We start from the raw sequence: 57,671 nt of genomic DNA, 5'->3' as shown, positions 1-57,671 counted from the left end.
AGGGCTGGTGTCGATAGACGCAACTTGCCCGGACGTAACCGTCACACATGATTTGATTCGTGAAAAAACGGCGGAAGGTTATCAAATTGTCTATATCGGCAAAAATGGCCACCCGGAACCTGAAGGGGCAATTGGCGTTGCGCCTGATATGGTCCATTTGGTCGAAACGGTCGAAGATGTCAACAACCTGGAACTGGATTCCGAAAAAATCATTGTCACCAACCAAACGACCATGAGCCAATGGGACGTTGTCCATTTGATGGAACGGCTGAAAGAAAAATTCCCGCATTCAGAGGTCCACAAGGAAATTTGCCTTGCTACCCAAGTGCGGCAAGAAGCTGTTGCTGAACAGGCCGTCGACGCAGATCTGCTGATCGTAATCGGCGATCCAATGAGCAATAACTCAAACCGCTTGGCGCAAGTGTCACAAGATATTGCCGGAACCCCTGCTTACCGCATATCCGATTTGTCCGAACTGAAATTGGAATGGCTTGATGGCATCGAGAATGTGGCAATTACAGCCGGCGCATCCACGCCGACGCCGATTGTCAAAGAAGTGATGACTTTCCTTGACAATTACGACCCGGCCGACCCAGCAACCCACGATTTGGCACGAAGTGTGCCACTTAATAAGATATTGCCGAAAATCAAGCATCCGAAACCGTCCGAGCGGATTGAACCTTATCCGGTGGGCGAATAAAACCACTTACACGAGCCGATAACAGGTTCGTGTTTTTTACCCCCAAAAAAGCGGAGTGAGAACATGAAAAAGATTGCAGTAATTGGCTCCGGCGGGTCTGGCAAATCCACTTTTGCCAGGTCCTTGGACGGCAAACTTGGAATTGGCGTCCACCATTTGGACGCATTGCTTTGGAAACCTGGCTGGGAGCCAACCGCTAAAGCGGAGCAGCGGCATATTCAGCAGCAATTGATCGAAAAAGACAGTTGGATCATCGACGGCAACTACAACGGCACACTGGAAATGCGCTTGACGGCTGCTGATACCATCATCTTTTTGGATATGCCAAGAATTTTGTGTTTGTATCGCGTAATCAAAAGAAGATGGCAGTTTCGCCGAAAACCACGAACGGATATGGCTGTTGGATGCAAAGAAAAGATCAATCTCGATTTCCTGAGATGGGTCTGGCAGTACCCGCATACAAAGAGGCCGGGCGTATTGGATATGCTCTACAATTTGTCAGCTGAAAAAACTATCATCATCTTAGACAGCCCCCGAAAAGTGCAAGCTTTTCTCGACAAGTTGCCTGTGGAAAAATAAAAACACAGATGAAAATGCTCATCTGTGTTCTTATTTGAACTGGAACGGCTCAGTATCGACTTCCGAAGCGATAAATTCACATTGCCACTCTGTTGTTTTCGCCATATGGTTAACAACGCCTCTAATCATCACTTTCTCGACATGGTGGCCGGGATCGACTACGGCAAGCCCCATCGCTTCCGCATCTTGAGCAACATGAAAGTACAAATCCCCCGTCACATAGACATCAGCACCTGAGCGTTTAGCCGCTTGGATATATTTGTTTCCATCGCCCCCAAGCACTGCCACTTTCTTGATTTGTTTTTCGAGTTCGCCGACGACACGCACTGCCGGGACCTCTAAGCGTTTTTTCACAAGCTCGGTAAAATCTGCCAAGGACGTTGCAGTTTCCAGATTGCCGACGCGCCCTAGCCCCATCGCCACTTCTTTGTTTTCCAACGTGAATACATCATATGCTACTTCCTCATACGGATGTGCAGCAATCATCGCTTTGATTGCGCGGTCTTTTTCCTTTTTGCGGATAACCACTTCAATTTTTGATTCTGCCGTGGTTTCCATTTTCCCTGGCTCTCCAATAAATGGATCCGCTCCCGCAGTCGGCCGGAAACGGCCTGTGCCTGACAGCGTGTAACTGCAGTGTTCATAATCCCCGATGGCACCAGCACCAGCTTTCCCAAGTGCATCGCGCACTTGCTCCTCGTGGCTTTCCGGTACAAACACTGCAATTTTCACAAGCTCCGCTTCATAGGTCGGCACCAATACTTTTGTATCTTTCAAACCAAGGGCTTCCGCCAACAGATCGTTGACGCCTCCAGTCGCTACATCCAAGTTGGTATGAGCCGCATAAACTGCGATGTCGTGCTTGATCAGTTTTTCCATCAAGCGTCCTTGTGGAAAGTCCGTCTGCAGCGACTTTAATGGACGGTAAATCGGCGGATGGTGGGCGATGATTAAACCTGCCCGTTTGGCAATCGCTTCATCCACCACTTTTTCATTTACATCCAACGTTACCAGAACCCGTTCGACTTTTTTGTTTAACGTGCCGACATGCAAACCGACCGGATCGCCTTCCATTGCTAAATACTTCGGAGACCATTTCTCGAACTCTTCAATGATTTGTTGGCCATTAGGTATTTTCACCATGCAACACCTCTTCTACAAGTTTGATCTTCTCCAGCAATTCTTGTTTTTTTTCTATGATTTCTGGCGTTTCAACCGTAGTTTCCATCGCGTGTACAATTTTTTTCCATTGTGAACATTCCCGCTGCCATTTTTCTTGAAAAACCTCGGAAAACTGCTTCATCAACTCAGGACCCATGAGGAACTCAGCCGGAGAAAACCTTACCGGCTTTTTTGATGGCTCAAGAACAAGGATTTCGTATATTTTATCATTTTCTTTTAAAATTTCCTCTTCGGAAATTGCCCAGCTGTTTGTTTCAGCCCATTCCCGAATTGCTTTGGCATGGACGTTCGGCTGCAAAATCAACCGTTCCACGCCAATCAAGCGTTCAGGTCCGGCATCGAGTATCGACCGAATAAGCGGCCCACCCATGCCGGCGATCGTTACAGCCGTCACGCCATCCTCTGCATAAACCACATCCAGCCCACTGGCCAGCCTCACTTCGATCCGGTCTTCCAACTGCTCTTGCTTGACTTGGCTGCGGGCGGATTCGTAGGGCCCTTTGACCACTTCGCCAGCAATCGCCCGTCGCGCTTTGCCGTTCAACACTAAATAACAAGGCAAATAAGCATGGTCACTGCCAATATCAGCCACGACTGAGTTTACCGGCACATGCGCTGCCACCCGCATGAGCCTTGTTGATAATTGTTGTGCGTTCATATACATCCTCCCAATCAACAGAAAACCCTTAGCTCAGGGAGAACTAAGGGTTTTTTGATACTATTCGAGTGATAAGACCCACTCAGCCATAGCCGGAATGTTTTCGCCTTCAACAAGTCCGCCAGGCATTGAGCCTTTACCTTCAGCAATAATTTGTTCGATTTCTTCTTGGCTCAATTGAGTATCAACAAGTGATGGTCCAACTTGGCCTTCATAGCTTGATCCGTGGCAAGAAACACAGCTTTGTTGCGCTTGAGCTTCAGGATCGAATTCAGTTGACTCTGGGCTGCCGCCGTCGCCTTCTGGAGCAGCTTCGCCGCCTTCTTCTCCTGCAGCTTGTTCTTCGCCTTCGCTGGCAATCTCTTCTTGGTTATTTACTCCTTCTAATGAAAGGAAGAAAATGAGTCCAATACCGAAAGCCATGATTAAGATATAAGGTACAATTGCATTTTTTTGCATCCGTTACCCTCCTTCTCTCTGTTCTGCATACTGATAGCATTTGTATCAATCATTATTGTACTGTATTATGAGCAAAACGAAAAGTATTAAAGGATAACTTTTGCTTGTTTGTGACAAAATCAGTAATTTAACAGCCGATCTGTTTGGCGATGACCATTCTTTGAACTTCAGAAGTGCCTTCCCCGATTTCCAGCAGTTTAGCATCCCGCATATAGCGCTCCACTTCGTATTCTTTCATATAACCATAGCCCCCATGGATCTGAATTGCTTCATCTGCCACTTCCATTGATATTTCAGAAGCATATAATTTTGCAATCGATGCTTCTTTTGTAAACGGGCGGCCCTGGTCTTTCAGCCAAGCTGCTTTGTATACCATATTCCGTGCCAGTTCGATCTTCATCGCCATGTCTGCCAACTTAAACTGCGTCACTTGAAATTCAGAAAGTGTTTTTCCAAACTGTTTACGTTCTTTTGAATAGCTTAAGGCCCGGTTAAATGCCGCTTGTGCGATGCCTACAGCCATTGCAGCAATACCGATGCGGCCGCCATCCAGCGTCACCATAAACTGCTTAAAGCCTTCTCCGCGCTTCCCGAGCAGGTTTTCTTTCGGCACACGGACGTTTTCGAGGACCAGCTCTGTTGTATTGGACGAATGAAGCCCCATTTTTTCGTAATTATCTATGATTGTGAAGCCTTCTGCATCCGTTGGCACAATAATGGCGCTGATTTCTTTTTTGCCGTCTTTCATGCCGGTGATCGCTGTCAACGCCAAGTGCTTGGCATAGCTTGCGTTGGTGATGTATACTTTCGAACCGTTGATTACCCAGTCGTCGCCGTCTTCTACAGCACGCGTCTCTGTTCCGCCCGCATCCGAGCCGGCGTTTGGTTCTGTTAATCCGAACGCGCCAAACGATTCACCCGTACAAATCGGCGTCAAATATTTTTCTTTTTGCTCTTCGGTGCCAAATAGATTCAATGGAGCCCCACCTAATGAAATATGCGCCGAATAAGTGATTCCTGTAGAAGCGCAGGCGCGGCTTAATTCTTCGGTCACGATAGCAAAGCTGATTGTATCCGCCCCGGCACCGCCGTATTTTTCATCAAACGGCAAGCCCATCATCCCCATGTCGGACAGCTGTCTGAAAATTTCTTTTGGAAATGCTTTAGTCCGGTCCCTGTCAATTGCACCTGGGGCCACGACTTTATCGGCAAATTCCTTGACGGTCTTTTTGATCATTTGCTGTTCTTGCGTCAAATCGAAGTTCATATTCTTACATCCCCTTTGTCATGAATACGCTTACATATTTCATTATATCGTTAAAATTCGATTAAACTCAACTTATAATCAAAAAACCGTCCGCTTTTCTCTTAAAATAATATTTGGATATAAAAAACCGCTCATCATGATGCAATGAGCGGTTCTCCAATTCTATTCCAAAAAGTCTTTCAAGCGTTTGCTTCTGGATGGGTGGCGCAGCTTACGAAGCGCTTTTGCTTCAATTTGGCGGATTCGTTCACGCGTTACACCGAATACTTTCCCTACTTCTTCAAGTGTTCGGGTACGGCCATCATCAAGGCCGAAACGCAGGCGAAGCACGTTTTCTTCACGGTCCGTCAACGTGTCCAATACATCTTCCAATTGCTCTTTCAGCAACTCATAAGCGGCATGGTCAGATGGCGATTGGGCATCCGAATCTTCGATGAAATCACCTAAATGGGAATCATCTTCTTCCCCAATCGGCGTTTCCAAAGATACCGGCTCTTGTGCAATTTTCAAGATTTCCCGGACTTTTTCAGGCAAAAGATCCATCTCTTCCCCAATTTCTTCTGGTGAAGGTTCACGGCCCAGGTCTTGCAGCAACTGGCGCTGCACACGGATCAATTTATTGATCGTTTCAACCATATGCACTGGAATGCGGATGGTGCGCGCTTGATCGGCAATCGCACGGGTAATGGCTTGGCGAATCCACCAAGTGGCATAAGTACTGAACTTAAAGCCTTTCGAGTAATCAAACTTTTCAACAGCTTTGATCAGACCCATATTTCCTTCTTGAATAAGATCCAAGAACAGCATGCCGCGGCCCACATAGCGTTTCGCAATGCTGACAACGAGACGCAAGTTCGCTTCAGCAAGGCGTTTTTTCGCTTCTTCATCGCCTTGTTCAATCAGTTTTGCCAAACGGACTTCTTCTTCCGCTTTCAACAAGTCAACGCGTCCGATTTCTTTCAAGTACATGCGGACCGGGTCATTGATTTTAACCCCCGGTGGAACACTTAAGTCATTCAAGTCGAACTTTTCTTCCGTTGGTTTCATAAGACGGTCCAAATGTTCCTCGTCGTCCGTTTTGCGTTCCAATTCAATGCCATGGCCCTCCAATTGATCGATAAATTCTTCGACCTGATCGGATTCCATTTCAAAGACGGCTAATTTATCGGCAATCTGTTCATAGTTGAGTTCACCGGTTTTCTTTCCTAATTCGATCAACTGTTTTTTCGCTTCTTCAATTCCTGCTTCTGGACCTTCAATAGTCAATGGAACATTGCTTGCTTCAACTTCATTTGGGCGTTCAGACTTTTCAGCCATACGACTTCCTCCTTATAAAACGGAATCCTTTTACAACGTTTTTCGCAAAGCGATCGCTTCTTGCGCAAGAAGCAAAGCCCGCTTTATATCGTGTTGTTTTTCCGCTTCTTTTGATTGCTGCATTTTTAATGTGATTTGCTGTTCGACTCGATGTTTTACCAGATGTTTTAGACAGTCAGCGATTTCTTCTTCTGCATGCTCCGGATCACGTTCTGCCAACGTGGTTTCCATAACCAATTTACGGAGTTCCGCATCTTGGAGCGTTTCAAGGAATTTATGGAAGTCTGCTTTGTCCCATTCTTCGTAAAACCCTAGCAACTGGACGTAGAGCGCTTTGAATTCTTCACTGGCAAACGGAATTTCAGTGGGATCGCTAGCCACTTTTTCCATGACATCGGCATCCGCCAATAGATGAGAAAAAAGCAGACGCTCCGCCCTGTGCAGCGCAGTAATTTGTTTAATGGCTTTTTTCATCGGTTTTATCGGCTGCTCAGGGCGGTTTCGCTCGATTGACTTGTTTTCCAATTTGCGGTAATGCTGTAAAATCGCTTCTTCAGAAAGGCCGGTTTCCCCCGCCAGCTGCTTGATGTACAAATCCCGTTCAAGCGGAGAGGAACGGCCTGCAAGCAACTGCAGCACTTCCTGAATATATTGGAGCAAATCGTTTTCGTACTGGAAATTTTTATGTCTACGAGCATGCATCATTGCAAACGCTATAAACGCATGCGGTTTGCCGATAATCTGCTCTTTAAAAGCTTCACTGCCGTGCTCCCGGACAAAGTCATCGGGATCCATCTTGCCCGGAAGAACAGCAACTTCCACTTTGAACTTTTCTTCATTGAGCGCAATAGCAGCTCTTTTTGCAGCTTCCCATCCGGCATCATCCCCATCAAAACAAATGACGACTTCTTGGGCGAACCGTTTCAGCTGCTTAATATGCTGGGCTGTCAAGGAGGTTCCCATTGTCGCAAGCGCATTATCGACGCCTGCTTTGCCCGCTGCAATTACATCCATAAAACCTTCAAATAAAATAATTTTCCGATTTTTCCTGATAGCGCTTCTGGCGTGGTGTACATTGTACAACACTTGGCTTTTTTGGAAGATAGGCGATTCTGGGCTGTTCAAGTATTTGGCTTCTTCCTTTGAGGTTTCCAGAATGCGGCCGGAAAAAGCGATAACTTTGCCGGTCTCGTTCATGATTGGAAACATGATCCTGCCCCGGAACCGGTCGAAAAAGCCATTTGACTGCTCCCGTTGTATAGCAAGGCCGCTTGTTGTCAACTCTTCATCGCTGAACCCTTTTCGCTGTAAGGCTTTTGACATGTAGTTCCATTCAGGAAGCGACCAGCCAATACGGTTTTTTTCAATGATTTCCCGTGTAAATCCCCGGTTCTCCAAATAATCAAGTGCCGACTGCCCTTCTTCTGTATTCATCAAAATGTGATGATACATATCAGCGGCAAATTCATGCATGGAAACAAGCTGTTGATCGCTTTTGGATAAGGCATTGGGTGCATCAGTCGGCGTATTGACTTCAATATCGATGCCGGTGCGCTCCCCTAATTTTGACAAAGCTTCCTGGAAGCTGATATTTTCAATATCCATCAAAAACGTAATGGCATTTCCGCCTGCGCCGCATCCGAAGCAATGAAAAATCTGTTTGTCGGATGTTACGGAGAAAGAAGGTGTGCTTTCTCCGTGGAACGGACAAAGGCCAAACCAATTTCGGCCACGTTTGGTCAGTTGGACATATTCCCCAACAATATCTACAATATCGGTGCTGGAACGAATCTTTTCAACCACTTCTTCAGGAACTCGATTAGACACTTTATCACCATCTTTGTTTGCTTCACGTATTATTATTCGTGATATAGCGGCAAATCCCTTTATTTTTCCGATAAAAAGATAGACCCGTCAAAATATTCTTCTATATAGCTTTAGCCACAAAACTATATTATAAAACGTTTTTTTATAAAAATCCACTAATAAAATCTCAGATGCTTTATCGAACTCCGCCTAGCCTCTGAACATTGGAAAATGCAACCATCTACCTGCTCTAAAAACAGAAAAACCTCCTTCTCAGGTGGCTTTTCAAACTTTATCTTTAAATTTGGTTAAAATTAAATTTGCTGTCTCTTCTACTGCACGATTTGTCACATCTACCACTTCACAGCCGATTTTATCGACCACTTTATTGAAATGAATGATTTCTTCATGAATCCGTTCAATCCTGGCGTAGTTGGCATCATCATTCAATCCCAGAGCTATCAGCCGTTCTTTACGGATGTTATTTAGCTTTTCGGGAGAAATTACAAGGCCAAAACATTTTGCTGGATCCACTTGGAACAATTCTTCCGGCGGATCCACTTCTGGAACGAGCGGTACGTTCGCCACCTTTAATCGTTTATGGGCTAAATATTGGGAAAGCGGCGTTTTCGATGTCCGGGAAATTCCGACTAAGACAATGTCAGCCATTAAAATGCCTCTCGGATCTCGGCCGTCGTCGTATTTAACAGCGAACTCGATCGCTTCTACCTTCTTGAAATAATCATCGTCCAATTTACGGACCAGTCCAGCTTCTTCCAGAGGTGCAGCCCCGAGTTCCTCTCCCAGCGCATCGAGGAGTGGCCCCATTAAATCAACTGCCGAAACCTGAAGTTTTGCCGTTTCCGCAACAAGATATTCCCTTAACTCTTTTGATACGAGCGTATAGACGATAAATGCTTTTTGATTGGCAGCCAATTTAATGATTTCATGCAAGTGATCGATAGAATCGATATAAGGAAATCTCTTTAAAACGGCGTGCTGATCTGCGTTTAAGTATTGGCTAATGGCTGCTTTCGCAACTAGTTCACCTGTTTCTCCGACCGAATCGGAGACGATGAACAAGCGGAGTGGATTCATATGTGCACCTCACAATTCATGGCTTTCCGACAGGGATAAAAACGCACGGGTAATATTGGTTTTCGTCAATCTGCCGATGACTTTTAATCCTTCCGGTTGTTCGATTACGACCGGCAAGGCATCGATTTGCTGATTAATCAGGCGATGGGCCGCTTTTATAAGCGGTTCGTTTTTAAAACAATAAGTGATATTGGGCATGCGGGTCATGATGATATGTACAGGAATACTGGACAAATCTTGGTTGCCAAGACTCGTACGAAGCAGGTCTTTCCGCGACAAGACACCTGTCAAAAACGACTGTTTGTCGACCACGAACAAGGTACCGACATCGTCTAAGAACATTTGGCTGATGGCGTCATAAACACTGACATCTTCCCGCACAACTACAGGAATCGATTGGAAATCACCAACTTTCATATTGTTCATTGTTTCAGAAATGTCTTGCCCAGGTTTTTTTCCCGAATAAAAATAGCCAACACGCGGGCGGGCATCTAAAAAACCTGCCATGGTCAAGATGGCTAAATCGGGCCGTAATGTAGCTCTTGTCAAATGCAGGCGTTCAGCAATCTGTTCTCCCGTTATCGGGCCATTGCCTTTTACGATCTGCAAAATTTCTTCTTGCCTCTTATTGAGTTCGATCGGACTCACCGCCTCAAAATATGTTATACTCAATGTTCATTATTATATACTAATCATAGAGATATTGCGAAGAAAAGATTAGCGTGATACAATTACTAGCGAATCGAATACCAGGCAATGATGGATCTTAAAAAACTGTCGCATTCTAGCGAGCGGGGACGGTGAAAGCCCGCACAGACAGGATCAGGCAATCCGGAGCCTCTTCTTTTATAAGCGGGCTGCATCTGCAGCCAATCGGGGTGGAACCGCGGGTCATAACGTACTCGTCCTCGGACTCAATGTCCGGGACGCGTGCGATTTTTTTATTTTATGGAGGTAATTTTATGTCAATGGAAGATGTAGTAAATTTAGCAAAACACAGAGGTTTTGTTTTCCCGGGCTCTGAAATTTATGGAGGTTTGGCTAATACTTGGGATTATGGCCCACTCGGCATCGAATTGAAAAACAATGTCAAAAAAGCTTGGTGGAAAAAGTTCGTCCAGGAATCCGTACACAATGTCGGATTGGATGCTGCCATCCTGATGAACCCAAAAACTTGGGTAGCATCTGGCCACGTCGGCAATTTTAACGACCCGATGATCGATTGCAAGAGCTGCAAAACACGCCACCGTGCGGATAAATTAATCGAAGATGCGCTAGAGGCAAAAGGCATTGAAATGATCGTCGATGGCTTGTCATTCGAGCGCATGGCTGAATTGATCAAAGAACACGACATCAAATGTCCGACTTGCGGATCAAAAGAATTCACGGACATCCGCCAATTCAACTTGATGTTCAAGACGTTCCAAGGCGTTACGGAATCGTCAACAAACGAAATCTTCCTGCGCCCGGAAACGGCTCAAGGGATTTTCGTCAACTATAAAAACGTCCAGCGTTCCATGAGAAAGAAAATGCCGTTCGGCATCGCCCAGATCGGCAAAAGTTTCCGCAACGAAATCACACCAGGGAACTTCACATTCCGCACGCGTGAGTTCGAGCAAATGGAACTTGAGTTCTTCTGCAAGCCGGGCGAAGACCTGGAGTGGTTCGCTTACTGGCGCGATTTCTGCAAAAACTGGCTGTTGGACTTGAACATGACCGAAGAAAACATGCGCCTTCGCGACCATGACGAAGATGAATTATCGCATTACTCGAATGCCACAACGGATATCGAATACAAATTCCCATTCGGCTGGGGCGAGCTTTGGGGCATCGCAGACCGTACCGACTTTGACTTGAAGCGCCATATGGAACATTCAGGCGAAGATTTCAATTATATCGACCCAATTACAAACGAACGCTATGTTCCATATTGCATCGAACCCTCTCTTGGAGCAGACCGCGTCACGTTGGCATTTCTTGTTGACGCCTATACTATTGAAGAGCTTGAAAACGATGACAAGCGGACCGTGTTGAAACTACATCCGGCACTCGCACCGTATAAAGCGGCAGTTCTTCCCCTCTCCAAGAAACTAGCGGATGGCGCAACAGAAGTTTTTGCTCAGCTATCGAAGCATTTCATGGTAGAGTATGACGAATCCCAGTCAATCGGCAAACGCTACCGCCGACAAGACGAAATTGGAACTCCGTTCTGCATCACATACGACTTTGACTCTGTAGAAGATGGCCAAGTGACTGTACGCCACCGCGATTCAATGGAACAAGTCCGTATGCCGATTGCAGATGTGCAAGCGTATATTACCGAACATACTCAATTTTAAGGCCAAAAAGCTATCTGCCATTAGGCAGATAGCTTTTTTTCGTTCCAATAACTTTTCTGCACAAAAGAAAAATCCGCCAATGACTACTCGTCTTTTGGCGGATCTTCTTTTTTCGGAAAAAATTCCGGTGTCCGTTCGATTTGTTCGAGGAAGCCGCGGGATTTCAAACGGATTCCCGCTTGTTCTTCGTAGATTGTGCGGACAATTTGCTTTAATAGCGTCTTGGATTCTTTTTTCAATTTCAGTGAACCGACCCGTTCAATCGGGACGAAAAAAAGTGTCCGGATCACTTTTACGAGCGCTGGGCTTAGACGGATGATGTAGCGGTCAATGTCAAAACAGCGATGGCACAAAAAACCAAGTTCCTGGAATGAAAAAGCGAACTCGCCTTCCGCTGCCCCGCAATTGGCGCATTGGTGCAATGTCGGTGTCAACCCGGCATAAGGCAGCATCTTCCACTCAACAAATAACGTAATCGCCTCGGGGTCATATCCTTCGTCGATAGCGTGAAGCGCTTGGTAAAGCATTTCATACACCACGGGCTGCGGCTCATCTTGTTCGGTCAGACGGTCAATCAGCTCCGTGATATAACTAGCATGGGCAGTCGCCATGATATCTTCCCGGATATGCCGAAGCGACTCCAATGGGTCTCCGTGCTGGATGGTCCCCATGCCTTTTCCTTTGTAGATCGAAAAAGTGCCGTGTGTAAACGGCTGCGTGATTGCAGCCAGTCGGCTCGCCGGTTTCTTCGCCCCTTTTGCCATGCACGTGATTTTGCCGGCTTCCCTGGTAAACAAGGTAACGATTTTATTCGTTTCGCCGTAAGGGCGTGCACGGATTACAATGCCCTCTAATTGATTTTGCATGCTGGCCGCTCCTTAGTATTCGTCGTCTCGGAAGCCAAAATCGCGCAAATGCACCGCTTTGTTGCGCCAGTCTTTCTGTACTTTTACCCAAAGTTCCAAAAAGACTTTTGAGCCAAGCAGATTTTCTATATCTTGGCGCGCGCGTGTGCCGATTTCTTTCAACAATACCCCTTTTTTACCGATAACAATGCCTTTTTGCGAATCCCGCTCAACCATGATGGTCGCTTGTACGCGAATCATGTTTTCGCTTTCTTTATCAGGAGCAATCTTTTCAATAACCACTGCAATCGAATGCGGAATTTCTTCACGGGTTAAATGCAAAGCTTTTTCCCGGATCAGTTCCGAAATTATAAAGCGTTCAGGATGGTCCGTTACTTGGTCTGATGGGTAATACTGCGGCCCTTCAGGCAAGTAATCCGAAATTTTCCCAAGCAAGTTCTCGACGTTGTTGCCTTGCAGAGCTGAAATAGGAATTGCTTCTTTAAAGTCGAATTCATTGCGGTACGATTCAATGATTTTCGGCAAGTCATCCGGATGGACTTGGTCAATCTTGTTGAGTACCAAAAAGACCGGAACATCAATGCCTTTCAGCATTTCAAGAACATAACGGTCCTGTTTGCCGATGCGGTCAGCTGCACTGGCCACAAAGAGCAGAACGTCCACTTCCCGGAACGTATTCTTTGCCACTTTTAACATGAAATCGCCCAATTTATGGCGCGGTTCATTGATACCTGGCGTATCGATAAAGACCATTTGGCTGTCATTTGTTGTCACTACGCCTTGCACTTTATTGCGAGTCGTTTGCGGCTTATCGCTCATGATGGCGATTTTTTGGCCGACCACGCGGTTCAAGAAAGTCGATTTCCCTACGTTCGGGCGTCCGATGATGGAAATAAACCCAGATTTGAAGCCATTATTTTCTTGCTGCATATTTTAAATCCTCCGTAGAAAACGCGCCTGGAAGCAATTCTTTTACTGATGTCTCCTGGACGTCCCCTTTTAAATTTGTTAAATAAACCGGCATGTCCGGCGGGCAAAATTCTGCCAATACTTGCCGGCAAGCTCCACAAGGCGATACCGGACCTTCTGTATCCGCTGCAACAGCGATTGCCATAAAATTCAAATCGCCTTCAGATACGGCTTTGAACATCGCTGTCCGCTCCGCGCAATTCGTCATGGAATAGCCGGCATTTTCAATATTGACCCCTTTATATACTTTTCCTTCAGCTGTCAAAAGCGCTGCGCCAACCGGAAAATTCGAATAAGGCACATAAGCTTTCTCGCGTGCAGCGACTGCTTGTTCCATCAATTGTTTCTTCTCCATTATCTATCACCTCTGTAAGATTAAAACCATTTTGGCATAAAGATTAGTAAACCAATTATAGCACTAGCTAGCGCAAAAACCAAAACCGCACCGGCCGCAATGTCTTTTGCCTGTTTCGCAAGCGGATGAAATTCACCAGTCACCAGATCCACCACACGTTCAAGCGCAGAATTGACCATTTCCAGCGCAATCATGCCTCCTATCAGCCCAATGACCACAACCCATTCGATATAAGAAAGCCCCGTGAAAAAAGCGGCAATCACTACGATGATGGCCGACAAGAAATGGAAACGGACGTTTTGTTCTTTCACTAGCGCCGACCTGACCCCTTCCGCCGCATACTTGAATGACCGGAAAAATCTATTCGCGTTCATGCTGATTGCGTGTAATGCCGAGAGAAGATAAAATCTCCTCTTGCCGAGAGAACATTTTTTTCTCGTCTTCTTTGTTCATATGATCGTATCCGAGAAGGTGTAAAAACCCATGAACAGCCAAAAACCCGAGTTCACGTTCAAATGAATGGCCATAATCTGCGGCCTGCTCTTTTGTGCGATCAAGCGAAATGATAATATCGCCAAGTGTCCTCGGCGCATCCGTGCCGACAATTTCCAATTCTCCTTCGCCCATTTCTTCCATGGCGAAGGAGATCACATCCGTCGGTTCGTTTTTTCCGCGGTATTCTTTGTTGATATCACGAATCATTTCATTCGTCACAAACGTCACCGACACTTCTGCATTTCCAACTTCTTCAACATCCGCCGCATGCATAAGCACCTTTTCAACAAATTGCAAATCGCCCTCTTTCAGAGAATCGGTCTCATCAAGAAAATCTATAGATAACATAATAACTCCCTCCAGGCACTTTACTTTATTTTGGGTATTCAATTCTTGTATGGAACGTCCCATTCAAGGTTTCGCACATGACTTTTTTGACCGTCTTCAATTCTTTCATCGTTAAATCGCATTCATCAAACTGTCCATCTTTCAGTTTATCTTCTACAATTGCATCGACTAAATTTTTTATTTTTTCTGATGTTGGCTCTTTCATCGAACGCACTGCAGCTTCAATGCTATCAGCAATGGAGACAACCGCAATTTCTTTTGTTTGCGGCTTTGGCCCTGCATAGCGGTATAGCCCTTCATCCACTTCCGGGTTTTTCTCTTTTTCTTTATGGTAAAAAAATTTCAACAAACTCGTCCCATGATGTTGCATGGCAATGTCGACAATTTCTTTTGGCATTTTATGTTTTTTTAAGATGTCAGCCCCTTGCTTGCCATGGGCCAGTATAATGTCACGGCTCGTATCCGGTGGAATGGCATCATGGGGGTTCGGAATGTTCATTTGGTTTTCAATAAAAAACTGCGGCATTTTCGTTTTGCCGATATCGTGATAGTAGCAACCGACACGGGCCAATAAACCATTTGCCCCGATTGCCTCGCATGAAGCATCAGCCAGGTTTGCGACCATAACGCTATGGTGGTAAGTCCCAGGCGTCTCCATCAAGATTTTTTTAAGCAGCGGGTGGTTCGGATTTGCCAATTCAATCAGCCTAATGGCTGAGAGCTTCCGAAAAATCGACTCAAAGAACGGCAAGAGCCCGATTGTCAGCGCACCTGACGCGATGCCCGAAACTAATGCTGCTGCAAAGTAAAAACCAATCTCCGACCAGTCATACTGGCTTTGCCCCATGAGCAAATAGAAGCCCACATATAATGCGTTCACTGCAGCAACGACCAAACTCGCCTGAAGCAAGTGGGCACGCTTGTCGTCCCGTTCAGTCAGATAGATGCCGGTTATCCCGCCGACTAAAATGTATAGTACAACATCCATCTCTACAAGCTCTGCATAATCCCCTTGCAGCATGATGCCGGCACTGACTGCGATAAAGAAAGATACAAAAACAGCATAGCGCTCATTAGCCAGCAAGCAGACAAGCATCCCAGCCAATGCAGTTGGAAAAAGGAAAGCGATGTTGATTTCAAAATTGCCGCTGACTAAACTGATCAACTTCAATAACGCCAATGAAAAGGCGATGACAATCCCGATCACTAAAAGCGCTGTAATCTTCTCTGGTTCTTTTGCAGACGAACGCTTCAGGATAAGCATCAGCAAACCCATAGCAATAACAACAAAAAGCAATAGCCCGATCGGGGGCTTGAAATTTTGCTGTTCTTCCGTCATGCCAGCAAGCTCTAACTGGCGATATACTTCCCGGTCAACGACTTGCCCCTCTTGGACAAGCACTTGGCCCTTTAAAATCCGAGTCGGTTCGACACTGGCTTTGGCCTGCTCCATTTGAGCGTTGGTCAATTCTTCATCAACTACTTCGTTCGGTTTAATCGCGAAGCGCGCGATAGAGGTTGCCGCAGGCAATATGGAAGCCGGTATGTTTTCGTTTTGCCGGATTTCCTGCTCAATGCCATTTTGCACTTCTAAAACAGCTTCTTCCCGCAACGGATTACTCAATCTATTTTCAACGGCATTCTGCAGCTCGTTCTGCACGCCTTGCAGCCGTTCCTCTGGCAACAGCAAAAGATTTCTCATCGTTTCATCCGTCAACCGCAGCCCGCTTTCGTTTGTTTCCATCAACCGAAGTTTTTCCCGGAGGCTTGCTATCATGGATGCCATATCCGGCGCTTTTTTCTCATTGTCTTTAACAGTGTCTTTCACTTCCACTATATAGCCGAAAAACGAGTCGATAACAGCGGCCTGATTTCCTGCAAGTTCATCACTAAACTCATAACTAGGTGAAATCTCAGCAGCTACACGCTCTCGTTCCAGTTCCGTCTTTACTGGATCTTCAACAGTTTTAGCTGAACGAATTGTTTCATCCGACAGTTGAAACAATTGTATATCGTACGAGTTGGCATTGATCGAGGGATACAAAAACCCGTAAACCACTGCACCGATCAATAAGATTAATCCAATTGCAATAACTTTATAACCCGCCTTGTCGTAAAGGCTTTTTGCCTTCTGGCGCATCAAACCACCCCACTCTTTATACATCAATCATATCAATAGTAGAATGGGATTTCACTGCCTATTTCAAAAAATTTGAAATTCAATTCCTTTTATGGAAATTAACTAACAAAAGAAAAACCAGTCTATTAAGAAGACTGGTTATCATATGCTTGAATGATTTTAGCAACAAGCGGATGCCGCACAACGTCGCCGCTTTCCAGATACTGGAAATGGACGCCTTTAACACCTTTTAATATCGTTTCCGCTGCAATTAGACCTGATTCGGCTCCGCGCGGCAAATCAATTTGCGTTTTATCTCCTGTAATAATCATTTTCGAATCGAATCCGAGACGAGTCAAAAACATTTTCATTTGGGCTTTTGTCGTATTTTGGGCTTCGTCTAAAATGACAAATGCCTGGTCCAATGTGCGCCCGCGCATATAAGCGAGTGGAGCAATCTCGATGATGCCTCTTTCGATAAATCGGTTGGTCTGTTCCAATCCCAATACATCATGGAGCGAATCATATAACGGGCGAAGATAAGGATCTACCTTTTCTTTTAAGTCTCCTGGAAGAAATCCAAGGCTTTCCCCTGCTTCAACTGCCGGGCGCGTCAAAATAATGCGTTTAACATTACCGGTTTTAAGGGCCTGCACCGCCATAACAACCGCCAAATACGTTTTTCCTGTTCCAGCTGGTCCAATACCGAATACCAAATCCCGTCCTCGTACCGCGTGGATATAGTGGCGTTGGCCAATAGTTTTTGCGCGGATTGATTTGCCATTTGCATTTTTTGCAATTTCTTCTTCATACAACTCAGCGAAGTATTCAATCGTTCCGGCTTTCGCCATTTCGATGGCCGACACAATATCCCGTTGGTCAATATTGATGCCTTTACGGATGACTTTAAGCAATTGTTCGATCAATAGCTTCCCGGTCTGTTTGCCTTCTTCTGTTCCTGATAATCTGATGACTTCCCCTCGGGTGATGATCTGAATATCTAAAGCTTCTTCGATAAGAGTCATATGATTATCAGAAATTCCAAGAAGCAACAATGCTTCGTTTGGATCTTTAACATGCAGTTCGAGTAATTGGTTTTCTGTCATGTAGACGCTCCCTTGAAATTGAGTATTAACTACTACTCTCACTCTATCACTAACTATCTGTGTCTGTAAAACATTTCGCCACTGATTTGAGCGAAGATTGCAAACAGGCAAAAAGCCGTCCAGCATATGCCGGACGACTTCTAGTTATCTTCGTTTTGACTTGGGCGGCATTAGAATTTCTGATAAGATGATGCTTTTTTTCAAATCTTCTTTTTCAAGAGGAAATACGTTGTCTGCAGCTGTACGGGAACGGGTATCTGCACCAAGAGACGGGCGTGTTTGATCGGCTGTCAGTCTGCCTGTCGCAGCACGCACAGGCACTTCACGTTTTGATTCCGGATTCCGCGTCCGCGAGCTGGCAACGGTTTCTTCTGCTTTCTTGGCAATTTGCCTAGTTCTTTCAGGCCGCTCTTTCACTTGCGTTTGCAGTTCGCCGTAAATTTCTTTTGCATAATCTTCTGCCCGCTTTACGGTGCGCTGCCTGTTCGCTGGAGCCGTATTTTTCGGCTTTGCTGTTTCTTCATCGGTATTTTTTCTGTTGAAGATTGCAGCAATAGCCATGACGATAAATCCTATGATGAGGCCTTCCACATTGAACCACCATCCTTCCTGGCATTACCCTGGATTATTTAGCGTCCGATGTGTCGGCTCCGGATCGTGCGATTGAGTCGCGCATGCTTGTATCCGCCTGGACGTTTCTATAGTTGATGTAATCCATAACGCCGAAATTGCCATTCCGCAGCGCTTCTGACATCGCCATCGGCACTTCAGCTTCCGCTTCGACAACTTTCGATCTCATTTCAACAACTTTCGCTTTCATTTCCTGTTCGCTTGCAACAGCCATTGCGCGCCGTTCTTCCGCTTTTGCCTGTGCAATTTTCTTGTCTGCTTCAGCTTGTTCGGTTTGAAGTTCGGCTCCGATGTTTTTACCGATATCAACATCTGCAATATCAATCGAAAGAATCTCAAATGCTGTACCAGAATCCAGGCCTTTGCCTAAAACAGTCTGGGAAATCAAATCCGGATTTTCAAGTACTTTTTTGTGGTTAGTGCTTGACCCGAGTGTCGAGACAATCCCTTCGCCAACACGGGCAACGATTGTCTCTTCACCGGCACCACCGACAAGCCGGTCGATATTTGCACGAACCGTAATACGCGCTTTTGCCTTTACTTCAATTCCGTCCATTGCCACACCCGCGATAAATGGCGTTTCAATCACTTTCGGGTTAACAGACATCTGTACAGCTTCCAATACATCTCGCCCAGCCAAATCGATCGCAGCTGCACGCTCAAACGGCAAATCGATGTTCGCGCGGTGCGCCGCAATCAGTGCATTAACCACACGGTCTACGTTACCGCCGGCAAGGTAATGGCTTTCAAGCTGGTTGATGGTAACTGTCAATCCCGCTTTTGACGCCTTGATCAACGGATTAACAATCCGTGACGGGATGACTCGGCGAAGACGCATCCCAATCAATGTGAAAATGCTGATTCTTACACCGGCAGCGATTGCTGAAATCCATAGTGTAATTGGTACAAATGTGAAGAATATGGCCAGTACGACGATGACGGCAATTATTGCAGCGCCTATTCCTAGTGTTTCAAGTCCCATTCTTTATTCCTCCCCTTCTTGGTCGATCTCACGGACAACAATGCGAGAACCTTCTACTTTAATAATTTTAACGCTTTTTCCCGGATCCACAAACCGGCCTTCAGAAACGGCGTCAATCCGTTCATCGTTCAGCTTTATGGTTCCGGATGGCCGAAGAGCTGTCATGGTTACAGCGGTTTGGCCGACCAATTCCAACCGGTTGACATTTGACACATACCCGCTTTCGGTATTTGTAGAATCCATCAAGATAATCCGATTGAATAAATGGAGCCGTTTGCCAAAGAATTTCAATAAAATCACCATCCCTGCTGAAGCTACAATCAATGCAATAAGTATAGCTATGGACGTCGTCTGAAGGTCTCCGCCAGCTAACAGGATGCTGCCGAAAACTGCGGCAAGCCCTAGAAATCCGGCTATTCCTCCCGGCACAAAAAACTCGGCAAGAAGAAGCCCGAATCCGATAATCAGCAAAATAATGGCTTCATATCCCGCAAGCCCCGCCACCAAATGGCCGTAAAAGAATAACAACAATGATGAAATCCCTACGATACCCGGAACCCCTAAGCCAGGAGTGAACAATTCCAGGATTATTCCAAGAAATGCAATGGACAGAAGAATTGGAACCACAATAGGGTTTGTTAAAAAGCGGGCAAGCGTTTCAGAGAAGGTTTCATTGACCGTTACAAGCTCTGCGCCTTCGTAATTTTTCAAAGCAAGCAGCTCTTCAATGCTCGATGCGGTTCCTTCTGAATAACCTACCTGCCTAGCTTCCGATGCACTTAAAGTCAATAATTTGCCATCACCTGCTTGCAGTTCCGGCAAATTAAGCGATGCATCTGCCATGGCAAGTGCATATTTCGGATTTCTGTCAGCTGATTCAGCTGCAGTTTCCATGGAAGCAAGCCACGCGCTATTCGCTTTGGCTTCTGCCGCATTGCCTGCTTGATCGATTACTTGCGCAGCGCCCATGCGCCCCTTTGGATGCATGAAAATTTCATCGCTGTTCAATGCCAGAAAAGCCCCAGCCGACAAAGCATCCGTGTTAACAAAAGCAACGGTTTCAAGTTCCGTTTCTTCTATTAAACGGGCAATGCCATCAGCGGCGTTGACAAAACCGCCTGGAGTGTCGATATCAAAAATGATGGTTTCAGCCCCGGCATCTTCGGCTTCCTCGATTCCGCGTTCGATAAATGACTGCAAGCCTCTTTCAACTTCAGCCTCAATGGGAATCACGTAGATGGTCGGCGTATCCGCTTGAACCAACGGCAAAAATAAAAGAAGCGACATCAGCAAAAGAAAAAAAGCTGTAAAGTTCTTGGCGCCGCGCAAAGGAATTCCTCCTTCTGTTTTACTGTACCCTTTATTTACGTATCAAGATACAAATGGTTTCAAAAATCTCTGCCTTTTCACTATATTATAGTAGATTTTGCAATATGAAAAAAGAACGCCCTCATTAAAAGGAAACAAAAAAACCGGCTGCACGAATACTTCGTGCAGCCGGTTTTAGCTGGTCGTTCATATTTTTTAATTATCAATTTTAAAGTAAAGTCAATTAAAATTTACGTTTACGCGCAGCTTCTGATTTCAATTTGCGTTTTACGCTTGGCTTATCATAAAACTCACGCTTTCTTACCTCTTGCATTGTTCCGGATTTAGAAACAGTGCGTTTGAAGCGGCGAAGAGCATCTTCAATTGATTCGTTTTTACGAACAGTTGTTTTTGTCATCTCTTTTTCCCTCCCTCCGAACACACGTTGAAACTAATAACAACTAGTGTTATATACTTAAAAAGTATAACGTAGATTTTCCCAGAGGTCAATACTTAATAATCGGAATTCGAAGTTAAGCCTTGCATGATTTGGACACCTGAGCTTGCGCCGATACGGCTGGCTCCCGCTTCAATCATCGCTTGCACATCTTCTAAGCTTCTGACCCCACCGGAGGCTTTCACTCCCAGCTCCGCTCCAACAGTTTCACGCATCAATTTCACGTCTTCGACAGTTGCACCGCCAGTAGAAAAACCTGTTGAGGTTTTTACAAAATCAGCGCCAGCTTCTTTTGACAACCGGGAAGCCGTAACTTTTTCATCGTCTGTTAAAAGGGCCGTCTCGATAATGACTTTGACAATCGCTTTCCCTTTTGCTGCCTCGACTACTGCTTCAATGTCTTTTTTCACAAGATCGCTGTTGCCGCTTTTCAAAGCTCCGATATTGACGACCATATCGATTTCACTCGCGCCTTTTGATATAGCGTCCGCAGTTTCGAACGCTTTCGTTTCAGATGTCGAAGCTCCAAGCGGAAATCCAATAACTGTACATACTTTAACCGTACTTTCCTTGAGCTCAGCAGCTGCCGCTTCCACCCAGGCTGGATTTACGCACACTGAAGCAAACTTGTATTCGTCCGCTTCTTTGCATAACTTAACAATTTGGTCGTACGTTGTTTCAGGTTTCAATAGCGTATGATCGATATAAGAGGCAATGTTAGTCATGTAATAGCTCCATTCTTTTGTCGGTTTAATGTTTAAACAGTCAACTCTTCCATCACGCGGACAAATTGGCCGGCGTTATACGGATATCCTGCTTTTGTAATTTTCACTTTAACAATTTTGCCAATCAACGATTGGTCTCCAGGAATGGCAACTTTCAAATAATTGTCTGTATAGCCTTCCACCATCTCGGTTCCAGCGTCACTTTCATGCTTTTCTTCCGGTATGATTTCCAAAAGTTCCCCTTCAAATTTGGAGGCATATTCTTTTGCCAACTGATCATTCAAAGCGATCAACCGATGGACCCGCTCATTCTTTATTTCTTCATCTAGTTGTCCATCCATACGCGCTGCAGGGGTACCTGTACGCTGTGAATATGGAAAGACGTGCAGTTCGGAAAATTTATGATCGTTGATGAAATTGAAGGTTTCCATAAACTCTTCTTCAGTTTCTCCAGGGAAACCGACGATGACGTCAGATGTAATGGCCAGATCCGGCAGCGCCTTTCGCAATTGAACGAGGCGGTCCGCAAAAAACTCCATTGTATATTTTCGTCTCATCCGCTTCAATACAGTATTTGACCCCGATTGGATTGGAATATGCAAATGACGCACCACGATTTTCGATTCTCTCAATACGTCGATTACTTCATCGGTCAACTGGCTCGCTTCGATGGAAGAAATCCGCAAGCGTTTCAAACCAACCACTTGTGTTTCGAGATCCCGCAGCAATTGTGCGAGGTTGTATTCTTTCAAATCTTCACCGTAGCCACCTGTATGGATACCGGTCAATACAATCTCAAGATAGCCGGCATCCACTAGTTGCTGCGCTTGGCGCACCACTTCTTTTGGGTCGCGCGAACGCATCAAGCCGCGCGCCCACGGAATAATGCAAAAGGTGCAAAAATTATTGCAGCCTTCTTGGATCTTCAAAGATGCACGAGTCCGGTCCGTAAATGCCGGAACGTCCAACTCTTCGTAAACACGGTTTTTCATGATATTGCCAACTGCGTTAATTGGCTTTCGTTCTTTTTTATACTGGTCGATATAGCCGAGCAGTTTGGTGCGGTCCTGTGTTCCCACAACAATGTCCACGCCAGGTATAGCCATGATTTCAGCAGGTGAGGTTTGGGCATAGCAGCCGGTCACACAAATGACCGCATCCGGGTTGTTGCGCACAGCGCGCCGAATTACCTGGCGGCTTTTCTTATCACCCGTATTGGTGACAGTGCACGTATTAATCACATAAACATCGGAATGATGATCAAACTCACCACGTTCGTAGCCCTGTTCTTTGAACAGCTGCCAGATCGCTTCTGTTTCGTAATGATTCACTTTACAGCCTAACGTATGGAAAGCTACCGTCGACATAAGTGGCCACCTCTCTCATTCATATTCATAAGATAAAGCAGATAATGCGTATAGCGGAGCGGTTTCCGTCCGCAAAATACGCGGTCCTAAAGAAGTGAACAATGCACCCGCTTCTTTCAAACGGGAAACCTCGTTTTCTGAAACGCCGCCCTCCGGACCAAATACAAGCAGGATTGAATCCTTATCATACAATGATTTTAAAATATCGGCAAATCGCGTCGGCGAACCGCTCCGTGCCTCTTCTTCATAAGCAACGACAACGGCATCATAGGACTGGATTGCCTCCATCAATTGCTTGAATGTGTGAACATTATGTATGTCGGGAATGCGCGTGCGATGTGACTGTTCTGCAGCTTCCTTGGCAATTTTTTGTAGCCGCGCTATCTTCTTGCCGTTTTTTGCGGAGTCCCACTTGACAATCGAACGTTCTGCGACATACGGCAACAGCGCGTACATTCCCAGTTCGGTTGATTTTTGCGTAATAAGTTCGAGCTTATCGCCTTTTGGCAAACCACATGCAATGGTCACCTGTTTCGGCATTTCGGAATTCGTTTCAAGCGCACTTTTAAGTTCCACACTCACATCAAATTCGGTTGAACGGATTTCGGCGAGAAAAGCTGTATCTTCAACCACTACAATAATCCGGTCCCCAGCAGTTTGGCGCATAACTTTAGCGATGTGCTTCGCATCATCGCCTGTTATGGTCACTATTTTATTGTCGGGAACTTTGCCTTCTAGAAAATATCGTTGCATCGTAACACCCCGTTATTCCGGTTTTTTTGAAATGATTGTTACCCAATCTTCCATCATCATGACATCTTCGACAACAAATCCAGAAGCTTCAAGCGCTGCTTTGACATCGTTTTTCTTAGGCATAATAATGCCCGATGTGATATAGATGCCGCCAGGTTTTACAGCTTGAAACGCGTCATCCGTGAAAGAAATGATGATTTCCGCCAAAATGTTTGCGACTACCACATCTCCCGGTTCTTTGATTGTGTCGAGTAAGTTGCCTTGGACAACATCAATCTGGCTTTGCATTTTGTTTAGCTTCACATTTATCTGAGCTGCATGAACTGCCACTTCATCAAGATCCAGCGCATGTACATGTTCAGCACCGAGCATTGCAGCTCCAATCGCCAAGACGCCGGAACCGGTGCCAACATCGATCACTTGCTGACCGGGCTGTACGGTTTTCTCTAGTGCCTGCAGACTCATAACGGTAGTCGGATGCGTACCGGTTCCAAAAGCCATGCCTGGATCCAATTCGATGATCAATTCATCGCTGGAGACCGGGTTGTACGTTTCCCAAGTCGGCACAATGGTGAAGCGCTTTGATATTTTTACCGGATGATAGTATTTCTTCCAAGAAGTTGCCCATTCTTCCTCGTTTACTTCGCTGATCGTTACAACATTCGCCCCGAGGTTGATATCGAATTTCACAAGATTGTTGATAGCGAGTTTAATCGCCTCCACTGTTTCTCCTAAAAAACTATTGACCGGCAGATATGCTTTTAGAATGACGCCTTCTTTAGGGAAATCATCAGGATCAAGCGAATAAATCTCACCAAAGCGGTCTTCCCGTTCTCTGGCAAAGTCTTCAGAGTCTTCAATTACTACGCCGCTTGCGCCCGCTTCATGCAAAATATTCGAAACGGATTCGATTGCTTCATTTGTCGTGTGGATCGACAGTTCTGACCATTTCATCTATGACCGGCTCCTTTATCATTGGTTCAATGAATAACTATTGAAGTTGAACTGACCTGCTTCCCTCTGTTTATGGCACATGCCAAACTTTAGTCTGTTCGGTATGAAAACTCGGGAGTATGCAGCTATTCGCTCTGCAAAAGCAAGCGGAAAGTCAGCCCAACTCAATTAGTCATTTTTTCTTAATCACCTTTGATGGTGCGTTTGATTTTATCGAACAATGAACTGCTTTGCTCTTCTGGAATATCGCCGCTGATTTCCGCGAATTCACGCAGCAATTGTTTTTGTTTCTCGTTCAATTTTGTTGGTGTCTTCACACGGATGATAACATGCTGATCGCCTGTTCCATAGCCGTGGACATTTTTGATCCCTTTTCCTTTTAAGCGGAATTTCGCTCCGCTTTGAGTGCCGGCCGGGATTTTCAATTTCACTTTACCGGAAACTGTCGGAACTTCGACTTCATCGCCCAATGCTGCCTGTGCAAATGTAATTGGCAATTCAAGGTAGATGTCATCGCCGTCGCGCTCAAAATCTTTGTGCGGTCTTACGCGGAAGACAACATATAAATCACCCGCTGGTCCGCCGTTGACCCCTGGAGCCCCTTGTCCGCTGACGCGCAATTGCTGGCCATCGTCCACACCGGCCGGTACGCTGACTTTGATTTTTTTGACCTTGCGTACTTTGCCTTCACCGTGGCAAGTTTGGCATTTTTCCTCAATGATTTGGCCAGTACCAGAACAGTGGTGGCACGCTCTGCGGTTGACCATACGGCCAAATGGCGTATCTTGCGTAACATTCAATTGACCAGAACCTTCGCAATGAGGGCATGTTTTCTTTTTCGTTCCAGGCTTCGCCCCTGAACCGTCACACGTTCCACACGTTTCATCTCTAGGAATTTCAATTGTGGTTTCCTTGCCGAAAACAGCATCCATAAATTCGATATTCATGGAATATTGAAGATCGTCCCCTTTTCTCGGAGCATTCGGGTCACGGCGTCTAGTGCCGCCGCCGAAGAATGTGCTGAAAATGTCTTCAAAACCGAAGCCGTCAGCACCGCCGCCGAAACCGCCAAATCCTTGGTTCGGATCTTGATGGCCAAATTGGTCGTACTGCGCACGTTTTTGGTCGTCGCTCAGCACTTCGTAAGCTTCTTTTACTTCTTGGAATTTTTCTGATGCGTTATCGTCTTTATTGATATCCGGATGGAATTTTTTCGATAAAGTCCGGTATGCTTTTTTAATTTCTTCTTTCGATGCGGTTTTAGAAACTCCCAGCACCTCGTAATAATCTCTTTTGTTCATGCCGTCACTCTCCTCTTGCAATCAACTGTAATTGTACACGGTTCCTATTGCGGTTGCAAAGACATTGAAAAAGCCAAAGCATTTGCTTTGCTTTGACTTTTTCAGGTCTTACTTATCTTTATCGTCGTTTACTTCTTCAAATTCTGCGTCGACTACATCGTCTCCTGGGTTAGCGCCAGCTTGTCCGCCTTGTTGAGCGGCTGCTGCTTGCTCGTAAGCTTTCATCGCCAATCCTTGTAGGATTTCATTTAATTTGTCTTTTTTCTCGCGGATTTCATCGATGCTGCTGCCTTCTAATGCTGTTTTCAACTCATCGCGAGCTGCTTCAGCTTGCTGTTTTTCATCTTCAGTCACAACTTCGCCAAGGTCAGCGATTGTTTTATCAGTTTGGAAAACCGCTTGGTCTGCTTCATTGCGAAGATCAACTTCTTCTTTCACTTTCGCATCCGCTTCTGCGTTTTCTTCTGCTTCTCTGACCATACGTTCGATTTCTTCCTCAGACAGAGAAGTGCTTGACTGGATAGTGATCGTTTGTTCTTTTTGAGTTCCCAAATCTTTTGCTTTAACGCTCACAATACCGTTTTTATCGATATCGAACGTCACTTCGATTTGTGGAATGCCGCGTGGTGCTGGCGGAATATCCGTCAATTGGAAACGGCCAAGCGTTTTGTTGGCCGCAGCCATCGGACGCTCTCCTTGAAGAACATGGATATCAACAGCTGGCTGGTTGTCTGCAGCAGTCGAGAATGTTTGTGATTTTGAAGTAGGGATTGTCGTGTTGCGTTCGATCAATTTCGTGAACACGCCGCCCATTGTTTCAATACCAAGTGACAATGGAGTTACGTCAAGCAATACGACATCTTTAACGTCACCTGTCAAAACGCCGCCTTGTACAGCTGCGCCCATCGCTACAACTTCATCCGGGTTAACGCCGCGGTGCGGGTCTTTGCCTGTTTCGCGTTTAACCGCTTCTTGTACAGCCGGGATGCGTGTAGAACCGCCGACAAGGATAACGCGGTCGACTTCAGAAGCTGAAATGCCTGCATCTTTCAATGCTTGGCGGGTTGGCCCCATTGTGCGTTCAACTAATGAATGAGTCAACTCATCGAATTTCGCACGAGACAATGTCACTTCCAAGTGAAGCGGTCCAGCTTCTCCTGCTGTAATGAACGGAAGCGAGATTTGAGTTGAAGAAACGCCAGACAAATCCTTTTTCGCTTTTTCAGCAGCATCTTTCAAGCGCTGAGTCGCCATTTTGTCTTTTGACAAATCGATGCCGTTTTCTTTTTTGAATTCTTGTACCAAGTAATCGATGATCACTTTATCGAAGTCATCCCCGCCCAGACGGTTATCGCCGGCAGTTGATTTTACTTCGAATACGCCATCGCCAAGTTCAAGGATCGAGACGTCGAAAGTACCGCCGCCAAGGTCATATACAAGGATTGTTTCATCTTTTTCCATTTTATCCAAACCGTAAGCTAATGCAGCTGCTGTCGGCTCGTTGATGATGCGTTCCACTTCAAGACCAGCAATGCGGCCTGCGTCTTTTGTTGCTTGGCGTTCAGCATCGTTAAAGTAAGCAGGAACCGTGATAACCGCTCTTGTCACTTTTTCGCCTAAATATTCTTCCGCATATCCTTTAAGGTATTGAAGGATCATTGCTGAAACTTCTTGCGGTGTGTATTCTTTGCCTTCAGCTGTTACTTTTTGCTGTGTACCCATTAAGCGTTTAATAGATTGGATGGTATTCGGGTTTGTAATCGATTGACGCTTTGCAACTTCCCCGACTTGGCGTTCGCCGTTTTTAAATGCCACAACAGAAGGAGTAGTACGGTTGCCTTCTGGATTTGGGATGATTTTTGGTTCGCCGCCTTCTAACACTGCGACTGCTGAGTTTGTAGTTCCTAAGTCAATACCAATAATTTTGCTCATTTAAATTCCTCCATTGCCTATTATTCGTTAACTTTCACCATTGCCGGGCGCAACACTCTGCCTTTTAGGCTATAGCCTTTTTGCAGTTCTTGCAGCACGGTGCCCGGCTCCGCGCTGTCATCTTTTTCTTGCATCACTGCCTGGTGGATATGCGGATCAAACGCTTCTCCGACAGCTTTGATTTCTTCCAGCCCTTCGCGTTTAACCGCTTCAAGAAGCGTGCTGCGAACCATTTCAAGCCCTTTTTGCAAAGAAACAGCTTCTTCGCTCTTCGCTTCCACTGAAAGTGCGCGCTCGAAATTATCCAATACTGGCAATAAATCCGAAAGCAGCGACTGGGACCGGAATTTTTCAGCGTCTTGTCTGTCTTTTACGACCCGGCGCTTGAAGTTGTCATAGTCAGCAAGCAAGCGAAGGTATTTGTTCTGTTCCGCTTCCAGCTCTTCGCGAAGTGCAGCTGCTTCATCTTTTGTTTCTTCTGCTGGTTGTTGTTCTTCTTCAGTTGTTTCTGTTTCTGTTTCTGCGTCTACTGTGTCAACTTCCGTTTCCACTTCTTCACTTGTTACTGCTTCTTCACTTGTTACTGCTTCTTCCGCTTTAAGCGGTTCATTTTCTTTAGACAAATCCTGTTCCTCCTTTTGTTCACTTAGCCCGGAACATACGGGTCAATTCTTTCGACAAATCGCCGCTCAACAAATCAAGCATGGAAACAATCCGCTTATAATCCATCCGTTTTGGGCCGACGATTGCGATTGAACCTGTCTGCTCTTCCCCGATATCATAAGAAACCGTAATGACACTGCAGTCTTCCATAGCGGACAAAGCATTTTCGGAACCGATTCGGATATGGAGCCCTTGGGTCCCAATAGGCAAAATCATCGGAATATGCTTCGCCCCTTCCATGACATCCATCAAATTCCTGATTTTTTGGATGTCATGGAAATCCGGCTGCTTCAAAATGTTCAGCTTGCCGCCAAAATAGACATTTTCTTCATGGGGCAAAACCGCTGCCTGGCGCAAAGTCGTGAACAATTCGCCGTACCGTTTCACATGCTGCCGCAATATCGTCATTGTCTCTTGTTCCAACCGGCGATGCAAATCATTTAATGGCACCCCAACGAGGCGCTCATTCAATATATTGATCATTTTTTCAATATCAGAAGGGCTGATGCCTTCCGGTATAGTGAATACCCGATTTTCGACGTGGCCGTTGTCAGTCACAATTATGGCAACTGCCGTATCGGTCGTCAAAGGCACAATGGACAATTTTTTAACGATATGCTTGCCAACATCCGGGCCAAGCAAAATAGCTGTGTAGTTTGTCAACTCGGACAAAATCATGGCGGACCGTTTGATTACTTCTTCGGTCTCCGTAATTTTGTCTTGAAAAATCGAGCGGAGCTGCACAATATCCTGCTGCGGAAGCGGTTTTGGCGTCAGCAAATGGTCGACGTAATAGCGATACCCTTTTTCAGAAGGGACCCGGCCTGAAGACGTATGCGTCTTTTCAAGAAAACCCAGTCCTTCCAGATCAGCCATCTCATTCCGTATGGTTGCGGGACTAAATGGAATTTCGGATTTTTTGGATAGTTGGTTTGATCCGACCGGCTGAGCTGATTGAATGTAATCATCTACTGTCACTTTTAAAATGAGCAACTGCCGTTCTGTTAACATGATCATCACCTCTGTTAGCACTCTAGTTACCCGAGTGCTAATACTACACTAAAATTACCAAATTCCATTGTTGTTGTCAACGATTGCGCTTTTCCTATCCAAGCAAAAATTGCTCGAATACTTCATTGCCGACAAACCGGCCTTTTTTTGTCAATTTGATAAAATCCTGTTCAATGACAAGGTTCTGTTTATCAATTTCCTTTTCTAAAATGGTTCCGTATATATCGCCGATCGGCTGATTGAATTTCGTCTGGAATCCACTCAGTGAAACGCCGGCTGTCTTTCGGAGACCCAAAAACATTTCTTCTTCCATTTGTTCGTTAAGCGGCACTTCGTGGGTATTGAGCACTGGGCGTTTGCCTTCATCGAGCGGCGCCATGTATTTTTTCAAGGGTCCTGCATTGGAATACCGGACGCCTTTCACATACCCATGCGCCCCGGCACCTGCGCCGATGTATTCAGCGTTGTCCCAATACAGTAGATTGTGGCGCGATTCAAAACCGGGAAGGGCGAAGTTTGATATCTCGTATTGTTTCAAGCCGCGTTTGTCCATCTCACCCATAAGTTTATCGTACATGTCAGCTTCCAGATCTTCCGTAACGGTATTTAACTTGCCTTTTGTCATTAAGTTGTAAAATACGGTTTTCGGTTCAATGATCAGCGAATACGCAGAAAAATGGGGGAGGTCAAAAGCGAATGCTTTCTCTAACGTATCTTCCCATTGCGCCATCGACTGCCCTGGCAAGCCGTACATCAAATCAAAACTCAGGTTTGTGAAACCGACCTGCCTTGCCTCTTCGACCGCTCTTGCTACATCGCCGTTGCTATGGGTCCGGCCCAAACGCTTTAACAAATCTTCATCGAACGATTGGACACCCATGCTAAGCCGGTTGACGCCGCCGTCAAAGAGCACTTGCATTTTTTCTTTTGTCAATTCATCTGGATTTGCTTCAGACGTCCATTCCAAATTGTCCGCCATCGGGACATATTGGTGGATATAGCCGAGCAATTTTTCAAGTTGCTGCGGCGTCAATGAAGTCGGCGTTCCCCCGCCCAGGAAAATCGTTTCAAGCGGTTTATCGAGTGCGCCTTCTTGTTTCCAAAGCGCCAGCTCTTTGCCGAGCGAATCGATATAGGCATCAACTGGCTGGTCTTTGAAAAAGACTTTATTGAAATCGCAGTAATGGCAGATCTGGTGGCAGAATGGAATATGGATATACAATCCTTTTACCATGCTAGTTTTTCCTTCTTTCTAATAGGAAAAGGAGGCGCAGAATCCGGCCTCCTTTTTTTGTTTATTTTGATTGGTCGTCCATTTTCAGGATGGCCATGAATGCTTCTTGCGGAACTTCAACAGAACCGACTTGCTTCATGCGTTTTTTACCTTCTTTTTGCTTGTCCAATAGTTTTCGTTTACGGGAAATGTCCCCGCCGTAACATTTGGCCAAGACGTTTTTGCGCATCGCGCTGATCGTTTGGCGTGCGACGATTTTTTGGCCGATAGCGGCTTGGATCGGCACTTCAAACTGCTGGCGCGGAATCAATGTCTTCAATTTGTCGACAATGACCTTTCCGCGTTCATATGAAAAGTCACGGTGAACGATAAAGCTTAATGCATCCACTTGTTCGCCGTTCAGGAGAATGTCCATCTTCACAAGTTTGGATTCTTTATAGCCGATCAATTCATAGTCGAAAGACGCGTAGCCTTTTGTCCCTGATTTCAATTGGTCAAAAAAGTCGTAGACAATTTCTGCAAGCGGCAATTCATAAACGATACTGACACGAGTTGCGTCAATATAATCCATTGTCATGAAGTTGCCGCGTTTTTTCTGGCAAATTTCCATGACCGCTCCAACATAATCATTTGGCACCATAACTGTCGCTTTGACGTAAGGTTCTTCTACTGTATCTATTTTTTGCGCATCCGGCATCATTGCCGGGTTGTCGACTTTAAGAATTTCGCCGTCAGTCATATGCACATCGTAAATTACACTTGGCGCAGTCGTGATCAAATCGATATTGAATTCGCGCTCAATGCGTTCCTGGATGATTTCCATGTGAAGCAAACCAAGGAAACCACAGCGGTAGCCGAAGCCGAGTGCTTGTGAAGATTCAGGCTCGAATTGAAGTGCCGCATCATTCAACTCCAATTTTTCAAGGGCATCACGAAGGTCGTTGTATTTCGAAGTATCGATGGGATACAGCCCGCAATACACCATTGGATTCAAGCGGCGGTAGCCAGGAAGTGCTTCTTGTGCCGGGTTGTTCGCAAGAGTAATGGTATCTCCGACAGTCGAATCCCCCACGTTTTTAATTGCTGCCGTCAGGAAACCAACATCGCCGACGGTCAATTCTTTGCGCAATGACGTATGCGGTGTAAAAACTCCCGCTTCGATCACTTCAAATTCTTTGCCGGATGCCATCATCCGAATGCGGTCTCCAGGTTTTACTGTTCCCTCTACAATCCGGATATAAGCGACAACGCCCCGATATGGATCGTAAAGCGAATCGAAGATCAATGCTTTCAATGGCGCACTTGGGTCACCGGTCGGAGCCGGCACTTTCTCGACGATCTGTTCAAGAATTTCTTCGATGCCGATGCCCGCTTTTGCAGAAGCAAGGACGGCTTCCGAAGCATCAAGGCCAATGACTTCCTCGATTTCTCCGCGGACCCGTTCTGGATCGGCAGCCGGCAAATCGATTTTATTAATGACCGGCAAGATTTCCAGTTCATTGTCTAACGCCAAATATACGTTCGCCAATGTCTGGGCTTCAATCCCTTGTGCAGCGTCGACGACGAGTACAGCGCCTTCACATGCCGCAAGGCTTCGTGAAACTTCATAAGTGAAGTCGACATGCCCCGGGGTATCAATCAAATGCATGATGTACGTTTCTCCGTCTTTCGCTTTATAATTCAATTGAACAGCATTCAATTTAATAGTTATGCCGCGTTCGCGCTCCAAATCCATGGAATCCAAAGATTGGGCTTTCATTTCCCGGGAAGTCAAAGCTTCCGTTTTCTCTAGTATCCGGTCGGCAAGCGTCGATTTTCCATGGTCAATGTGGGCAATGATGGAAAAGTTGCGAATTTTGCTTTGCCTTGCTAATCGTTCCTCATGATTCATTTTCTTCACTCCTATACAAACTACTATGAATTATAGCAGTGTAACGGATATTGAGCAATGAAAGGCTGTTGAAATCATTTCACTGTCAAGGCAAACTTCTTTGCACGTAACTATTGCATTCCGTTCCGCGATTTGATAAAATAACTCATGTTGTATAGAGACATAAAAGATACGAGGCGGCTCCGTCTCTGTTCCTATTTGTCTAGGAGGTGAAATACATGCCAAACATTAAATCTGCTATCAAACGTGTACGCACGAACGAAACAAAAAACGCTCAAAACTCACACGTGAGATCAACTATGCGTTCTGCTGTTAAAAAAGCTGAGCAAGCTCTTCTTAACAAAGACGAAAACGCAACTGATTCAGTAAAAGCGGCAATCAAACAAGTGGAAAAAGCGGCTTCTAAAGGGCTTATCCACAAAAACACTGCAGCTCGCAAAAAATCTCGTTTGATGAAAAAACAAGCGTAAAGCACAAAATGCCGGTCCCTTAATTGGGACCGGCATTTTTTCGTTCGTTGCGTTTCATCAAAAAGAATTCCAATATGCGTTCTCTGTTGCCGCTCACCGTTTTCAATTGCAGATCGATGTCCGCTAAATCGCCCAGCACTTCCAAAAGCCGCTTTTCCGGAATTTGCTGGCGCTTTTCCACCAGCAGTTTGACGCGGTACGGATGAGCTTTCAACTGTTTGGAAATCTGTTGGGCATGGTAGCCTTTTTTCTGCAAGTAAAACACATGAACCATGAAACGGATCTGGGAGGCCAAAAGCGCTGTAAGTGCCACAGGCTCTTCTTTTTGCCGCAGCAAATCGTAATACACCAAAAGGGCTCCGCTAATATCCCCATCTAAATACGACTGCAGCATTTTAAAGGCATCTTGCTCAAGGGTCCGGGCAGTCATGTCCTTGACCAGCCCAACTGTAATCTCTTCATCTCCAGATCCCAAATACAGCGACATTTTTTCAATTTCCGACGACAATAGCGTCAAATTGGTGCCTGCCATCTCCACTAATGTCTGAGCCGCATCTTTTCTGATGCGTTTGCCGAAATTTCGTGCCTCATGGTCTAGCCAAACTTCCAAATCTTGGGCTTGCAACGCTTTCGCTTCCACAAGCACCGCTTTTTGTTTCATCAGCTTGGTGACTTTCTTACGTTCGTCCAACTTCTCGTATGGCGCCACAAAAATTGTGACGCTGCTGGAAGGCGGATGTTCCAGCCACGCTTCCAGCATTTTAAGATCATGGTCGATTTTTTCTTTCCCTCGCTCAGCTGCTTTTAAAAAAGATGCATTTTTCGCGATGATCAGTTTGCGGTCGCTGAAAAACGGAATGGTATCCGCTTCCTCAATGATCCGGTCAACCGGCACTTCGTCCAGGTCGAAAATGGACAATTCCAATTCGCCGTCCGTTAATTTATTTTTCAACAAATCCACTGTTTTCTCGATAAAATAACTTTCTGTCCCTACCGCGAGGTATACAGGGTCTATTTGTCCGCTGCGAATCGCTTTCCAGATTGATGTGATCATATTGCGCACCCCCCATTACTACTATAGCGGATTTCGGCCGAAAATGGTATTTGACATATTTGTGACGAACCTGAAAATCCCCTCTTTTAAACGAGTTGAACCTAGATTTTTCCTTCCGATTCGCTTATAATGAGAAGGAATTAGGAGGGGTACAAATGAATGAATTTGAACAGAATGTCCAATCGAAACGCAACGACGCAATAGACGCCGGAATGGGCTTTGTTGTATCATTCGGTTTCTTTGCAGCTATCTTCGTAATCGCAGTAGTGGTAGATTTTATAGCAAGCTAATAAAAAGGTTCCGGCATATGCCGGAACCTTTTTTCGTTTACCGCATCGTTTGTACGGAAGCTTTTCCGTTTTTCACAGTAATCTCGATCGTACCACTTTCCGCCGTATTCAAGGTGCCAAGCTGCAATTGTTCAAACCGCTCCACCACTTCTTGGCTCGGATGGCCGTAACGATTGCCCCGGCCGGCTGAGAAAACCGACAGCGCCGGGCTGACAGCAGACAGGAACGTTTCGCTGCTTGAAGTCTTGCTGCCGTGGTGGCCGACTTTCAGCACAGTGATATCCTTTAATGCAGCGCTGTATCGCTCCACCAATTCCTGTTCTCCGTCTGCTTCAAGATCCCCAGTAAACAACACTCGGAATGTTCCATTTTCCATCAACAACACCAGTGAATCGTTATTTCCTTCATAGGTGGCATCGCTTGGAGCTATATAGGTGAACTTAACGCTGCCTAGTTGCCACGCTGAACCTCTTCCTGGAAACCGGATGTCCGCCTCTGTTGTATAAGGGAGCAACTCTTTCATCAAAGCTGTATCTGCTGAGCCCGGTGACAGATGAAGTTCTTGGATGCTGAACAACTGAAAAATTTCCTCTGCACCTTCTGCATGGTCGGCATCCGCATGCGATAAAACGAAAGCATCGATTTCCGATATCCCACGGCCCTTCAAATAAGGGGCTACCACTTGCCTGCCGATTTCATACGGGCGGCTGCGCTGCTGGAACTCTTTTTGCTCAAAGCGCAGCAAGCCGCCGCTATCAATCAGGTATACGCCTTTACGGTGCGGCAGTTCAATCAGTGCACTATCTCCTTGCCCGACATCCAAAAAAGTCACTTTCAATCCCGAATCTGCATATGGCAGCAGGCTGAAGCCGACAGCCGGCACCAACACGATCAAAAGTTGCCGCCACTTGAAGCCCCGTTCTGCCATACTGTAAAAAACCAAGACGCTGACCATCAGCAATGCAGCGCCGCCAAGGCTCGGCTTTCCGGGGTTCCACATTTGACACGGAAGCGCAGCAAGCCATTTCATTGCGTTTCCGACTATCTCCCTCAATGGTTCATAAACGGCAAAAGCTCCCTCTGCCAAAGGCTGAAACACGAACGTCGCAACGAGCAAAAAGAAATTAAGCGGCAATATCACTAGTGTATAAAGCGGAACAAACAAGCTATTGACCACGAATGCAGAGAGCGAAAGTTCATAAAAATGAAACAGCAAAAGCGGATACAAAGTCAATTGAGAAATACAAGTAATAAAAAAACCCGTTTTCAGCACTGAAGTTTGCTTAGCCAAAAAAGAAAGCGAATAAATGATGGCAAACGTTGCGCCATATGACAATTGAAAACCGATATTATAAAAACCATACGGATTCCAAAAAAGGGAAACAGTAAAACTGATTAATAAAATTTCTGCAATCGGCATTTTAACTCCAAGAAGCCGACACAGTAGGATCGCGGATGCCATCGCGACTGACCGCCAGACGGAAGGAGCTCCGCCCGCTAGCACAGCATACAGCGGCAACACAAATAGCATCAACAGCAAAACGGATTCTTTTCTTAGATGGAGGCGAATGAGCAGGAAGTAAATCCCCCCTGCCACAATCTCCACATGCAAACCCGAAATCGCAAACAAATGGGTGATCCCCAATGTTTGATATATTTGCTGCTCCTCCGACGTCATTTTTTCTTGTTCCCCGACAATCAGCGCTTCCGCTTCGGCTATGAGGCCGTCTGGAAACGTCTTTCTGATGTGTTGTTTGATTTTCTCGCGTTGGCTATTCAATTTACTGGAGATAGTCTGATCTTCTTTTGCACCTTTGACGGATTCAATGGCCAGTATTTTAGAAGCTCCATTCTTTTTCACGTAATTTCCCATATCAAATGCGTATCGATGCGGCGGCGGTGATGGCTCTTCAAACAAGCCGCTAACACGTATTGTCGACTTATATAGAATGGCTTCGAGCGCTTCTTTTTCTTCCGCCGTCTTAATGCGGTAAGTCGCGTAAACAATCGGCCCCCCTTCGATTTGCGCAAAGCCGCGCAATCCGTCTCCGTCCACCGTGTAATTGCTATCAAATTTTAAATGGCCGGAAAACGCTTTCGAATAGTTGAAACTGTCCTGTGCCCGCACGTCCTGAATCATATATGCCGTTAGTGAAAACAGCAAAATTATAATAAAACTCATCGGCACTTCTTTTTTCCATAGCATCCAACAAAAAAGCAGCGCCATGAACACGAGTAACTTCGGTGTTTCATGCGCTGCATGTGTGGCAATGGCCCCTGCCACTGCGATATAAAGAAAAAACTGGCTCGTTACACTTCGACTTCTCCGAATAATTGCTTCACCCGCTCATTGTAATAGGCCAATTCTTCATCACTGCCGCCTTTTTCACGCAATTTTTCAAGCAATTCCATGTACAGAGCCGTTTTTTCGACACTCAAAAAGTCGATTTTCCGTTCATCAAACGGTACTTGGACCACTTCTACACCTGCCTGCTCCAGAAGTTCAATTGCGTAAGCATGATTTTTATAATCCGCAGCATAGTAAAGGCGGGAAATTCCAGACTGGATGATTGATTTTGTGCATGGCAAACAAGGGAAATGGCTGACATACATATCGGCTCCGCCTACGCTGATGCCGTATTTGGCGCATTGCAACAAGGCGTTCATTTCTGCGTGGATCGTTCTGACGCAGTGGCCGTCCACAACGTAGCAGCCTTTGTCGATGCAATGGTCGCCGCCTGATATCGAGCCATTATAGCCCCCCGCCATAATGCGGCGGTCCCGTACAATCGTCGCTCCAACCGAAAGCCGTGTACATGTGCTTCTTAACGCTAATAAATGGCTTTGCGCCATGAAAAATTGGTCCCAAGTTATTCGCTTCATCTAATTGCCTCCTGATGGTGTGTATAAAATAAGTTTAGCAGAGGCAGATTTTTCGTCAACCAACTACTTGTAGAGTCTGCCGGTAGATCAGGCATCTCCATCAACGTTAGTTGACTTTAATCAGCTCAGCAAGCTTCTCGAACGTCTTATCGCCAATGCCGGCAACTTCCTTCAAATCCTCCACTTTTTGAAAACTGCCAGCATCCTTCCGGTAGGCAATGATGGCAGCAGCTTTTGAAGGCCCGATGCCAGGCAGCGTCATCAGCTCTTCCTCAGTGGCCGTATTTAAATTGACGAGCGAGTCTCCTGCTGCTGCTGTTGGCGAACTGTTTGCAGGTGCCGCCGCTTCGCCGACTTCCGGTACATATACGCTCATTTCATCTTGCACTTTCATCGCCAAGTTAATGGCACGGTCATCCGCGGTCGGCAAAAAACCGCCTGCAGCTTCGATCGCATCTTGCATGCGCGAACCAACAGGAAGTTTAAAGACGCCTGGTGAAGCGACTTGGCCTTTTACGTCGACCATTAGGTGTTCTGGGGTTTCTTCAACCGGTTTTGGGGGTTCTGTCTGCTGAGGGGGTTCAGCTTCAATCAAATCAAAAGATGCTTCCGGAACGGCTTCCGTTTTTTCTTGAGGAAATAAAAAATAGATGGTTATTAACATTATGGCAACTGTTGGGATCAGCAGCCATCCAATCTTGTTCTGAAACTGAGAAAAGTTCAATGGAAATTCCCCTTTTCTTCAGAAGGCAATTAGAGAGAAGCTATCCCAATTATATACAAATTGCCTTCTTTTTGAAAAGGTTTATTTTACAGCGTGGAAAAAGATCCGTTGGCTTTTGGCGTCCGGTTCATCCCCAGTCCAATCGGCGGTCACCGATTCCACCTGAAAGCCGGCATCTTCCAGCCACTTTCTGTAGACAGCAACAGGATGCGTCCGCTGTTCGTGGGTTTCTTCAAAGCGTTCGAAGTGCTGGTTTTGCCGGACGAAAAACGTGATATCGTGGATGACGCTATGCGGATAATCGCCCGCTTCGGTATGCCAAATATAAGCAACGTCTTCATCATCCAAAAAAAAGGGGCTGTCCATATATACCGTATCCACTTTGTATGTCGAATGGACATCAAAGAAAAAATGCCCGCCTTGATTCAGCGCTTCATAAACTTCGCTGAACGTCTGCTGGACTTGTTTTTCCGTCTCTAAATAATTCAGTGAATCAATAGCGATCGTCACAGCATCAAAACCTGATAAACCTTCCAAATTATCCATCGACAATTGCAGGGTCGGTATTTGAAGACCTGACTCTTGAAACCGCTGGTTGGCCATTGTCAGCATTTCTTCCGACAGGTCGCTTGCTGTGACTTGAAACCCCATTTCGCCGAAAAGCTGAGATAGCGTGCCGGTACCGCAAGCCAGGTCCAATATGGATCCGGCTTGCAGATGGGAGGCGACCCACTCGACATACTTTTCGTATGGAATGTCTTCCATCAGCCCATCGTAGACCGATGCAAACTTTCCGTATTTCATATTTCCATTGTCGGCGCTTCTCTCCAAAGGCGCTCGAGGTTGTAATAAGAACGTTCGTCTTTATGGAAGACGTGGGCTACAACATCGCCCATGTCGATCAAAATCCAACGAGCAGCGTCAAATCCTTCTACGCTTTTGACCGGATTGCCGGATTCATTCGATTTGTCGATCAATTCTTTTGCGATGGCTTGCACTTGGCGATCGGAATTTCCGCTGCAGATAATGAAATAATCCGCCAAAAGAGAGATTCCTGCCATATTCAACACGACAATATCCTCGGCTTTTTTATCTTCTGCAGCATTATAAGCGGTTTGCAATAAAGTTTCTTTTGTCATTCTTTCACGTTCCCTTTCTGTTGCACGAAGTGTTCATAGCACTTCAGTGAATCCGGATAAACCGGCTGATTTTTTGATGTTAGAAAGTCGATGGTATGTTTGATGCTTGCTTCCATCATAACATCTAATCCTTGTTCTTTTAATTGACGCAATTCTTCAACACCTGAGAATTTGCGGCCAGGTTCCACGAGATCGGCAATATAAATCACTTTCTCCAAATCCGACATATCCGCCCGCCCAGTCGTATGATAGCGGATCGCGTTTAAAACATCTTCGTCTTGGACTCCAAATTCGTAAGCGGCCACATACGCGCCGACCGGGGCATGCCATAATTCGGAATGAAATTCGAGCAATAGCGGGTCCATTTTCTGTTTGATGATAATGGACTTCATCCATTCCCGGTCCGCAAATTTGGCCACATCATGCAAAATGGCCGCCACTTGCGCTTTCGGTTCTGAAACACCGAATTTCCGTGCAAGCTCAGTCGCCGTTCCTAAAACACCTACTACATGGTTAAAGCGTTTTTCGGGAAGTCGATTCTTCACTTTCTGAAGCATTGCGCTTTGATCCATACAATTGCTCCTTTCGAATATAGGCTTCCACTTTTTCCGGCACTAAAAAAGCTACCGTTTGATTTTTGGCGAGGCGGTTCCGAAGCATCGAGGACGACAAGTGGATTTCCGGAGAATCGATCATTGCCACCGGAAGTTCCGGACTGCTTTCATAACCGGGCCGCTTGATGCCGATAAATCGCACCATCTTGATCAACTCATCAATCCGGTACCAAGAGCCCAAGCCGTCCACCATATCGCCGCCTATAATAAAATAAAATTCAGTTCCCGGTTCTTTTTCGATCATTCTCGCCATCGTGTCGAATGTATACGATACTCCTCCGTGCTTGATCTCAAAATCTTCGACCTGGAATTGGGCTGAGCCGGAAATTGCCAAACGCGTCATTTCAAGGCGCTGCCCGGCATCGGCTCCGCTAACTTCCTTATGAGGCGCAATAAAATTGGGCATGAAACGAACTTCATCCAAATCCATGGCGTGCAGCGCTTCATTGGCCATAATCAGGTGGCCGAGATGAGGTGGATTGAATGTTCCGCCTAAAATCCCGACTTTCCTCATTTTGCTCTCGGCAACTCGATTCGTTTGTTGTTGACAGATGGTTTGTACAAAATGACCGTGTGGCCGATCAATTGAACCAATTCCGCGAAAGTGCCTTCAGCCAATGCTTTCGCCACTTCATTTTTATCGTCTTCGTTATTTTGTAGAATGCTGATTTTGATCAATTCGCGTTTTTCCAGCGCTTCTTCTATTTGGCGCAGCATTGTGCCGCTGACTCCGCCTTTCCCTACCTGAAAAATCGGGTCAATGTGATGCGCTTCGCTTCGCAAAAAGCTTTTTTGTTTACTTGTTAACATATTGTCCTCCTAGTTTGTTCGTGATCAATTCCATCATTTTTTCCGTATCCGGCTTGATGCCTGTCCATTTTTCGAAGGCAATTGCCCCTTGGTAAACAAACATGCCGATACCGTTTATCGTAATGCAGCCTTGTTCTTTCGCTTTCAGCAAAAAAGGCGTTTCCATCGGATTATAAATGATGTCCGCCGCAATAGAACCGGGCTTTATATTTTCTAAGGAAATTGGCAAAGCCTGGTCTTTCGACAAACCTACAGAAGTAGTTTGAATGATTATCCCAAATTCCCCCAACCCGTTTTCCGCTTGTTGCAACGTCAATGCAGAGCCGTCAATATCCTGAGCCAGTTCTTCTGCCCGCTCGACTGTCCGATTGGCAATGACAATATCGGCAAAACCGGCGCGTTTCAAAGCAAATGCAATGCCGCGCGCCGCTCCTCCCGCTCCGATGACCAGCACTTTTACATCCAAGTCGACAGCTGCCGCAAACAAGGATTGCACAAATCCATCGCCATCTGTGTTAAAACCAGCATACTGTTTTCCGTCAAATACCACCGTGTTCACTGCCCCCATGACAGCAGCGGTCTCATCTAAACGGTCCAACATCGGCAAAATCGACTCTTTGTGCGGCAGCGTAATATTAAACCCGCTGACACCCAGCGTTCTTAAAGCCAAAAACGCTTTTTCCAAATCTGCCGGTTCGACTCGGACGGGAATATATGCCGCATCGACTCCGTTCTCTTTGAACCATGTTTCGTGCATGTATGGCGATAAGGAGTGGGCAATCGGATCACCGATCACCGCATACCACTTCTTCATTTGACCCCTCCTATATTAGTGACGGTCTAAGCAGTACTTCTACGCCCTTAGGGGCATAAGCTGCAACAACGACATTCGGGTGCTGTACCGTAATCCAGCCCAGCCCTGAAAAGACAATGTCTGTTTTGCTGTCTTTCACCCGGAATTCATGGCGCACAAGTTCAGGATAATCCTCTTTGAACTCAGCGGAAGGCGGAGCGAGCATATCGCCGAAATGCTGTTCATACAAGGCATCAGCGTTTTCAAGTTTGGTCCGGTGGATCGGCAGATCGTTTGCAACGTGCACGGTAAATGAGGACCGGTCTCCTTGAACAAAATCAAAACGCGCAAGCCCGCCAATAAACAAGGTCTGTTCCGGATTTAATTGAAACACCCGCGGTTTGATTTCTTTTTTCGGCATAATCATCTTCAAATCGGCAGTATGCAGATGGTGCGCCAATTGATGGTGATTAATAATTCCTGGCGTATCATAAAGAGAACGCTCATCATCCAACGGAATTTCAATCATATCAAGAGTCGTGCCCGGAAAATGAGATGTTGTAATAATATCCGATTGGCCAGTGGCTTGTTTGATCACCCGGTTGATAAACGTCGATTTCCCGACATTCGTACAGCCGACCACATAAACGTCTTCACCTTGGCGGTATTGGTCGATCGCTTCCATTGCTTCTGTAATTCCCGTCCCTTTTTGTGCACTGACCAGCAGCACGTCAACCGGCTTCAAGCCCAGTTTCTTCGCTTCTTGTTTCATCCAATTGATCAGTTTATGCTGTTTTACTGATTTTGGCAAAAGATCGGCTTTATTTCCGATCAGCAATATATCATTCCCGCCGACAAAGCGGTGAAGCCCCGGCAGCCAGCTGCCGTTGAAATCGAAAATGTCCACGATTTTAACGATAAGCCCTTTGCGTTCACCGAGCCCGTTCAATATACGCAGGAAATCGTCATCGGTAAGTGATACCGGCTGCAATTCGTTGTAGTTTTTCAACCGGAAACAGCGCTGGCAAATGATTTCTTCTTTATTTAATGAAGACTGCGGCGCATAGCCTGGTTCTCCAGGGCGGTCCGTTTGGATTTGTGCCCCGCATCCGATACAAGTTGGTATTTCGCTCAATTTTCTTCCTCCCACATTAATTGCCCTTTTTCTTTTAATCGCTTCATGATTCTGCGTTCAACAACCCGGTTGATGCGTGTAAAAAAACCGTCGCTTTGAGCGACTGGCACAACCAAAATTGTATGAAGTTTGTTCAAATTGCCGCCGAAAATATCGGTCAGCATCTGGTCGCCGATGACCACGACATTTTCCTTTTTCGCTTCCATGATTTTCAGTGCTCTCCGGAATGCCCGGCCCATCGGTTTTCTCGCTTGATGGATAAAAGGAATGCCCAGAGGGTCGGCAAAAGATTTGACCCGCATTTCATTGTTGTTCGACACAATGACCACTTGAATCCCTGCATCTTTCATCGACTTCAGCCACTCGATCAGCAGCGGAGTGGCTTCTGGCCGGTCCCATTCCACAAGTGTATTGTCCAAATCGGTAATAATGCCTTTGATATTTTTTTCCAGCAGCGATTCTGGCGTAATATCCGACACTTTTTTAACGAACTGGCTTGGTATAAAATTTTTCATCATTGCAAACCACTCCCGTTTTTACGAACTTCATTCAATAGATTATAGCATATTTGCCAGTGCTTCTCCCACCTTGATGGCATTGCCGGCGCTTACTTTTTCATCAAATGAGATGGCGCTTTCTTCAAAAAATAGAACGACCGTCGATCCGAAGCTAAAATAACCGACTTCCTCGCCTTTTCTCCAATTCTTTTTCAAGTTGGTCAATTCAATCGAGTTGATAAACATTGCACCGACTTTTACGACAAGCATGCGGCCGAACTCAGTCTCCAGCTCGGAAATCATACGGTAATTTCCGCTGAGCGGGGATTTGCCATACCTCAACCCCGCCTGATTGACAGGATAAGATTTTTTGCCGAGAACGTATTGTTTCTTCACATTCCCTTCAGCCGGACTATGGATCCGGTGGTAGTCGGCCGGGGACAGGTATAGAACAATGTATTTCCCGTTTTTATAGGATTTGGACAAATCAGGATCACCCAGCAAATCCGTCAAGGAATAATGCTGATTTTTCACGAGGAACCGGATGCTGTCGTGCAAATCCCCTGCTATTTCAATTTTCCCGTCTACTGGAGAGACAATCGGAGCATCCGCTATTGGACGGCTTTCATCTTTGAGCTTGCGGATGAAAAATTCATGGAGTGAAGGGAAAGAAGATAATGAATTTTCAACGTCATCTACCGATATTTTATAGGTCTTAATGTAATTGGGAATCATCCAGCGGCTTTTGTTGGACTGCGCGAATTGGCGAATCATTTTTGAAGTTATAGGTCCATTGGTTAACTCAATTGTTCTTTGATATAACTTTTTCTTCACTCAAACACCTCCATTGCTTAAATTAGTCTACCATTTTTTCGGCTTACACAGTATAATGAACAGAATAAGTTGACAAAAAAGGAGTGTTTTCCATTGTTATTTATAGAACGGATGGATCACACAGTTAAAAAAATCAGGTCCCAATCCGCCAACATCCTGACTATCGGCAATATGGGATTCGGCGGCGCCTCGGTAATGGCAGCGTTGAATGGATCTTTTAGCTACAGTGTGCTATTCATTTTTGTCGCAGCTTTTCTGGATCGTTTTGACGGAATCGTCGCAAGGAAGTTCAATCAGGAATCGGAGCTCGGCAAACAACTGGATTCGATGAGCGATATTATTTCGTTTGGAGTGGCTCCCGCCATTTTGCTTTACGAATTGGTTTTAAGGGATTTCGGAATAACCGGAATGGTTTTTACGGTCTTCTACATAGCAAGTGGGGCTTTTCGCCTCGCCCGTTTTAATATTTCCGAGTCAAACGGATATTTTACAGGGCTGCCTATCACTGCTGCCGGAACCGTCGTCACTTTGTCATTTTTTGGGCTGTCCGTATTGCCGCCCGTATTTTACATGTTCCTATTCATTATCTGTTCATTACTGATGGTGAGCACTTTTACGTTGAGAAAAATTTAAAAAAGCTGCGGGCGTGTCAAACGCCCGCAGCTTTTTTGCATGCCTGTGCATCTACAGTTTCTTAAAATTAAGCCTTCTTTGAAAGGCGTTCGATGACGCTATGGACAATTTCAGTAGAATGTTTGGCAGCTACCGGCAAAAACTCTTCAAACGATACGTTGGATTCTTTTCCAGCGATATCAGACAAGGCACGAATCACAACAAATGGCACGCCGAACTGATGGCATACTTGAGCCACAGCTGCCGCTTCCATCTCGGATGCTTTCATTGCCGGAAACGCTTCGCGTACTTTTGCTACACGCTCTGGATCGTTCATAAAGGAATCACCGGTTGCGATTAATCCAACTGCGTACGGATGCTCCCCAAGTTCTTCTACCGCTTCCACTGCCAAGTCGATTAGCGACTGATCCGACTGGAAAGCGGCCGGCATTTGCGGCACTTGGCCCATCTCATAGCCAAAAACCGTCACATCCACATCGTGGTGGCGCACTTCATCGGAAATGACTACGGCGCCGACTTCCAGGCTGGCGTCAAAACCGCCGGCAGAACCGGTATTGATAACTACATCTGGTTTAAAATGATGCAAAAGAAGCGTTGTTGATAATGCAGCGTTGACTTTGCCGATTCCGCTCTTTAACAGCACCACTTCCTGCCCTTTGTATGTACCGGAAGTAAATTCACAATTTGCAATCTCCGTTGTCTCCACTCCGTCAAGACTTGCTCTCATTAATTCAACTTCCTCTTCCATTGCACCAATTACGCCGATTTTCATACTGCTCATCCTTCCTCTAGGGTTATTCCGTAAAAAAAGACGCCCGTTGTTAATAGGCGCCTTCCAGCGTGTTCAAAATGTCCATTTTGACCGGTTTCCAGCCCTTGCCATCTACCCATTCCAAATACACCCGGTATTTTTCCTGTTGGTCTTTTGATTGGACCACGCCGATCGATTTTTGAGGGCCGCCGCCGTTTTGTATTCTCATGATATACATATTATCTTCTTGCAGGCCAGTAGCGTAAGAAATAGCCGACACTTTTTCTTTCCAGTCCACTGAGTCTTTTTCATAGACTGAAACGTGGTCGCCTTTTTGGGAAGTCTTGACAGGCTCCCAGCTTGTATTGATGACCGTTTCTTCTACAATCGGATCGTTTGATGCTTTACTCGTGATGGTTCCCCCGATTACCGTGCCTTCTTTTTGTTCTGTTTCAGAATTTTTATCCGCTTCATTTTCGTCATTTTCAACGGCATTTTCTTCTTCGGATTCTTCTGAAGCACTTTCCGGCTGTTCTTGTTCGGGATCAGTTGCTTCTTTTTCAGCGTCTGCCTCTTCTGTACCGCTATCCTCTTCGCTCGCTTGTTCATCAGATTCCGTCGTTATTTGAACCGTTTCCAGCTCCTGCGCATTTTCTTTATTGTTGCCCAGGAATATAAAAGCGCCAGTTATCAGAATCAATACAAAAACTAAGCCGATCATGCCATTTAAAATAGCATTCGATCGGTTTTTCTTCTTTTTCAAACGAGAAGGGTAACGTGATGGTTCGTTATTTGACATTCAATTGCCTCCTCTTCAAATTATTTTACCATAATTCTATGTAACAAATTTGACGTTTTGACACAAAGAATGTTTCATTTTTAAGGCTGTTTAATAAAAATAGCCATTCTCAAAAGAATGGCCATTCAAATCAGGAGATTGAAACGATTTTAATTTCCATTTCCCCGCCTGGTGTCAGCACCTTGACGTTTTCGCCAATTGTGCGGCCAATCATGCTTTTCGCGATTGGCGAATCGTTCGAAATGCGTCCTTCTAGAGGGTCCGCTTCAGCTGATCCTACAATTGTGTATGATTCTTCGTCGCCGCTTGGAATTTCTACAAAAGTTACAGTTGTCCCTAAACGAACGATATCTTTATTGGTTTCATCTTCAGTTATGATTACAGCATTGCGGATCATCGATTCTAACTGGGCGATGCGTCCCTCCACAAATGCCTGATCTTCTTTTGCGGAATCATACTCGGAGTTCTCGGATAAATCTCCGAAACTGCGAGCGACTTTAATGCGTTCAACGACTTCTTTTCGTTTTACAGTTTTTAAGAAGTCTAGTTCATCTTCCAATTTCTGCTTTCCTGCAGCTGTCATTGGAAATTGTTTTTCGTTTGCCATTTTCCCCACTCCTTCAACTGCTGACTCTAGATAGGTAGTAATATCCGTCAGTCTCGTATCATCATATTATAATAAACCATTCTATTCAAGAATTGTTTTAATTTTTGTAACCATTAAATCGATTGCAACTTGATTTTGGCCGCCTTCAGGAATGATAACATCTGCATATCTCTTTGTCGGCTCGATAAATTGATTGTGCATCGGGCGGACAACTTTCAAATATTGGTCAATGACCGAATCGATGGTCCGTCCGCGCTCGTTAATATCACGCAGCAAACGGCGGATGATGCGCAAATCGGCATCCGTATCGACAAACAGCTTAATGTCCATCAATTCGCGGAGGCGGATATCATCCAGAACCAAAATACCTTCAAGAATGATTACGTCTTTCGGTTCAATGCCTACTGTTTCTTCCGAACGCGTATGCAGTGCGTAATTGTAAACCGGCTTTTCAATCGGCTTGCGCTCCAGCAAACTATTGATATGTTCAATGAGCAAATCAGTATCAAATGCAAGCGGATGGTCATAATTTGTTTTCAGGCGCTCTTCAAAAGCCAAATGGCTTTGATCTTTGTAGTAATAATCTTGTTCAATGACCACTACTGAATTTTCTTTGAATACTTCATAGATGGAATTCGTGACACTCGTTTTCCCTGAACCCGAGCCACCTGCAATTCCGATTACGACAGGGCGATTTTTAGACATTTCCCAAGCTCCTTGCATGCTTCTATATTTTTACACTTATTTCTTCTTGCACACCATGATGCCATCTCCAGCTGATAATAAGCTTGTATCAAAGTCGGGATGGGCCATCATTTTTTCTCTAAATTGCTTGATATTCCGGATCATCGTCCGTTTCCGTTTCGGCACTTCGGAAATTTCCTGTTCTGCCAAGCCATGCATTTTCATGTTATCGCAATACAAAATGCCACCCTCCGCCAGCAGCAGTCCGTACTTTTCAAAAAAGCGGTCGTACTGGCCTTTTGCAGCATCGATGAAAATGGCGTCATAGGAAGGGCCCAACTCTTTCAGCTCGAATTCAAGCGCATCTGCGTGAAAAATCCGGATTTGATTGTCCAGCCCGGCTTTTTTAATAAATTCTACCGCTTTATCGAATCGCTCATCGTCCCGTTCAATCGTGTCAATATGGCAGTCCGGCAAAGCCTCTGCCACTTTTATGGCAGAAAAGCCGATGGCAGCTCCAATTTCCAATACCGTTTTCGGTTGTTGGTCACGCAATAATTGCAGAAGAGAGTCGATGCCCTGGTCTTCCATGATGGGCACATGGTGCTGTTCCGCATAAGCTTTGATCGATTGCAATGTTGTTGTTATGTGCTCATTCGTCATGCAAAAAGCTCCTTTTCACCATTACAAAAATTACACCCCATCATAACATAAAACAAAATTTAATTCAAAAAGAAGAAGGAAAGCGTCGCCGCATCCTTCTCTTAGTGGATTAATTTCCAATGTACTTGTCTTGGTTGGCTAAATGTTCTTCGTACGTTTTAGCAAAATGGTTCTTGCCTTCAGAGTCGGCCAGGAAATATTCGTACTCGGTATCAGCCGGGTCGATAACAGCCTGAATGGACGATAAACCAGCGGAGGCAATCGGCCCAGGCGGCAAGCCTTTGTTCTGATAAGTGCTGTATGGATGTTCAAATTCATAATCCTTGTTGAAAAGCCGGTCTTTATGCTCACCCATCGCATAAATGACAGTCGGATCCGTCTGCAAAGGCATATCTTTTTCTAGGCGGTTGTAGAAAACACTGGCAATCGTTTGGCGATCCGATTGGGCAGTCGCTTCTTCCTCAAGCAGCGAAGCGAACGTCAACAGCCAATGCGGAGATTTATCCATTTCATCCAACACCGTTTTGTATTGCAGCACATTTGACTCTGTAGCATCCAGCATCTGTTCGATGATCAACGTCAACGAAGGATCTTCTTCGTAGAACGGATAAGTTGCCGGGAACAGATAGCCTTCAAGCGGATAGCGGATGTCTTCAGCCAATATTTCGTCTGTCAGCAATTCCGGATGTTCAGCCATCAACTCTTCGATATACGCTTTATCCTTCATTTTTTCGAGAAATTCTTCTGCTGTGAATTTGGTTTTTTGGGCAATGACGTTTTCAGCAATCTCTTCAATTGTCAAACCTTCAGGGAAAGTGATATTGAACAGAGGTTCACGATAAACTTTGCCGGTTTTTAAGCTTTCCGTAATTTCGTCAAGCGTCATGGACGGCCTTAAACCGTAATCGCCGGCTTGAAATTCAGCCTGGTTGTTAAACTTCACATAATACTTATAGACACGTGCGTCTTTTACTAAGCCATTTTCTTCCAGCAATTCAGAAATGCTGTCCAAACTAGAACCGATCGGTACAGTAATGTCGACGACTTCCTCTGAATCCGGGTCCACCGGCTTTAATGCTCCGGAAACAAATTGGTAGGTACGGAAGCCGGCAATGCCGATAATAAGAAGTAAGATGAGTGCAATGACAAAGACAATACGCCGGACGACCCTCACCTCTTGTTTTTTTTCTTTCATCCGCTCCAACATGATCTCTCTTTTCGATTGATTTTCCACGGGTTCCCCCCCTTAGCTTTTCATTTACAAGTATACAAGAAATCAGCACAAAAGAAAAAGACGGAATTAAATTTCAATTCCGTCCCTCTTCCGATCATTCGATCAGACTTCTTCGTTTTCTTCTTCTTCATCAAGGAACGTGTTCAGCATTTCTTCGATCATGTCCCATTCTTCGTCAGTTTCAACTGGTTTAAGTTCTCCGCCGCCTACAGCAGAATCAGCATCTGCAGTTTCAGTGAAGGAAGATGCATGAATTTCGATTTCGCCTTCGTCGTCTTCTTCAGCACCGACTGGGAAGTACAATACATAAGACTTTCCGAATTCCTCCGAATCAAATGTAAACAATACCTCAAATAGTTGCTCGTTGCCGTTTTCATCAACGACTGTAATGTGTTCTTGTCCGTGTTCCATTTGCGTCACCTCATCATTTTTTAAAATCAAGATAGCCTTGCAAGATCATGACTGCTGCCATCTTGTCAATCACTTTTTTGCGGTTCTTACGGCTGACATCCGCCGAGATCAACATCTTTTCTGCGGCAGACGTTGTAAGACGTTCATCCCATAAGACTACCGGTATAGCATACAATTCTTTCAGCAAAGCTGCAAACTTTTCGGATGCTTCAGCTCGTGGGCCGATGCTATTATTCATGTTTTTCGGATAACCAACAACCACTTCAGTGACTTCGTATTGCTTAATCAACTCACCGAGGCGCTCAAATCCGTATTCTTCTGCCGCTTCGTTAATTTTGACGGTTTCGATGCCTTGGGCGGTCCAGCCAAGTGCATCGCTGATTGCAACACCAATCGTTTTCGAACCGACATCAAGTCCCATTGTTCGCATGTTTATTCCTCATTATTCTTTTTGATATAAAATTTCACAAGCTCTTCGAGAATTTCATCCCGTTCCAGTTTGCGAATCATATTTCGCGCATCTTGATGGCGAGGAATATAAGCCGGATCACCTGATAGTAAATATCCGACAATTTGATTGATCGGATTGTAGCCTTTCTCTTCCAGTGAAGCATGAACTTGAAGCATCACCTGTTTCACTTCTTGCTGCATTGATTCATCAGGCGAATTGAACTTCATAGTTTTGTCAAATGAACTCACGACAAGCACCTCGCTTTCTGATTTAGCTAGGAGAAAAAGTTCCCGCTACCTTGACTTTCATTATATACGATTGCCGGCATTTATAAAACTTATTTAAGCAAAGTGTAGACCGATTCAAGGGCTTCATCCAGTTTTTCTGGGTTTTTAGCACCTGCCATTGCCATGTCCGGCCGGCCGCCGCCTTTGCCTCCACATTGCTCTGCCACATGTTTGACGATTTGGCCAGCATGATAGTTCCCGCCAACCAAATCTTTTGTAACGCCCGCTACCAGCATGACTTTTTCACCGTCTGTCGCACCTAGCACAAGGACCGCTTTCTCGAATTTCTGCTTCAGATCATCCATCATCTGTCGCAGCTGGTTGTTATCTTTCGCTTCAACTTTCGCTGACAGAACAGTAACGTCGCCCACTTGGCGTGCTTTTTCCATAATCTCCCCAGACTGGGCATTAGAGATTTTCGCCATCAGCGATTCATTCTCACGCTGTAAGCCTTTCATTTCCTGCTGGAACGACTGGACTTTTTGAACTAAATCCTTAGGTGACGATTTTAATAGGCCAGCAGCTTGTTCGAGCGTCTGTTCGCTGTCTTTAAAGTTTTCATACGCGCCTTTGCCTGTTACAGCTTCGATGCGGCGAATGCCGGCGCCGATGCCGCTTTCAGAGACGATTTTGAACAAGCCGATTTCAGCAGTGCTGCCGACATGGACGCCGCCGCACAATTCCAACGAATAATCGCCGATTTCCACAACACGGACGATATCGCCGTACTTTTCACCGAACAATGCCATCGCGCCCATATCTTTTGCTTCCTGCAAATTATGGTAGCCGGTTTGGACCGGAATGCCGCTCCAAACTTTTTCATTGACGATTTGTTCGATTTGCTCAAGCTCTTCTTTTGTTACACCGCCGAAATGCGAGAAGTCAAAACGCAGACGGTCAGGGCCGACATACGATCCTGCTTGGTTCACATGCGTTCCTAGTACGTCTTTCAACGCTTGATGCAAAAGGTGGGTCGCAGTATGGTTCTTTACCGTATGGCGGCGTTCTGAAGCATCTACTTGGGCATGCACTGCAGTTTTCGTCAATTCGCCTGATTCTACACGGACAGAATGCAGGTTTTGGCCATTCGGCGCTTTTTTGACGTCAAGTACTGTCGCTTGGACCAAATCATTTGACAGAATTCCCCGGTCGGCAATTTGTCCGCCGCTTTCAGCATAAAATGGCGTCTGATCCAAAATAACTTGCACTTCTTCGCCTTCTTGTGCGCTGTCCGCCAGTTCGCCGTCTTTGATAATGACAACAACTTGTGCGTTTGCCACCGTATTGCTGTAGCCGACAAATTTGCTCGGCTCTTTGATATTGCCAAGCACTTCCGATTGGCTTTGCATGGAGTTGACGTTTTGCCGTGCGCTTCTAGCACGGTCGCGCTGAGCTTCCATCGCCGCTTCAAATCCTGCGTAGTCGACGCTCATGCCTTCATCTTCAGCATATTCTTCTGTTAATTCAATCGGGAATCCATATGTGTCGTACAGGCGGAAAGCATCTTCCCCCGGAATTTCCGTCTTGCCGGCTTCTTTTTGTTGTGCTGCAACTTGCGACAAGATTTCCAATCCATCGTGAAGTGTTTCGTGGAAACGTTCTTCTTCAAGTTTCATCACGCGAATGATGAAATCCTGTTTGTCTTTCACTTCTGGATAGAAGTCAACCATAATTTCGCCGACAACAGGAACCAATTCGTACATGAATGGCTTTTCGATGCCTAACTTCTTCGCGAAACGGACAGCACGCCGCAATAGCCGGCGCAAGACATAACCACGGCCTTCATTTGATGGAAGCGCTCCGTCTCCGATTGCAAATGCCACCGTGCGGACATGGTCAGCAATTACTTTGAATGCCATGTCGGCTTCTGTGTCTTGGCCGTATTTTTTGCCTGAAATTGCTTCTGTTTTCTCAATGATCGGCATGAACAGATCCGTATCATAGTTGGTCGGTACGTCTTGGACTACCGAAGTAATGCGTTCGAGTCCCATTCCCGTATCAATGTTTTGCTTCGGCAGCGGCGTGTACGTATGGTCCGGATTGTGGTTGAACTGGGAAAATACCAAATTCCAGATTTCCAAGTAGCGGTCATTTTCTCCACCCGGATAAAGTTCCGGGTCATTCATATCATTGCCATAGCTTTCGCCGCGGTCATAGAAAATTTCCGAGTTCGGCCCGCTTGGCCCTTCTCCGATATCCCAGAAGTTCCCTTCAAGGCGGATAATGCGTTCAGCCGGAATGCCGACTTCGTTCAGCCAGATATCGTACGCTTCCTCATCTTCCGGATGGATTGTCACGGAAAGTTTTTCAGGATCAAAGCCGATCCATTTATCATCCGTCAAGAATTCCCAAGCCCAGTGGATCGCTTCTTTTTTGAAGTATTCACCGATTGAGAAATTCCCGAGCATTTCAAAAAATGTATGGTGTCGCGCCGTTTTCCCGACATTTTCGATGTCGTTCGTACGGATCGATTTTTGCGCGTTGACAATGCGCGGATTATCCGGGATGATGCGCCCGTCAAAGTATTTTTTCAATGTTGCAACCCCGCTATTGATCCATAGCAAAGACGGATCTTCGAATGGCACAAGCGGCGCGCTCGGCTCTTGATCGTGGCCTTTTTCCTTAAAGAAATCCAAGTACATTTTTCTGATGTCAGCTGCTTTCATCGTCTTCATGGTTTTCATGTTTTTTCCTCCTTTATAAAATTAAGGCGATTTCTTGTGTAATCTGGGCGGCAATAAAAAATAGCCTCCACCCCTTGCTTGCGCAAGGGACGAAGGCTATCGATTCGCGGTACCACCCTAATTACACGGATGTACAATCCGTGTCTCTCATAGATGCCTTAACGCGGCTGTACGGCAGGGATTAGCTGCACTCAGGAGTAGCTTTCTAAAATAGCATGGCGAAGGTTCTTTCAGCCGGGGAACCTCTTTCTGAACGGATGCGATTTTATACTTTCTCCATCAATGTGTTGGGTATGGATATAGATTGAATTATATAGAAAAGGATTGAATTGTGTCAATAGAAGAGGTGCTCTTTGCAGATAATTGGATTTGGCCAAGCTTTTGAACGGAATGCTGACGGTTCATGTGCACGTTCAGCTTCTCATTCTCCTCAGCAAAGCAAAAAAAGCGCCCGTGGGCGCTTTTTCATCCTCTTTTATGCTTCTAAAAAGTCTCTCGGCGTAACGCCCTCCATGCCGATCAGTGGATGGATGGCGTGGGCGTTGTCGGCAGTCAAGCTTGCCGGACCGGTTTCTTCCGGAACAGCTTCCGCTTCTGGTTCTTTTGTTGATACCGCAAGACGGTCTTTCAGTGTCGTCATGCGCTGCGTGTCGTCAGTGCGCTCAACACCAAAACGGAAGACGCTCGGGTCTCCGCAAAGAATCAAAAAGTCTTTGCTCCGGGTGATGCCCGTATACAGCAAATTGCGCCGAAGCATCTTCATATAGCCCCGTACAACCGGCATGATGACCGTCGGGAATTCCGAGCCTTGCGCTTTATGGATGGAACAGCAGTAAGCGAGTGTCAGCTGGTTCAAGTCGCTGCGCTGGTATGTCACTTCGATGCCGTCAAACGATGCCACCAGCATGTCTTGCTTCTCGACAGTTTCTTTTGCTTTCATGATGGCCACTACTTCGCCCATATCACCGTTGAAAACATTGCTTTCCGGCTGGTTGACCAGCTGCAGGATCTTATCGCCGATCCGAAATGTGATGTCGCCGAAAACAAGTTCTTTTCGTTTGCCGTCGGTATTCGGATTGACCATTTCCTGGATCATGCGATTGAGGGCATCGATGCCGGCCGGCCCCTTGTACATCGGGGCAAGCACTTGAATATCTTTGATCGAATGGCCTTTTGACAGCGCACTTTTCACAACTTTTTCAACGACCGTTGGAATTTGCTCCGCTCCCGCTTTGATGAATGAACGATCGGCCGTTTTCGCCGTGATATCCGCCGGCAACTGGCCATTTTTCATCTGGTGGGCCAGTTCGATGATCGACGAACCGGACGTTTGCCGGTAGATGTCTTTCAATTCGACTGTCGGAATGCGTTTGGCATCGAGCATATCGCGGAGCACTTGTCCCGGCCCTACAGGCGGCAGCTGATCTTGGTCGCCCACAAAAATGATTTGCGCATCTTCCGGCACAGCCTTCAAGAGCTGGTGCGCGAGCCATGTATCCACCATCGACATTTCGTCGATAATGATCAGCTTGCCTTCAATTTCTTTTTCGGTTTCTTCTTCTTTTTCCTGGCCATTAAAGCCAAGCAATCGGTGAATGGTCATCGCCGGCAATTCCGTCGACTCGCTCAAGCGCTTCGCAGCACGTCCGGTCGGCGCCGCCAGAATAATCGGAAACGGCTCTTTTTTCTTGGCGTAATCTTTTGGGTCGAGCGATAGCCCGTGCAGCTCAGCATAAACTTCCACTAAGCCTCGAACGACAGTGGTTTTACCCGTTCCAGGACCACCGGTCAAAATCATTACCGACGAATTAATGCTCGAGTCGATCGCTTCGATTTGCGTTTCGGCGTAATTGACGCCGAGGCGTTCTTCCGCTTCGCCAAGCGCCCGGCGCACTTCTGATGCCGGAAAGCGGTCGCGGTTTTCCTGGGAAGCAAGCATCGTTTCCAGTTTCGTTGCAATCCCGACTTCTGAATAGTACAGCGACGGCAAATAAAGCCGCGTTTCTTCCCCCGCTACTTTGCCTTCTTCATTCAGTTCAATCATCGCCTTCGAGATGGCTTCGATGGAAATCTCTTCACGCTGGCTCGTCTCAAGCAGCTGTTTAACAAGCGGAATCAAGGTTTTCGCGTCGACATACACATGCCCTTCGGAAAGCGATGCCTGGTTCAATAAATGCAGGACCGACGCTTTGATGCGGTCCGGATGGCTGCCGGTAATGCCAAGCTTGGCACCGAGCTCATCTGCCCGCTGGAACCCGATGCCTTCGATTTCTTCGATAAGGCGGAACGGATTTTTTGTCAACAGATCGATGGTTTCTTCCCGGTATGCCTGGTATATGCGCATGCCGACTTGCGGGCCAAAGCCCCAATCGTTCAATTGAATCATAACCCGCTCAAGCCCAAGGTTCATCTGCAGGGTCGCACGGATATTGTCTTTCTTGTCATCTGATAGCCGCGGGATAGCATCGAGCGCTTCCGGGTCTTCCAGAATTTTTTTAATCGCATCTTTCCCGAGCTTTTTGACAATCGTTTCGGCGGTTTTGCGGCCGATGCCATTGAACATATCGCTCGACAAGTAATGGATGATGCCTTGTTCGGTTTCCGGCACTTCTTTCGTAAACGTCTCCACTTGGAACTGCACGCCATATTTCGGATGGTTCCTGACCGCTCCTGTAAATCGGTATTGTTCTTCAAGAGATAACTGGGGGAAATAGCCGGATACGATGATTTCTTTTTCTTCGTACGAGGTGTTTGTTTGTTGGATTTTCACTTTTGCGATGGTAAATAAATTATCGGGATTGTGAAAAATAGAAACGACCGGTCGTCCCAGCACAAACTGAACTTCTTCTTGAAACAAATCGATTTGTCCTGCCATGCCAGCCGCCTCCTTTCACTTTTTGTTAAAGTTGTTCAGAAATCATATCGTGCGCATAACGCGCCATTTCATTGTTTTCATCCAGCGTATAAGCTTGTTTCAGGTGATAAAGCGCATCTTCTGTCCGGTTCGTTGAAACGGCGTAAAGAACGCCCAAATTATAATGGGCATCTGAATGGTTCGGGTCTTGTTCAAGCACCTGGATAAATTGCGGTTCTGCAAGTTCAAACAATTCCATGGACGCGAGCGCAACTCCGTAGCTCATGCGTGCTGGAATATCGGTAGCGTCCAATTCCACCGCCCGCTGCAAATAAGGCAGTGCCAGTTTCGGCTGCTCGAGTTTCTCCAAGCATTTGCCGATCATGAAATGCGCGTCCGCTCCTTCAAGCTGATACTGCACCGCTTTTTCATAAAGCTTCAGCGCCTCTTCATAACGTTCAACATTGAAATACAAATTGGCCAAGCCGTAATAGGCGGTAGCCGAACTGTCATCAAGCGAAATCGCTTTTTGGAAAAAACGTTCGGCCCGCTCGACGTCGTCCATCGACGTCAAGACATGGCCAAAATTGATATAGCCCAGCGGGTTGTCCGGTTCTTCTTCAATCGCTTGTGTAAATGCTTTGATCGCTTCTTCCGTATCGCCTTCTTGGAGCGCTTGAATGCCGATTTCATTATAGTTCATGATATTCTCTCCCATTACCCTACGTATTCGAGGCGCGCACCGTTTTTAAAGACACGGTCAATCGTTCCGCCGCCTAAACATTCTTCGCCGTCATAAAACACTACCGCTTGCCCTGGCGTTATCGCACGGACCGGTTCCGCAAACGTCACAATCGCTTCATCTCCGATAAATTCAACGCTCACTTTGACATCAGCTTGGCGGTAGCGGAATTTCGCTGTGCACTCAAGCGTCCCTGTCGGTATTGTATTTGATGTAAAGCTCAAGTTGACAGCGGATAAGCTGTCAGAGAATAAGGCATCATGGTTGATGTTTTGGCCGACATACAAGATATTTTTGTCCAAATCTTTGCCGATGACAAACCACGGATCCCCCGCGCCGCCAATTCCTAACCCTTGGCGTTGGCCGATAGTGTAATACATTAAGCCGTCATGCGTGCCCATTTTAACGCCTTCAAGCGTCTCCATTGAGCCCGGCTGCGCTGGCAAGTATTGGCCGAGAAATTCCTTGAAATTGCGTTCGCCAATAAAGCAAATGCCCGTTGAATCTTTTTTCGTTGCAGTGGCAAGCCCTGCTTCTAGCGCGATTTCACGCACTTTCTTCTTTTCCATATGCCCGATTGGGAACATGACTTTTGATAATTGGTCTTGGTTTAATTGATTCAAGAAGTATGTTTGGTCTTTATTGTTGTCTTTGCCGCGCAGCATTTTGGTTTCGCCGTTTTCCAGATGTTCGACTTGCGCATAATGGCCAGTCGCCAAATAATCTGCTCCTAAGCTCAGCGCATGTTCCAAAAATG

61 protein-coding genes and 1 other annotated feature (2 of these 62 only partly in view) are annotated in these 57,671 nt (G+C 45.9%); of the genes, 6 read left to right on the top strand and 55 right to left on the bottom strand.

The window, feature by feature from the left end:
- Positions 1-700, top strand: partial view of a 4-hydroxy-3-methylbut-2-enyl diphosphate reductase gene (locus tag FQV28_RS05610; RefSeq protein ID WP_146494585.1) — the 3' portion only. The gene continues 281 nt to the left of window position 1, outside the view; only the last 700 of its 981 coding nucleotides appear in the window; its start codon lies beyond the left edge, outside the window; its stop codon occupies positions 698-700.
- Positions 701-763: 63 nt separating this feature from the next.
- Complete coding sequence (locus FQV28_RS05605) at positions 764-1,279, top strand: DNA topology modulation protein (protein ID WP_146494584.1); 516 nt, start codon at positions 764-766, stop codon at positions 1,277-1,279.
- Positions 1,280-1,309: 30 nt separating this feature from the next.
- On the opposite strand, the gene FQV28_RS05600 is transcribed toward FQV28_RS05605, so the two are convergent.
- The 8 genes from FQV28_RS05600 to ccpN form a co-directional block, all read right to left on the bottom strand.
- On the bottom strand, positions 1,310-2,419 hold the full coding sequence (locus tag FQV28_RS05600) for a Nif3-like dinuclear metal center hexameric protein (protein WP_146494965.1): 1,110 nt from the start codon (positions 2,417-2,419) through the stop codon (positions 1,310-1,312).
- Positions 2,406-3,119 (bottom strand): tRNA (adenine(22)-N(1))-methyltransferase, encoded by a 714-nt coding sequence (locus FQV28_RS05595; protein ID WP_146494583.1) that lies wholly within the window; start codon positions 3,117-3,119, stop codon positions 2,406-2,408. Before FQV28_RS05595 ends, FQV28_RS05600 begins: the two co-directional genes overlap by 14 nt.
- A gap of 60 nt (positions 3,120-3,179) precedes the next feature.
- The gene (gene cccA, locus FQV28_RS05590; RefSeq protein WP_146494582.1) at positions 3,180-3,578 is read right to left on the bottom strand and encodes a cytochrome c550; all 399 of its coding nucleotides are present in this window, start codon (positions 3,576-3,578) and stop codon (positions 3,180-3,182) included.
- 127 nt (positions 3,579-3,705) lie between these two features.
- The gene (locus FQV28_RS05585; protein WP_146494581.1) at positions 3,706-4,845 is read right to left on the bottom strand and encodes an acyl-CoA dehydrogenase; all 1,140 of its coding nucleotides are present in this window, start codon (positions 4,843-4,845) and stop codon (positions 3,706-3,708) included.
- 162 nt (positions 4,846-5,007) lie between these two features.
- On the bottom strand, positions 5,008-6,162 hold the full coding sequence (gene rpoD / locus FQV28_RS05580) for an RNA polymerase sigma factor RpoD (RefSeq protein WP_146494580.1): 1,155 nt from the start codon (positions 6,160-6,162) through the stop codon (positions 5,008-5,010).
- Positions 6,163-6,192: 30 nt separating this feature from the next.
- Entirely contained in the window at positions 6,193-7,989 is a 1,797-nt protein-coding gene (gene dnaG, locus FQV28_RS05575; RefSeq protein ID WP_146494579.1) for a DNA primase, read from the bottom strand.
- Between the two features lie 264 nt (positions 7,990-8,253).
- Positions 8,254-9,066 carry a pyruvate, water dikinase regulatory protein gene (locus FQV28_RS05570; protein ID WP_146494578.1) on the bottom strand — a complete coding sequence of 271 codons (813 nt, stop codon included), beginning with the start codon at positions 9,064-9,066 and terminating at the stop codon, positions 8,254-8,256.
- Between the two features lie 9 nt (positions 9,067-9,075).
- Positions 9,076-9,714 (bottom strand): transcriptional regulator CcpN, encoded by a 639-nt coding sequence (gene ccpN, locus FQV28_RS05565; protein ID WP_146494577.1) that lies wholly within the window; start codon positions 9,712-9,714, stop codon positions 9,076-9,078.
- A gap of 314 nt (positions 9,715-10,028) precedes the next feature.
- Here ccpN and FQV28_RS05560 point away from each other — a divergent pair, with 314 nt between their 5' ends.
- Positions 10,029-11,405 (top strand): glycine--tRNA ligase, encoded by a 1,377-nt coding sequence (locus FQV28_RS05560; protein WP_146494576.1) that lies wholly within the window; start codon positions 10,029-10,031, stop codon positions 11,403-11,405.
- Between the two features lie 83 nt (positions 11,406-11,488).
- Here the strand turns inward: FQV28_RS05560 and recO are convergent, their stop codons facing one another.
- From recO to lepA, 21 genes are all read right to left on the bottom strand, one after another.
- A complete protein-coding gene (gene recO, locus FQV28_RS05555) occupies positions 11,489-12,271 on the bottom strand; it encodes a DNA repair protein RecO (RefSeq protein WP_146494575.1) in 783 nt (260 codons plus the stop codon).
- A gap of 12 nt (positions 12,272-12,283) precedes the next feature.
- Positions 12,284-13,201, bottom strand: coding sequence for a GTPase Era (gene era, locus FQV28_RS05550; RefSeq protein WP_146494574.1), 918 nt, complete (start codon positions 13,199-13,201; stop codon positions 12,284-12,286).
- Positions 13,185-13,595: a cytidine deaminase gene (locus FQV28_RS05545; protein ID WP_146494573.1), complete on the bottom strand. Its 411-nt coding sequence runs from the start codon at positions 13,593-13,595 to the stop codon at positions 13,185-13,187. Before FQV28_RS05545 ends, era begins: the two co-directional genes overlap by 17 nt.
- Before the next feature lie 20 nt (positions 13,596-13,615).
- The gene (locus tag FQV28_RS05540; RefSeq protein WP_146494572.1) at positions 13,616-13,969 is read right to left on the bottom strand and encodes a diacylglycerol kinase family protein; all 354 of its coding nucleotides are present in this window, start codon (positions 13,967-13,969) and stop codon (positions 13,616-13,618) included.
- Complete coding sequence (gene ybeY, locus FQV28_RS05535; RefSeq protein WP_146494571.1) at positions 13,956-14,438, bottom strand: rRNA maturation RNase YbeY; 483 nt, start codon at positions 14,436-14,438, stop codon at positions 13,956-13,958. Before ybeY ends, FQV28_RS05540 begins: the two co-directional genes overlap by 14 nt.
- A gap of 25 nt (positions 14,439-14,463) precedes the next feature.
- Complete coding sequence (locus tag FQV28_RS05530) at positions 14,464-16,578, bottom strand: HD family phosphohydrolase (RefSeq protein WP_146494570.1); 2,115 nt, start codon at positions 16,576-16,578, stop codon at positions 14,464-14,466.
- Positions 16,579-16,703: 125 nt separating this feature from the next.
- Positions 16,704-17,663 carry a PhoH family protein gene (locus FQV28_RS05525; RefSeq protein ID WP_146494569.1) on the bottom strand — a complete coding sequence of 320 codons (960 nt, stop codon included), beginning with the start codon at positions 17,661-17,663 and terminating at the stop codon, positions 16,704-16,706.
- 144 nt (positions 17,664-17,807) lie between these two features.
- Positions 17,808-18,254, bottom strand: a complete 447-nt coding sequence (locus FQV28_RS05520; protein ID WP_146494568.1) for a hypothetical protein — start codon at positions 18,252-18,254, stop codon at positions 17,808-17,810.
- 34 nt (positions 18,255-18,288) lie between these two features.
- A complete protein-coding gene (gene floA, locus FQV28_RS05515) occupies positions 18,289-19,275 on the bottom strand; it encodes a flotillin-like protein FloA (RefSeq protein WP_146494567.1) in 987 nt (328 codons plus the stop codon).
- Positions 19,276-19,278: 3 nt separating this feature from the next.
- Positions 19,279-20,604: an NfeD family protein gene (locus FQV28_RS05510; RefSeq protein ID WP_370455114.1), complete on the bottom strand. Its 1,326-nt coding sequence runs from the start codon at positions 20,602-20,604 to the stop codon at positions 19,279-19,281.
- 223 nt (positions 20,605-20,827) lie between these two features.
- Entirely contained in the window at positions 20,828-21,001 is a 174-nt protein-coding gene (gene rpsU, locus FQV28_RS05505) for a 30S ribosomal protein S21 (RefSeq protein ID WP_106532713.1), read from the bottom strand.
- Positions 21,002-21,096: 95 nt separating this feature from the next.
- A complete protein-coding gene (deoC, locus tag FQV28_RS05500; protein ID WP_146494566.1) occupies positions 21,097-21,765 on the bottom strand; it encodes a deoxyribose-phosphate aldolase in 669 nt (222 codons plus the stop codon).
- Positions 21,766-21,797: 32 nt separating this feature from the next.
- Positions 21,798-23,132 (bottom strand): tRNA (N(6)-L-threonylcarbamoyladenosine(37)-C(2))-methylthiotransferase MtaB, encoded by a 1,335-nt coding sequence (gene mtaB / locus FQV28_RS05495; RefSeq protein ID WP_146494565.1) that lies wholly within the window; start codon positions 23,130-23,132, stop codon positions 21,798-21,800.
- 15 nt (positions 23,133-23,147) lie between these two features.
- On the bottom strand, positions 23,148-23,885 hold the full coding sequence (locus FQV28_RS05490) for a 16S rRNA (uracil(1498)-N(3))-methyltransferase (RefSeq protein WP_146494564.1): 738 nt from the start codon (positions 23,883-23,885) through the stop codon (positions 23,148-23,150).
- Positions 23,886-23,897: 12 nt separating this feature from the next.
- Positions 23,898-24,839, bottom strand: coding sequence for a 50S ribosomal protein L11 methyltransferase (gene prmA, locus FQV28_RS05485; RefSeq protein ID WP_146494563.1), 942 nt, complete (start codon positions 24,837-24,839; stop codon positions 23,898-23,900).
- 182 nt (positions 24,840-25,021) lie between these two features.
- Positions 25,022-26,140 carry a molecular chaperone DnaJ gene (gene dnaJ / locus FQV28_RS05480; protein ID WP_146494562.1) on the bottom strand — a complete coding sequence of 373 codons (1,119 nt, stop codon included), beginning with the start codon at positions 26,138-26,140 and terminating at the stop codon, positions 25,022-25,024.
- A gap of 108 nt (positions 26,141-26,248) precedes the next feature.
- Positions 26,249-28,072: a molecular chaperone DnaK gene (gene dnaK, locus FQV28_RS05475; RefSeq protein WP_146494561.1), complete on the bottom strand. Its 1,824-nt coding sequence runs from the start codon at positions 28,070-28,072 to the stop codon at positions 26,249-26,251.
- Between the two features lie 20 nt (positions 28,073-28,092).
- Positions 28,093-28,695 (bottom strand): nucleotide exchange factor GrpE, encoded by a 603-nt coding sequence (grpE, locus tag FQV28_RS05470; protein WP_146494560.1) that lies wholly within the window; start codon positions 28,693-28,695, stop codon positions 28,093-28,095.
- Positions 28,696-28,714: 19 nt separating this feature from the next.
- Positions 28,715-29,746, bottom strand: coding sequence for a heat-inducible transcriptional repressor HrcA (hrcA, locus tag FQV28_RS05465; RefSeq protein WP_146494559.1), 1,032 nt, complete (start codon positions 29,744-29,746; stop codon positions 28,715-28,717).
- A gap of 94 nt (positions 29,747-29,840) precedes the next feature.
- Positions 29,841-30,980: a radical SAM family heme chaperone HemW gene (gene hemW, locus FQV28_RS05460; protein ID WP_146494558.1), complete on the bottom strand. Its 1,140-nt coding sequence runs from the start codon at positions 30,978-30,980 to the stop codon at positions 29,841-29,843.
- A 61-nt stretch (positions 30,981-31,041) separates the two neighbouring features.
- Positions 31,042-32,871 carry a translation elongation factor 4 gene (gene lepA / locus FQV28_RS05455; RefSeq protein WP_146494557.1) on the bottom strand — a complete coding sequence of 610 codons (1,830 nt, stop codon included), beginning with the start codon at positions 32,869-32,871 and terminating at the stop codon, positions 31,042-31,044.
- A 218-nt stretch (positions 32,872-33,089) separates the two neighbouring features.
- Here lepA and rpsT point away from each other — a divergent pair, with 218 nt between their 5' ends.
- Positions 33,090-33,341 carry a 30S ribosomal protein S20 gene (gene rpsT, locus FQV28_RS05450; protein WP_146494556.1) on the top strand — a complete coding sequence of 84 codons (252 nt, stop codon included), beginning with the start codon at positions 33,090-33,092 and terminating at the stop codon, positions 33,339-33,341.
- Between the two features lie 19 nt (positions 33,342-33,360).
- Here rpsT and holA read toward each other — a convergent pair whose 3' ends face one another.
- The gene (holA, locus tag FQV28_RS05445) at positions 33,361-34,395 is read right to left on the bottom strand and encodes a DNA polymerase III subunit delta (protein WP_146494555.1); all 1,035 of its coding nucleotides are present in this window, start codon (positions 34,393-34,395) and stop codon (positions 33,361-33,363) included.
- A 155-nt stretch (positions 34,396-34,550) separates the two neighbouring features.
- On the opposite strand from holA, the gene FQV28_RS05440 reads away from it, so the two are divergent.
- Entirely contained in the window at positions 34,551-34,685 is a 135-nt protein-coding gene (locus FQV28_RS05440) for a YqzM family protein (protein WP_146494554.1), read from the top strand.
- A gap of 37 nt (positions 34,686-34,722) precedes the next feature.
- On the opposite strand, the gene FQV28_RS05435 is transcribed toward FQV28_RS05440, so the two are convergent.
- From FQV28_RS05435 to FQV28_RS05380, 12 genes are all read right to left on the bottom strand, one after another.
- Entirely contained in the window at positions 34,723-36,867 is a 2,145-nt protein-coding gene (locus FQV28_RS05435; protein WP_255472814.1) for a DNA internalization-related competence protein ComEC/Rec2, read from the bottom strand.
- 128 nt (positions 36,868-36,995) lie between these two features.
- The gene (locus tag FQV28_RS05430) at positions 36,996-37,568 is read right to left on the bottom strand and encodes a ComE operon protein 2 (RefSeq protein WP_146494552.1); all 573 of its coding nucleotides are present in this window, start codon (positions 37,566-37,568) and stop codon (positions 36,996-36,998) included.
- A gap of 106 nt (positions 37,569-37,674) precedes the next feature.
- Entirely contained in the window at positions 37,675-38,292 is a 618-nt protein-coding gene (locus FQV28_RS05425) for a helix-hairpin-helix domain-containing protein (RefSeq protein ID WP_255472813.1), read from the bottom strand.
- Between the two features lie 81 nt (positions 38,293-38,373).
- Positions 38,374-39,096 (bottom strand): class I SAM-dependent DNA methyltransferase, encoded by a 723-nt coding sequence (locus tag FQV28_RS05420; protein WP_146494551.1) that lies wholly within the window; start codon positions 39,094-39,096, stop codon positions 38,374-38,376.
- Positions 39,093-39,431, bottom strand: a complete 339-nt coding sequence (gene rsfS / locus FQV28_RS05415) for a ribosome silencing factor (RefSeq protein ID WP_146494550.1) — start codon at positions 39,429-39,431, stop codon at positions 39,093-39,095. The genes FQV28_RS05420 and rsfS overlap by 4 nt, the downstream gene beginning before the upstream one ends.
- Entirely contained in the window at positions 39,428-40,003 is a 576-nt protein-coding gene (gene yqeK / locus FQV28_RS05410; RefSeq protein ID WP_146494549.1) for a bis(5'-nucleosyl)-tetraphosphatase (symmetrical) YqeK, read from the bottom strand. Before yqeK ends, rsfS begins: the two co-directional genes overlap by 4 nt.
- On the bottom strand, positions 39,945-40,559 hold the full coding sequence (locus tag FQV28_RS05405; RefSeq protein WP_146494548.1) for a nicotinate-nucleotide adenylyltransferase: 615 nt from the start codon (positions 40,557-40,559) through the stop codon (positions 39,945-39,947). Before FQV28_RS05405 ends, yqeK begins: the two co-directional genes overlap by 59 nt.
- Entirely contained in the window at positions 40,556-40,855 is a 300-nt protein-coding gene (yhbY, locus tag FQV28_RS05400; RefSeq protein ID WP_146494547.1) for a ribosome assembly RNA-binding protein YhbY, read from the bottom strand. Before yhbY ends, FQV28_RS05405 begins: the two co-directional genes overlap by 4 nt.
- Positions 40,842-41,669: a shikimate dehydrogenase gene (aroE, locus tag FQV28_RS05395; RefSeq protein WP_146494546.1), complete on the bottom strand. Its 828-nt coding sequence runs from the start codon at positions 41,667-41,669 to the stop codon at positions 40,842-40,844. The genes yhbY and aroE overlap by 14 nt, the downstream gene beginning before the upstream one ends.
- A 10-nt stretch (positions 41,670-41,679) precedes the next feature.
- Complete coding sequence (gene yqeH, locus FQV28_RS05390; protein WP_146494545.1) at positions 41,680-42,783, bottom strand: ribosome biogenesis GTPase YqeH; 1,104 nt, start codon at positions 42,781-42,783, stop codon at positions 41,680-41,682.
- Complete coding sequence (locus FQV28_RS05385) at positions 42,780-43,301, bottom strand: YqeG family HAD IIIA-type phosphatase (protein WP_146494544.1); 522 nt, start codon at positions 43,299-43,301, stop codon at positions 42,780-42,782. Before FQV28_RS05385 ends, yqeH begins: the two co-directional genes overlap by 4 nt.
- 39 nt (positions 43,302-43,340) lie before the next feature.
- Positions 43,341-44,114 (bottom strand): phosphatidylserine decarboxylase, encoded by a 774-nt coding sequence (locus FQV28_RS05380; protein ID WP_146494543.1) that lies wholly within the window; start codon positions 44,112-44,114, stop codon positions 43,341-43,343.
- A gap of 93 nt (positions 44,115-44,207) precedes the next feature.
- Here FQV28_RS05380 and pssA point away from each other — a divergent pair, with 93 nt between their 5' ends.
- Entirely contained in the window at positions 44,208-44,747 is a 540-nt protein-coding gene (pssA, locus tag FQV28_RS05375) for a CDP-diacylglycerol--serine O-phosphatidyltransferase (protein ID WP_146494542.1), read from the top strand.
- Positions 44,748-44,814: 67 nt separating this feature from the next.
- Here pssA and mtnN read toward each other — a convergent pair whose 3' ends face one another.
- The 13 genes from mtnN to mnmA all read right to left on the bottom strand — a co-directional run.
- The gene (gene mtnN / locus FQV28_RS05370) at positions 44,815-45,519 is read right to left on the bottom strand and encodes a 5'-methylthioadenosine/S-adenosylhomocysteine nucleosidase (RefSeq protein ID WP_146494541.1); all 705 of its coding nucleotides are present in this window, start codon (positions 45,517-45,519) and stop codon (positions 44,815-44,817) included.
- A gap of 49 nt (positions 45,520-45,568) precedes the next feature.
- Complete coding sequence (locus FQV28_RS05365; protein WP_146494540.1) at positions 45,569-46,297, bottom strand: YrrS family protein; 729 nt, start codon at positions 46,295-46,297, stop codon at positions 45,569-45,571.
- A 130-nt stretch (positions 46,298-46,427) separates the two neighbouring features.
- Positions 46,428-46,904: a transcription elongation factor GreA gene (gene greA / locus FQV28_RS05360; RefSeq protein ID WP_146494539.1), complete on the bottom strand. Its 477-nt coding sequence runs from the start codon at positions 46,902-46,904 to the stop codon at positions 46,428-46,430.
- Positions 46,905-46,985: 81 nt separating this feature from the next.
- Positions 46,986-47,609, bottom strand: coding sequence for a uridine kinase (udk, locus tag FQV28_RS05355; RefSeq protein ID WP_146494538.1), 624 nt, complete (start codon positions 47,607-47,609; stop codon positions 46,986-46,988).
- 36 nt (positions 47,610-47,645) lie between these two features.
- Positions 47,646-48,251 (bottom strand): O-methyltransferase, encoded by a 606-nt coding sequence (locus tag FQV28_RS05350; RefSeq protein WP_146494537.1) that lies wholly within the window; start codon positions 48,249-48,251, stop codon positions 47,646-47,648.
- A gap of 109 nt (positions 48,252-48,360) precedes the next feature.
- Positions 48,361-49,485, bottom strand: a complete 1,125-nt coding sequence (gene mltG, locus FQV28_RS05345; protein ID WP_146494536.1) for an endolytic transglycosylase MltG — start codon at positions 49,483-49,485, stop codon at positions 48,361-48,363.
- A gap of 102 nt (positions 49,486-49,587) precedes the next feature.
- The gene (locus FQV28_RS05340; protein WP_146494535.1) at positions 49,588-49,896 is read right to left on the bottom strand and encodes a DUF1292 domain-containing protein; all 309 of its coding nucleotides are present in this window, start codon (positions 49,894-49,896) and stop codon (positions 49,588-49,590) included.
- Between the two features lie 13 nt (positions 49,897-49,909).
- The gene (gene ruvX, locus FQV28_RS05335) at positions 49,910-50,326 is read right to left on the bottom strand and encodes a Holliday junction resolvase RuvX (protein ID WP_146494534.1); all 417 of its coding nucleotides are present in this window, start codon (positions 50,324-50,326) and stop codon (positions 49,910-49,912) included.
- Positions 50,327-50,328: 2 nt separating this feature from the next.
- The gene (locus FQV28_RS05330; RefSeq protein WP_146494533.1) at positions 50,329-50,595 is read right to left on the bottom strand and encodes an IreB family regulatory phosphoprotein; all 267 of its coding nucleotides are present in this window, start codon (positions 50,593-50,595) and stop codon (positions 50,329-50,331) included.
- Between the two features lie 89 nt (positions 50,596-50,684).
- Positions 50,685-53,309: an alanine--tRNA ligase gene (gene alaS, locus FQV28_RS05325; protein ID WP_146494959.1), complete on the bottom strand. Its 2,625-nt coding sequence runs from the start codon at positions 53,307-53,309 to the stop codon at positions 50,685-50,687.
- 91 nt (positions 53,310-53,400) lie between these two features.
- Positions 53,401-53,610: a binding site (T-box leader), on the bottom strand.
- 183 nt (positions 53,611-53,793) lie between these two features.
- Positions 53,794-56,193: an SF1B family DNA helicase RecD2 gene (gene recD2, locus FQV28_RS05320; RefSeq protein ID WP_146494532.1), complete on the bottom strand. Its 2,400-nt coding sequence runs from the start codon at positions 56,191-56,193 to the stop codon at positions 53,794-53,796.
- 25 nt (positions 56,194-56,218) lie between these two features.
- Complete coding sequence (locus tag FQV28_RS05315; RefSeq protein WP_186763787.1) at positions 56,219-56,875, bottom strand: tetratricopeptide repeat protein; 657 nt, start codon at positions 56,873-56,875, stop codon at positions 56,219-56,221.
- A gap of 14 nt (positions 56,876-56,889) precedes the next feature.
- Positions 56,890-57,671, bottom strand: partial view of a tRNA 2-thiouridine(34) synthase MnmA gene (gene mnmA, locus FQV28_RS05310; protein ID WP_146494530.1) — the 3' portion only. The gene runs 337 nt beyond the window's last position; the window shows 782 of its 1,119 coding nt (coding positions 338-1,119); the start codon falls outside the window, past its right edge — the gene reads right to left on this strand; its stop codon occupies positions 56,890-56,892.

This window comes from Planomicrobium sp. CPCC 101079 (genome assembly GCF_007859275.1).
Classification (GTDB): Bacteria; Bacillota; Bacilli; order Bacillales_A; family Planococcaceae; genus Planococcus.
This window is presented reverse-complemented; position numbering and strand designations above follow the sequence as displayed.

Coding starts and splice junctions, on each gene's coding strand:
- floA (WP_146494567.1), bottom strand. CDS start 19,275: ATGGGACTTGAAACACTAGGAATAGGCGCTGCAATAATTGCCGTCATC.
- FQV28_RS05430 (WP_146494552.1), bottom strand. CDS start 37,568: ATGAAGCGAATAACTTGGGACCAATTTTTCATGGCGCAAAGCCATTTA.
- deoC (WP_146494566.1), bottom strand. CDS start 21,765: ATGACTAACATTGCCTCTTATATCGATCATACGCTATTGAAACCTGAA.
- yhbY (WP_146494547.1), bottom strand. CDS start 40,855: ATGTTAACAAGTAAACAAAAAAGCTTTTTGCGAAGCGAAGCGCATCAC.
- hrcA (WP_146494559.1), bottom strand. CDS start 29,746: ATGTTAACAGAACGGCAGTTGCTCATTTTAAAAGTGACAGTAGATGAT.
- ruvX (WP_146494534.1), bottom strand. CDS start 50,326: ATGCGAACAATGGGACTTGATGTCGGTTCGAAAACGATTGGTGTTGCA.
- rpoD (WP_146494580.1), bottom strand. CDS start 6,162: ATGGCTGAAAAGTCTGAACGCCCAAATGAAGTTGAAGCAAGCAATGTT.
- prmA (WP_146494563.1), bottom strand. CDS start 24,839: ATGAAATGGTCAGAACTGTCGATCCACACGACAAATGAAGCAATCGAA.
- FQV28_RS05340 (WP_146494535.1), bottom strand. CDS start 49,896: ATGGAACACGGACAAGAACACATTACAGTCGTTGATGAAAACGGCAAC.
- alaS (WP_146494959.1), bottom strand. CDS start 53,309: ATGAAGACGATGAAAGCAGCTGACATCAGAAAAATGTACTTGGATTTC.
- FQV28_RS05525 (WP_146494569.1), bottom strand. CDS start 17,663: ATGACAGAAAACCAATTACTCGAACTGCATGTTAAAGATCCAAACGAA.
- FQV28_RS05560 (WP_146494576.1), top strand. CDS start 10,029: ATGTCAATGGAAGATGTAGTAAATTTAGCAAAACACAGAGGTTTTGTT.
- hemW (WP_146494558.1), bottom strand. CDS start 30,980: ATGGTAAAAGGATTGTATATCCATATTCCATTCTGCCACCAGATCTGC.
- FQV28_RS05605 (WP_146494584.1), top strand. CDS start 764: ATGAAAAAGATTGCAGTAATTGGCTCCGGCGGGTCTGGCAAATCCACT.
- FQV28_RS05385 (WP_146494544.1), bottom strand. CDS start 43,301: ATGATGAAAAATTTTATACCAAGCCAGTTCGTTAAAAAAGTGTCGGAT.
- dnaJ (WP_146494562.1), bottom strand. CDS start 26,140: ATGAACAAAAGAGATTATTACGAGGTGCTGGGAGTTTCTAAAACCGCA.
- udk (WP_146494538.1), bottom strand. CDS start 47,609: ATGTCTAAAAATCGCCCTGTCGTAATCGGAATTGCAGGTGGCTCGGGT.
- FQV28_RS05595 (WP_146494583.1), bottom strand. CDS start 3,119: ATGAACGCACAACAATTATCAACAAGGCTCATGCGGGTGGCAGCGCAT.
- FQV28_RS05570 (WP_146494578.1), bottom strand. CDS start 9,066: ATGAATCCACTCCGCTTGTTCATCGTCTCCGATTCGGTCGGAGAAACA.
- rpsT (WP_146494556.1), top strand. CDS start 33,090: ATGCCAAACATTAAATCTGCTATCAAACGTGTACGCACGAACGAAACA.
- greA (WP_146494539.1), bottom strand. CDS start 46,904: ATGGCAAACGAAAAACAATTTCCAATGACAGCTGCAGGAAAGCAGAAA.
- FQV28_RS05420 (WP_146494551.1), bottom strand. CDS start 39,096: ATGAAATACGGAAAGTTTGCATCGGTCTACGATGGGCTGATGGAAGAC.
- FQV28_RS05530 (WP_146494570.1), bottom strand. CDS start 16,578: ATGCGCCAGAAGGCAAAAAGCCTTTACGACAAGGCGGGTTATAAAGTT.
- aroE (WP_146494546.1), bottom strand. CDS start 41,669: ATGAAGAAGTGGTATGCGGTGATCGGTGATCCGATTGCCCACTCCTTA.
- lepA (WP_146494557.1), bottom strand. CDS start 32,871: ATGAATCATGAGGAACGATTAGCAAGGCAAAGCAAAATTCGCAACTTT.
- ybeY (WP_146494571.1), bottom strand. CDS start 14,438: ATGTTATCTATAGATTTTCTTGATGAGACCGATTCTCTGAAAGAGGGC.
- cccA (WP_146494582.1), bottom strand. CDS start 3,578: ATGCAAAAAAATGCAATTGTACCTTATATCTTAATCATGGCTTTCGGT.
- FQV28_RS05365 (WP_146494540.1), bottom strand. CDS start 46,297: ATGTCAAATAACGAACCATCACGTTACCCTTCTCGTTTGAAAAAGAAG.
- FQV28_RS05540 (WP_146494572.1), bottom strand. CDS start 13,969: ATGAACGCGAATAGATTTTTCCGGTCATTCAAGTATGCGGCGGAAGGG.
- recD2 (WP_146494532.1), bottom strand. CDS start 56,193: ATGGCAGGACAAATCGATTTGTTTCAAGAAGAAGTTCAGTTTGTGCTG.
- holA (WP_146494555.1), bottom strand. CDS start 34,395: ATGATCACATCAATCTGGAAAGCGATTCGCAGCGGACAAATAGACCCT.
- FQV28_RS05315 (WP_186763787.1), bottom strand. CDS start 56,875: ATGAACTATAATGAAATCGGCATTCAAGCGCTCCAAGAAGGCGATACG.
- dnaK (WP_146494561.1), bottom strand. CDS start 28,072: ATGAGCAAAATTATTGGTATTGACTTAGGAACTACAAACTCAGCAGTC.
- FQV28_RS05440 (WP_146494554.1), top strand. CDS start 34,551: ATGAATGAATTTGAACAGAATGTCCAATCGAAACGCAACGACGCAATA.
- rsfS (WP_146494550.1), bottom strand. CDS start 39,431: ATGACAAAAGAAACTTTATTGCAAACCGCTTATAATGCTGCAGAAGAT.
- era (WP_146494574.1), bottom strand. CDS start 13,201: ATGCAGCAAGAAAATAATGGCTTCAAATCTGGGTTTATTTCCATCATC.
- mtnN (WP_146494541.1), bottom strand. CDS start 45,519: ATGAAAATCGGCGTAATTGGTGCAATGGAAGAGGAAGTTGAATTAATG.
- rpsU (WP_106532713.1), bottom strand. CDS start 21,001: ATGACAAAAACAACTGTTCGTAAAAACGAATCAATTGAAGATGCTCTT.
- FQV28_RS05350 (WP_146494537.1), bottom strand. CDS start 48,251: ATGACGAATGAGCACATAACAACAACATTGCAATCGATCAAAGCTTAT.
- FQV28_RS05545 (WP_146494573.1), bottom strand. CDS start 13,595: ATGGAGAAGAAACAATTGATGGAACAAGCAGTCGCTGCACGCGAGAAA.
- mtaB (WP_146494565.1), bottom strand. CDS start 23,132: ATGTCGACGGTAGCTTTCCATACGTTAGGCTGTAAAGTGAATCATTAC.
- FQV28_RS05585 (WP_146494581.1), bottom strand. CDS start 4,845: ATGAACTTCGATTTGACGCAAGAACAGCAAATGATCAAAAAGACCGTC.
- FQV28_RS05490 (WP_146494564.1), bottom strand. CDS start 23,885: ATGCAACGATATTTTCTAGAAGGCAAAGTTCCCGACAATAAAATAGTG.
- FQV28_RS05435 (WP_255472814.1), bottom strand. CDS start 36,867: ATGAGTTTTATTATAATTTTGCTGTTTTCACTAACGGCATATATGATT.
- recO (WP_146494575.1), bottom strand. CDS start 12,271: ATGCAAAATCAATTAGAGGGCATTGTAATCCGTGCACGCCCTTACGGC.
- yqeK (WP_146494549.1), bottom strand. CDS start 40,003: ATGGATCAAAGCGCAATGCTTCAGAAAGTGAAGAATCGACTTCCCGAA.
- FQV28_RS05405 (WP_146494548.1), bottom strand. CDS start 40,559: ATGAGGAAAGTCGGGATTTTAGGCGGAACATTCAATCCACCTCATCTC.